We start from the raw sequence: 56,136 nt of genomic DNA, 5'->3' as shown, positions 1-56,136 counted from the left end.
TCGGTCTCGGCATCGGCGGCGCGGCGCCGCGTGCCCTTGATCGGGTGCGTGTGCACGTCTCCGTCGCGCACGGTGAGGAAGCGCTCGGGTGACACGCTGGCGAGGGCGGTCCCGCCCTGCCGCAGGAATCCCGCGTGATGCGACCCCGACGCCCGGCGCAGACGGCGGAACACGTCGAGCGCATCGACCGCTCCCGGCACGGTGAACCGGGTGGTGAGGCACAGCTGGTACGCGTCGCCCTCGCGGATCCGCTCGCGGCACGCGTGGATGAGTTCGGCGTACCGGTCGGGCGAGACACGCGCGGATGCCACGCCCCGGGCCGGCGCGTCCGGAACGGGGTCGGCGGGGGGAACGGAGACGAGGCGCTCCGCCGCCGCCGCGTCGCCGAAGACGAAGAGGCGGCGGGAAGCGTGGTCGAACGCGAGGAACGCGTCCACGCGCAGCCACGCCCCGTCGCCCTCGTACGTGCGCCAGCCGACCCATCCCCCGCGGAAGGCGCCGGCCCCGTCATCGTCGGGTGCGCTCGCCCGCGCCGCATCGACGCCGGAGGGGCCGACCTCCCCCGCCGGGCTCCCCGCCCCCATCCAGCTCCATCCCGTCTCGGTATCGACTCCGGCGTCGAGCCAGAACGCGTGAGCGGCCGTGGCGAAGAGGTGGAGGAACACCGCTTCGGGGTCCATCCATGCGTGCCGGGTGAATGGAGAGGCGGAGTGGGGCACGCTCCCAGGCTAGGCGTGCCCGGCGGCTCTAGGCTGAGGGAGGTGAACGAGATCCTCACGTGGCTGCTCGACGTCGTCCAGAACGTCGACCCCGTGTTGCGCACGGTCATCGCCGGTCTGGCGGTCATGCTCGAGACGAGCGTGCTGGTCGGCCTCATCGTCCCCGGCGACACGATGGTCATCGTCGCCGGCACGGCTGTCGCCTCTCCGCTGGAGGGCGTCGTGCTGGCCGCCGCGATCGTGGTGGGGGCGCTCATCGGCGAGAGCTTCGGTTTCTGGCTCGGGCGGTACTTCGGCCCGCGCATCCGTGCGTCGCGCCTGGGGCAGAAGCTGGGCGAGCGCAACTGGGACCGCGCCGACCGCTACCTGCGCAGGCGCGGGGGGCCGGCCATCTTCCTCTCGAGATTCCTCCCCGTGCTGCACTCCCTCGTCCCCCTCACGGTGGGGATGAGCGGGTACAGCTACCGCCGGTTCCTCGCGTGGACCACGCCCGCGTGCGTCGTGTGGGCGAGCCTCTACGTCACGGTCGCCGCGGGGGCGGCGGGCACCTACCGCGAGCTCAGCGACCGCATCCATTACGCCGGTTACGTCTTCGTCGGCATCCTCGTCGTCTTCCTCGTGCTGGTCTTCGTGGGCAAGAAGGTCATCGAACGGATGGAACGTCGTCACCTGACCGATGACGGGCACGTCCTGGAACCCGCGGACGGCGACGTGAAAGACTGAGGCGGATGCCTCGCAATCCTCGCGCCAAAGTGCTCTGGTTCGCCCGACTGGAGCGTCGCTTCCACCGCTGGCGCGAACGACGCGCACGCGCCCGCGGCCTCCGTCCCGCCGTCACCGGCTTCCCCGGCTACGGCACCGAGGAATGGGTGCGCGTCCTGGGCCGCGTCCTGATCGCCCCGCCGACCAAGCGCACCTCCACGGGTGAACTCGAGAGCCTCCGCGGGTGGCGCAGCTTCGCGGCCGTTCCGGTGGGCTTCGCGCACGTCACCGTCGTGATCGACGGGGTGACGCACCAGGTCGCCGCCGATCGCGGGGGCGTCATCGACGCGAAGCTCCCCGCCGCGCTCAAGCCCGGCTGGCAGACGGTCACGATGTCGGTCGAGGGCAGCACCCCGGCGGAGGTCCGCGTCTTCATCGTGGGCTCCGACGTGCGCTTCGGCGTGGTCAGCGACATCGACGACACCGTCATGGTGACGGCTCTCCCCCGCCCCCTCCTGGCGGCGTGGAACTCCTTCGTCGTCGACGAGCACGCGCGACAGCCCGTCCCCGGCATGGCGGTCATGCTCGAGCGTCTCACCCGCGAGCACCCGGGTACGCCCGTGGTGTACCTCTCGACGGGCGCGTGGAACGTCGCCCCGACGCTCACCCGGTTCATGCGCCGTCACCTGTTCCCGGCGGGTTCGTTCCTGCTGACGGACTGGGGTCCGACGCACGATCGTTGGTTCCGCAGCGGCCGCGACCACAAGGAGCTCAACCTGCGCCGCCTCGCCGCCGAGTTCCCGCACGTGAAGTGGCTGCTGGTCGGAGACGACGGCCAGCACGACGACGCCATCTACACCGGCTTCGCCATCGAGCACCCGCAGAACGTCGAGGCCGTCGCAATCCGCCGCCTCCTGCCCGCCGAGGCCGTGCTCGCCGGTGGTCGCACCGTCGTCGACGATCACTCCGCGGCCGAGGTGCCGTGGGTCACCGGCTCCGACGGGGCCGCCCTGCTCGACCGCCTGGAGGACGTCGGCGTCATCTCCCGCGACGCCTGATCCCGGATGCCGCGGCGCCCCGCGCCGTGCGGAACCTCGAGGAGCCGCCCACCCTCGGCGGCGTCCCGGGGGTGACCACGGCGATCCGGTGGTGTGCCGAGAACCCGCACGTCGCGAGACCGTCGGATGCGCGCGGCTCTGCGCTCCGCCGAGAGCGCGGGAAGGGTGACGGTCGCGCCGATGTCGGAGGGTCCGCGTACGGTGGAGGTATGTGCGGTCGATTCGTCGTGGCCAATGTCGCCAGTGAACTCGTGGGGGTGCTGCGCGTCGACGTCGAGGCCGACGACCTGCCTCAGCCGTCGTACAACATCGCTCCCACCTCGCCGGTGGCCATCGTGCTCGACTCGCTCAAGAGCGAGCCGCCGGTGCGCCGCCTCGAAGCGGCCCGCTGGGGTCTCGTGCCGGGCTGGGCGAAAGACCTGAAAATCGGCGCGCGGGCCTTCAACGCCCGCAGCGAAGAGGTCGAAGACAAGCCGATGTTCCGCAACGCGCTCATCAAGCGGCGCGCGATCATCCCGGCATCCGGGTACTACGAGTGGAAGACCACCGAGGCGGGCAAGACGCCGCACTACATCCACCCCGCCGACGGGTCGCCGCTGTTCTTCGCGGGACTCTACGAGTGGTGGAAAGACCCCGCCCGCGCCGAGGACGATCCGGCGCGATGGGTGCTGAGCTGCACGATCCTCACGCGCGACTCCATCGGCCGCCTCGGCTCGATCCACGACCGCATGCCGCTGTTCATGGACCCCGATGTCGCCGATGCGTGGCTCGACCCGACCACCGAGAACGTCGGCGACATCCTCGACGCCGCGATCGATGCGGCCCCCGACGTGGCCGAGACGCTCGACGACCACGTCGTGTCGTCGGCGGTCGGCAACGTGCGCAACGACTCCCCCGAGCTCATCGCCCCCGTCGAATGACCGTGACCATCGACACCGACGCGGTTCTCGCCCGCGACGAATGGACGCCGCTGGCCTCCGCCCACGCTGAGCGCGCGGACGCGATGACCGCCGCGCACCGCGCGCGCGCGAGCCGCGGCGAGAAGCACCCCGTCGAGGACTTCCTGTTCACGTACTACTCGTACAAGCCCGCGATCCTGCGGCGGTGGCATCCGGGACCGGACGTGATCCTGCGAGACGCGACCGAACGCACCTCCTGGCGCTGGTACCGCGCCGACGGCGACGACGTGCGCGTGGATGCCGCCGGCTTCCGCGCCGACAGGGGCTCGATGTACCGCGGGATCGTGAACCTCCTGCGCGCGACGCGCGATCGCGCCCCGCAGTTCGGGTGCTTCGGTCTGCACGAGTGGGCGATGGCCTACCGTGCCGACGAGGTGCGCCACGCCGTTCCGCTGCGGTTGGGCCGTGCCGGCACCGACGCGGTGGTCGACGCGCATGACCTCACGTGCACCCACTTCGACGCGTTCCGATTCTTCACCCCCGACGCCGTGCCGCTCAACCGCCGTACGCTGCGGCGCGACGATCAGGTGGAGTGGGAGCAGCCGGGCTGCCTGCACGCCGGCATGGACGTCTACAAGTGGGCGGTCAAGCTCGGCCCTCTCGTCCCCGGCTCCGTGCTCCTCGACGCGTTCGCACTCGCCCGCGACATCCGCACCCTCGACATGGAAGCGTCGCCGTACGACCTCACCGACTGGGGCTACGACTCGGTGGCCATCGAAACGCCGAAGGGCAAAGCCGCGTACGTCGCGCGACAGCGCGCGCTCAGCGCCCGTGGTCAGGAGCTTCGACAGCGACTGCTGGCTGCCGTGACGTCGTCCGACGACACGCCCGGCGGCGTCGATTTTCCTCGTCTGCGATCCGTGTTGTAAGCTCATGGAGTTGCCTCAAACGGGGCGGAAAACAAAAATACGGGCCTGTGGCGCAGCTGGTAGCGCACCTGCATGGCATGCAGGGGGTCAGGGGTTCGAGTCCCCTCAGGTCCACCCGGTAGAGAAAGCCCCCGCTTCGGCGGGGGCTTTCCTGGTTGCGGCGGCGTTCCCGCCAGTCGCCCTATCCCTGCCGCCTAGCTTCCCGGGACGCCTCGGGAATCGGGGCGATCCGGATCCCGGCATCCGATCTCGATGCCTGAACGGATGCCGATCCGGGGCCTTTCGAAGGGCACGTCGGCTCGCCCGCTCCGGCCACACGAAAACGCCCCCTGCCGATCGGCAGAGGGCGATGTTCGCGGCGTGGTCACTCGGACGCGGTCGCGGGGGTGGGCAGCTCGATCGGGATGACCGGGCAGTCCTTCCACAGACGCTCGAGACCGTAGTAGACGCGCTCCTCCTCGTGGAACACGTGCACGACCAGATCACCGAAGTCGAGGAGGACCCAGCGGGACTCCTGGCGGCCCTCGCGGCGCAGGCGCTTGTGGCCGGCCTCGAGCAGCTTCTCTTCGATTTCGTCGGCGATCGCCGCGACGTTGCGCTCGTTGCGGCCGGTGACGAGCAGGAACACGTCGACCAGCGGAAGAGGCTCGGACACGTCGAGGGCGACGATGTCGTCGCCGCTCTTGGAGTCGGCGGCGAGAGCGGCGATCTGCGCCATCTCCCGCCCGTTGTCGGTGGCTGTCATCGGAAGACTCCTGTCGTGAAGGCGAGCACGAGAGTGACGGCCACCGCCAGCGCGAGGGCGCCGGTCGTGATGATGAGGCCGACGAGGAGCTTGCTCCCCTTCTCGGGCGCCGGGGGGCGAATGATCTCGCCGGGTTGCTTGACGGTGCTGATCGCGGCGCTGGCGGCGATCGGCGTGGGGGACGAGGCGGGCGGGAGCTCGCCGTCGAGGAGCACCGCGTCGGCGTCACGGCCGTCGGTGGTGCCGGGTGCGTGGCCGACGGATCCGAGCCCCTCGGGGAGCGCGAAGGTGCCGGTGATCATGATCTCGCCCGTGCCGTTGATGGGGCCGACCAGCGGCACGCCGGTCGGGGTCTGCGACAGGATCAGTGCGTTCGGGGTGGAGACGGCGCCCGTGGCGCCGGTGTTGCGCGAGATGAGCTGATCGAACGACGCCGGCAGGCTGATGTCGGGCGTCTGCCCGTCGAGCAGGTCGGAGCCCAGTGCCGGATTGACCACCGACGGCGCGGGCGCTTCCTCGGTGGTCGCGACCGGGCTCTCGTCCGTCTCGGAGGCGGCGGGACGGAAGATCGCGGGAGGCGCGGTCTCCTCGGCGACCGGGGCCTGCGGGGCGGCCTGGCGGGGCTGCGCGGGCTCGAGGTCGGAACTGATGATCGGAACGGCCGCCGTGCGGATCTTCTCCTGCGCGCGCGCCTGGCGTCGGGTCAGACCCGACACACCGAACTCGGCGCCCGCGTCGGCGAAGGGCGAGTCGAAGACGGCGGGCCGCAGGGCGGGGGTGGCCGGTTCTTCGGCGGGTGCCGGGACGGAGGCCTCCTCCTCGGCGGGGGCCTCCTCGACCGGCGTGTTCTCGACGGAGGGCTCCTGGGCGGGCGTGCCCACGGCGTTGTCGTCCACGACGTCACCCGCGGAATCGGCGGTCGACTCGTCACCCGCGGAGCCGTTGGCCGCCTCGTCGCCCGCGGCGGCGGGCACTGCGTCGATGACCTCGGCGGGTGCGGAGGTCTCGGCATCCGGAGCCTGTTCGCCCTCGGGCTGCGGCGGGATGATCGGGGTCGCGCCGGTTTGACGCAGCTCGCGCAGCTGACGACGGGTCAGGGCGGGCGTCTCTGGGGTCTCGGAAGAGCTCATGCCTTACTCCGGTAGAGGTGATGCTTCGCGATGTACTGCACGACGCCGTCGGGCACGAGGTACCACACCGGGTGTCCTCGGCGCACACGCGCGCGGCAGTCTGTGGACGAGATCGACAACGCCGGGATCTCCAGCTGGCTCACGTTCTCGGAGGGGAGTCCCTCCGTGGTGAGCACATGACCCGGACGCGAGACGGCGACGAAATGCGCCAGGTCCCACAGCTCCTGGTGATTGCGCCAGCTGAGGATCTGCGCGACCGCGTCGGCTCCGGTGATGAAGAAGAGCTCGGCGCCGGGGCGTTGCTCCTGCAGGTCGCGCAAGGTGTCGATCGTATAGGTGGGGCCCGCGCGATCGATGTCGACGCGGCTCACGGTGAACTGCGGATTGGATGCCGTCGCGATCACCGTCATGAGATAGCGATGCTCGCTCTCGGTGACGTCGTCTTTCTGCCAGGGACGACCCGTGGGTACGAAGACGACCTCGTCGAGGTCGAACGATTGCGCGACCTCACTGGCCGCGACGAGGTGACCGTGATGGATGGGATCGAACGTCCCACCCATGACCCCGATACGAGGGGCGCGCGTCACCGACATACGGTGGCCCTCAGTGGCCGTGGGCCTCGGGCGTGGGCGTGCCGTGCTTCTGCGTGTAGGCCGCGGCCTTGTGCGCGTGACGGTTGGACACGTTGCGGTACGACAGCGTGACCAGGCTCAACGAGACGAAGACGACGAAGGCCACCACGCCGTACCAGAAGGTCGAGGCCTGGACGTTGCCCCCGTGGTGGGCGCCCTCTTCAGCGGCCTGGGCGAGAAGTGACACGAAAGTCATCAGTGCTCCGTTCGAAAGATCCGCGCATCGCAACGCGCGTTGCCATTTTAGGCGGTCAGGCGCGCACCTGGCCGTCGCCGCGCCCGAGCCACTTGGTGCTCGTCAGCTCGGCGAGACCCATGGGTCCGCGGGCGTGCAGTTTCTGGGTGGAGATGCCGACCTCGGCGCCGAAGCCGAACTCGCCTCCGTCGGTGAAACGCGTGGATGCGTTCACGAGCACCACGGCGGAGTCGACCTCCGCCAGGAACCGGTCGGCGGCGGCCTGGTCGGCCGTGACGATGGACTCCGTGTGCTGGGTCGAATAGCGACGGATGTGCGCGAGAGCCTCGTCGAGGTCGTCGACCACGCGCACCGCGAGGTCGAGCGTCCCGTACTCGCGCGCCCAGTCGTCGTCGGTGGCGGCCACGACTCGGTCGTCGTGCGCGCGGGTGGCGTCGTCGCCGTGCACGGTCACCCCGGCGTCGGAGAGGGATGCCAGCAGCTCGGGCAGCAGACGGTCGGCGGCGTCGCGATGCACGAGGACCGTCTCGACGGCGTTGCACACGCTCGGCCGCTGCACCTTGGCGTTCAGGACGATGTCGCGCGCCCAGTCGTCACGCGCCGTGGCGTCGAGGAAGACGTGCACCACGCCCGCGCCGGTCTCGATCACGGGGACGGTGGACTCGGTCACCACGGTCTCGATGAGCGAAGCGCTCCCCCGCGGCACGAGGACGTCGACGAGACCGCGAGCATTCATGAGCGCGCGCGCACCGTCTCGCCCGAAGTCGTCGACACTCTGGATCGCCTCGGGGTCGACGCCCTGGGCGCTCAGTGCACCGCGCATGACCCGGACGAGCGTGGCGTTGCTGCTCTGCGCCGCTGAACCGCCCCGCAGGACGACGGCGTTGCCCGAGCGCAGCGCGAGCGACGCGATGTCGACGGTCACGTTCGGGCGCGCCTCGTAGATCGAGCCGACGACGCCGAACGGCACGGCGACCTTCTGCAGCGCGAGACCGTTGGGGAGCGTGCGCGTGTCGAGCACGCGACCCACCGGGTCGGGGAGCTCGGCGACCGCGCGGACGGCGGCGGCCAGCGCCGCGACGCGCCCCGCGTCGAGGCGCAGACGGTCGAGCAGCGACTCGCCGATGGCATCCGTCCGACCGCGCTCGAGATCGTCGGCGTTGGCCGCGACGATCTCGGCGGAGGCCTCGTCGATGGCGTCCGCGACGGCGACGAGCAGCGCGCTCTTGCGCGCCGAGTCGAGCAGCGCGACCTCGCGCGCGGCGTCTTTGGCCAGACGCAGGCGCTCGTCGACGGAGGCGGCGATCACGGTCATGGGCTCAGTGTACCGGCGCGCTCACGGCGCCCACGGGGCCCGTGGCCAGGGTGACGGGATCGGGGTTCGGAGCGAACCAGGTGCCCACCGCGTCTCCCGCGAGGGCGGATGCCACGAGGTCGGCGCTCGTGACGAGCACACCGACGCCGGCGGTCGACGCGAGCTTCGCCGCGGACGCCTTCGTGGCCGCTCCCCCGGTGCCGACACCGTTGACGACCCCGGCACCGAACTCGAAGTCGGAGAGATCGTCGCCCCAGGCCACATCGGTGATCGGGCGGGCGCCCGGCTCGCTCGGCGGGCGGGTGAAGAGGGTTTCGATGTCGCTCAGCAGCACCAGGGCGTCGGCACCGATGAGCTGGGCCACGAGGGCTGCGAGCCGATCGTTGTCGCCGAAGCGGATCTCGTGGGTGGCGACGGTGTCGTTCTCGTTGACGATGGGCAGGATGCCGAGACCGAGCAGCCGCTCCATGGCACGCCGAGCGTTGGAGCGGTGCGTGGCGTTCTCGAGGTCGCCGGCGGTCAGCAGCACCTGCCCGGCCAGCAGTCCGAACCGGTCGAGCGAGGTCTGGTAGCGCCACATGAGCACGTTCTGGCCCACGGCGGCGGCCGCCTGCTGCGTCGCGAGGTCGTTCGGCCGCCCCTCCAGGTCGAGCAGGGGCAGGGCTGTGGCGATCGCGCCCGACGACACGAGGACCACCTCGGTGCCGCTTCCGTGGGCGCGGGACAGCGCGTCGACGATCGTGTCGATGCGGTGAGCGCCGTCGCCGCTGATCGACGACGACCCGACCTTGACCACGACGCGGGATGCGCCGGGGATATCGGCGCGGGTCGTCGCGGTCACCGCTCCTCGTCCTCGGACGTCAGGGCGGACGAGTCGCCGTCGGGCGAGATCCCCGCGGCACGCGCCGCACGGCGCTCGGCCTCGAGCTCGGCGCGGGCGTCGGCCTTGGCATCCATTCGCTCGTGATACTGCTCGCGACGCTCCGAGGAGGTGCGGCGGTTGTTCTGCACCAGGCGGGGGTCGGTTCCGCGCGGCGCGGTCATGAGCTCCGCGGCGGAGGTGAGCGTGGGCTCCCAGTCGAAGACGATGCCGTCGCCGGGCCCGATGACGACCGTCGCACCGGCGACCGCGCCGGCGCGGAAGAGACCGTCTTCGACGCCCAGACGGGCGAGGCGGTCGGCGAGATAACCCACCGCCTCCTCGTTCTGGAAGTCGGTCTGCTGCACCCACTTGACCGGCTTGTCGCCGAGGATGCGGTAAAGGGGGCCGTACGTGCCGCCCTCCACCTTGATCTCGAAGTCCTTCTCCGCGCCCTTGGGACGGATGACGACCCGCTCGGCGGGAGCGTCGTCGATGGTGGCGAGGCGGTGCTGCTCCACGATGTCGCCGAGGGCGAACGTGAGCTCGCGCAGACCCGCGCGGCTGACGGTGGAGATCTCGAAGACCCGGAAGCCGCGCGCCTCGATGTCGGGACGGACGAAGTCCGCGAGCTCGTGCGCCTCGGGCACGTCGATCTTGTTGAGCACGACGATCTGCGGGCGCTCGAGCAGCGGCGCCTGACCCTCGGGCACCGGGTAGGCAGCGAGCTCCGCGAGGATGATGTCGAGGTCGCTCAGCGGATCGCGGCCCGGGTCGAGCGTCGCGCAGTCGAGCACGTGGACCAGCGCCGTGCACCTCTCGACGTGACGCAGGAACTCGAGCCCCAGACCCTTGCCCTCGCTCGCGCCCTCGATGAGGCCGGGTACGTCGGCGATCGTGTACCGCGCATCGCCCGCCTGCACCACGCCCAGGTTGGGGTGGAGGGTGGTGAAGGGATAGTCGGCGATCTTGGGCCGCGCGGCGGAGACCGCGGCGATGAGGCTCGACTTGCCGGCGGACGGGAAGCCGACCAGCGCCACGTCGGCCACGGTCTTCAGCTCGAGGACGACATCGCCCTCCCAGCCGGGGGTGCCGAGCAGGGCGAAGCCGGGGGCCTTTCGCTTCGGCGAGGCCAGGGCCGCATTGCCGAGACCGCCCAGGCCGCCGGGCGCGGCGACGAAGCGCATGCCGGGGGTGAGCATGTCGACCAGCACATTGCCGTCGGGGTCTTTCACCACGGTGCCGAGCGGGACGGGCAGTTCCTGGTCCTCGCCCAAGGCGCCCGAGCGGTGATCGCCCATACCGAAACCGCCGTTGCCCGCGGAGCGGTGCGGCGAGTGGTGGTACGACAGCAGGGTCGTCACCTGCGGGTCGGCGACGAGCACGACGTCGCCGCCGCTGCCGCCGTTCCCGCCGTCGGGACCGGCCAGCGGCTTGAACTTCTCACGGCGCACCGAGACGCAGCCGTTGCCGCCCTTGCCCGCACGCAGGTGCAGGGTCACGCGGTCGACGAAGGTGACCATGGCGGGTCCTTCCGGGTGGGCGGCGGCGGGGCCGACGCGGCGGAGACGGGGATGCCGTCGGTGCAGGCGGGGTTCGGGTCAGCCGTGCACGGGAAAAAAGACGAGGGGGCGGGCAGTGCCCACCCCCTCGGAAGCGCCGGAGCGCTGAGGATTACTCCGCAGCAGCGACGATGTTGACGACCTTGCGGCCGCCCTTGTTGCCGAACTCGACCGCACCGGCGGCCAGAGCGAACAGCGTGTCGTCGCCACCACGACCGACGTTGGCGCCGGGGTGGAAGTGCGTGCCGCGCTGGCGGACGAGGATCTCGCCGGCGTTGACGGCCTGGCCGCCGAAGCGCTTCACGCCGAGGCGCTGTGCGTTGGAGTCACGACCGTTGCGGGTGGAGCTTGCGCCCTTTTTGTGTGCCATCTCTGCGTCTCCTGGCTCTTACTTGATGCCGGTGATCTTGACGCGCGTGAGGTCCTGACGGTGGCCCTGGCGCTTCTTGTAGCCGGTCTTGTTCTTGAACTTCTGGATCACGATCTTCGGACCGCGCTCCTCGCCGAGCACCTCGGCCGTGACCGAGACCTTCGCGAGCTTGTCGGCGTCGGTCGTGACCGCGTCGCCGTCGACGAACAGGACGGCGGGCAGCTGGATGCTCTCGCCGACCTTCGCCTTCTGGCGGTCGAGCACGACGACCGTGCCGACCTGGACCTTCTCCTGGCGGCCGCCGGCGCGCACAACTGCGTAAACCACTTCACACCTGTTTTCGTTCGGGAGCGCACGGCTCCGGTTGTCTGATGACGTCGGGAGGGTCTGACGACCCAAGTCTCGGTGCGATCCGGCCGACGAAAGTCAGCGGGGTCACGCTCCGATGAGAGCGGACGCGACGCACCAAGGGTCAAGTTTAGCTCACCCGGGAGGATCCGGCAAAAGCATCCGCCCCGCGTGTCGACCGTAGGATCGCGGGATGGCGATCCTCATCGACGACCCGCAGTGGCCCGCGCACGGACGGCTGTGGGCGCACCTGGTGAGCGACAGCGACCTCGACGAGCTGCACGCCTTCGCCGCCGCCGCCGGCATCCCTCCGCGCGCCTTCGATCTCGACCACTACGACGTGCCCGATGAGCGGCACGCCGACCTCGTCGCCGCGGGTGCCCAGCACGTGGGCGGCAAGGAGCTCGTGCGCCGCCTGCGCGCCTCGGGGCTGCGCATCACCGCGCGCGAGCGGCGTCGCCCCCACGAGTGAGGTGCCGGACGCGCCCTCCGCAGACGAGCGGGGGTGACACGTCCGACACCTCGATGACGGATGCCGGGAGCTCAGGCGTCGGCGGGCGGCTGCGCGTTCACCGGGGTGCCGGTGAGGGCGGCCGTGGTCACGCGCCGACGTGAGCGACCCTGTCCCGGAGCCTTGGGCTCGGGAAGCGCCTCGAGCACGGACTCGAGGAGGGCGTCCTTCTCGGTGCGGGGGGCCTTGGGCTCGCGCTTCTTGCGCGGACGCTTCTCGCGCGCCGGTGCCGCGGGGGCCTCGGACTCCGACTTGGCCTCGAGAACGGCCTCCACCGAGGCGACGACCGCGGCTTCCACGACCGCCGGGTCGTCGATGGTGGGCTTCACGGTGGATGCCGCGATCTGCGCGAGGGCGGACTTCACCCCTTCGGTGATGACGTGCGTTCCGCCGGCCTGCGCGGCGGCTGCCCCGGTGTTGCCGCCGTTGCCGCCGTTCTGCGACGAGCCGTTTCCGTTGCCGCCGTTCTGGCCGTTGCCGTTCTGCCCGTTTCCGCCGCGACCGCGTCGGTTCGACGAACCGCCGTTGCCGTTACCGCCGCCGTTGCCGCCCGCCGATCCCGTGGCGCGGTGGCGCACCACGGGATCGTGGTGCACGATGACGCCACGGCCGGCGCACACTTCGCACGCCTCGCTGAAGGTCTCGAGCAGGCCGAGGCCGAGCTTCTTGCGCGTCATCTGCACCAGGCCGAGCGAGGTGACCTCGGCGACCTGGTGCTTCGTACGGTCACGGCTCAGGCACTCGATGAGGCGTCGGAGCACGAGGTCGCGGTTGGACTCCAGGACCATGTCGATGAAGTCGACGACGATGATGCCGCCGATGTCGCGCAGGCGGAGCTGACGGACGATCTCCTCGGCGGCCTCGAGGTTGTTCTTGGTGACGGTCTCTTCGAGGTTGCCGCCCGAACCGACGAACTTTCCGGTGTTGACGTCGACGACCGTCATCGCCTCCGTGCGGTCGATGACGAGCGAACCGCCCGAGGGCAGCCACACCTTGCGGTCGAGGGCCTTCTCGATCTGCTCCGTGACGCGGAACGCGTCGAACGGGTCCTGCTCGCCCTCGTACTTCTCGACCCGCTCGAGCAGGTCGGGGGCGACGCCCTGGAGGTACGACGAGATCGTCTGCAGCGCCTCGTCGCCCTGGATGAGCATGCGCGTGAAGTCCTCGTTGAAGACGTCGCGCACGATCTTGACGAGCAGATCGGGCTCGGAGTGCAGCAGGGCCGGGGCCTGGATCGTCTTGACCTGGCTCGACACGTGCTCCCACTGCGAGGTGAGGCGCTGCACGTCGAGGGTGAGCTGCTCCTCGGTGGCGCCTTCGGCGGCGGTGCGCACGATCACGCCCGAGGACTCGGGGAGCACCTCCTTCAGGATCTTCTTCAGACGGGCGCGCTCGGTGTCGGGGAGCTTCCGCGAGATGCCGTTCATCGTGCCGTTCGGCACGTAGACCAGGTAGCGGCCGGGCAGCGAGATCTGGCTCGTCAGGCGTGCACCTTTGTGGCCCACGGGATCCTTCGTGACCTGCACGAGCACGCGGTCGCCCGACTTGAGCGCCAGCTCGATGCGGCGGGGCTGGTTGTTGGTCTCGACGCCATCCCAGTCGACCTCGCCGGAGTACAGCACCGCGTTGCGGCCACGGCCGATGTCGACGAACGCCGCCTCCATGCTCGGGAGCACGTTCTGCACGCGACCGAGGTAGACGTTGCCGATGAGCGAGGCGTCCTGGTTGCGGGCGACGTAGTGCTCGACGAGCACGTTGTCCTCGAGCACGGCGATCTGGATGCGACCCGCCTTCGAGCGCACGACCATGACGCGGTCGACGGCCTCGCGGCGGGCGAGGAACTCCGCCTCGGTCACCACGGGCCGGCGGCGGCCGGCCTCGCGTCCGTCGCGGCGACGCTGCTTCTTGGCCTCGAGACGCGTGGAGCCCTTGATGCGCTGCGGCTCGGTGATGACCTCGACCGCGCGCTGGCGGACGGGGGCGGGGGGAGCCTCAGGGGCGTCATCGGCGGCGCCGGTGCCCGCTCCCCCACGGCGGCGGTTGCGTCGACGGGCGTTGGACGAACCGCGCTCGGCGGGACCCTCGTCGTCGCGGTCGTCGCGATCCCACGACTCCTCGCGGGCGGGCAGCGGCGGGAGCGCGGGAGCGTAGAAGTGCAGAGCGGTCGAGACGGCCGACACGAAGTTCTCGGGCAGAAGGCCGAGCGACACCGCCGTCGGGCGCGCGGGCTTCTCGGTCTCGGCGGGCTTCTCCGGCTCCACCGCGACGGCCTCTTCGGCCTTCGCGAGCTTCTCGGGGGCGGGCTCCGCGCCGGCGGGCTTCTCGGCGGAGGGCTCCTCGGCGGCGGGCTCCTCGAGGGCGGCAGTCGCCTCGGCGGTCGAAGAGGTGCCGCTCCGCTCGACGAGCACGTCGGCGGGGGCGTCGGAGTCGCCGCCGATGGGGGCGTCGTCTGCCGAGACGGCGGACGGGTCGACCGGAGCCTCCGCGTCGGCCTCGGCCTCGGGCTGCTCGCCCGTGGCGGCGTCGCCCGTGGCGGTGTCGCCCGTGGCGGTGTCGCCCTCGAGCACGGCCGGCGCCCGGGTGTCCTCGGCGGCGGCATGCGCGGCATCCTGGACCGCAGCCTCTTCCTCGTCGACACCGGAGGTCGCGGCAGGCGTGGTGTCGGCGGGGTCGGACGTGGCGACCGCCTCGGTCTCGCGGGTCTCGGTCTCGGGGTTCTCGATCGGCGCCTGCTCGGCGGGGGTCTGATCGTCGGTCACTTCGGCCATTCGGGGTTCTCCCTGGCGGGCGACACCGCGCGTCGCCCGACGAAATCTCATGCAGCGCCGCACCCGGCGGGGCTGCGAACTCACTCGGTCTGCAGCAGGCCTGCGGCTCGTGCTGCGAAGGGCGGTCATCGCCCGAAGTCTTCTGGGTGATGTTCCTGCGGCGCGGCCGCGGTCACATCAGCTTTCATTATCGCACGGACCGGCGAAACAGCCAGCGGACGGTCCCGTCGAGCGGCCCGATCGACGGCGACGGGCGACACGCGGCGGCATCCGCCCTCCCGTGGCGCGTCTCCCGGCGTTCGCTCGACGCCGAGAGGCCCACAGCGGGCCGATATGCCGACGGTGGCAGAATCGCCGCATGAGCGAAAGCGTCACCCCCCGACGTCCGATCGGCGTCGCGATCTGGTTGATCCTCGCGGGCGCGGTCGGATGGTGGGCGGCGTTCTCGCTCACCATGGAACGCTTCCATCAGCTCATGAACCCGGGGGCCGCCGCCTCGTGCGACTTCAGCGTCCTCGTGCAGTGCTCGACCAATCTGCAATCGTCGCAGGGCAGCGTCTTCGGTTTCCCCAACCCGATCATCGGCCTCGCCGCGTGGATCGCGCCGATCGTGGTCGGAATGGCGCTGCTGGCGGGTGCCCGGTTCGCCCGGTGGTTCTGGGTGCTGTTCTGGCTCGGGTTCGTCTTCGCCATCGGCTTCGTCGTCTGGCTCATCGCGCAGAGCCTCTTCGTCCTCGCGACCCTGTGCCCGTGGTGCATGGTCACGTGGTCGGTGGTCATCCCGTCGTTCTTCGTGGTGACGTTGCACGTGCTGCGCGAGGGCGTGATCCCGGGCGCGCCGAAGGTGCGGGAGATCGCCGACCGACTGATGGTGTGGGTGCCCCTCATGAGCTTCGCGTGCTACGTCGTCGTCGCCGTGCTGGCGCAGGTGCGCCTGGACGTGCTGTCGCAGCTCTGACGCGAGCGCGGTAGCGTTCGGGACATGGATGCCGTGAACCCCCTGGTGCCCGCGACGAGCGACCTCGTGTGGTCGGGTGGCGCCGTCGTCGCGCTGGGGCTCGCGATCTGGGGGCTGGTCAGTCTCTCGCGCACGGCCGGCTCGGCGTCGTCACTGGCGGTGGCACTGTGGGCGGCGCTCATTCTGCTGGTGCCCGTGCTGGGTCCGGTGGCCTGGCTCACGGCGGGTCGCCGGAGCGCGGTGAGTCGTCCGCGCGTCTGAAACGCGGGGCCCGAGCGCACCCGGCGGCACAGAGTCCCGGGGGGCGGTGGCGTCGACAGGCTCAGCCACCCGGGTCGCGAGCGGAGGTCCCTGACCCCGTCGAAGGGGCCGGGAACCGCCGAGGCGGTGGCCTCGACAGGCTCAGCCACCTCACGCCGCGACGGGCCGGCGGTGCGTCACGACAGGTCCGCGGGAGCGACGAAGGCCGCCACCCTCTCGGGCGACGGCCTTCTCGGCATTCAGGCTCAGGCGAACCAGATCGCGAGCTCGCGCTCCGCGGATTCGACGCTGTCGCTGCCGTGCACGAGGTTCTGCTGCACCTTGAGGCCCCAGTCGCGGCCGAAGTCGCCGCGGATGGTGCCGGGGGCGGCGGTGGTGGGGTCGGTCGTGCCGGCGAGGGAGCGGAATCCCTCGATGACGCGGTTGCCCGCGAGGCGGATCGCGACCGAGGGGCCCGACATCATGAACTCGAGCAGCGGCTCGTAGAAGGGCTTGCCCTCGTGCTCGGCGTAGTGCCGGGCGAGGGTCTCACGGTCGGGCTCGACCAGGCGGATGTCGACGAGGGCGTAGCCCTTCGCCTCGATGCGGGCGAGGATCGCGCCGGTCAGGCCGCGAGCCACGCCATCGGGCTTGACCAGGACGAGGGTCTCTTCGGTGGCCATGGGTCATTCTCCGTTCGAGAGGTCGGGGTCGGCGGCCCGCCGCGCGTTCGCACGATCGAGGGCCGCTCCCTTGATCGTCGCATACGCCCACATGCCGCCGAAAATGAGAGCGACCACGGCGAGGGCCGGAACCAGGAACCCCCCGAGCAGGAGGAGCACCTGCAGCCCCCACCCGGCGAACAGCGCCCAGCGGTGCCGCAACGAGCCCGAGACCGCGACCATGGCGACGGCGAGGACGACACCGCCGACGATCCCCCACCACGGCTCGATGCCGAACGGAAGCACCTTGAGGCCGTAGACCACGAGACCGCCGAGGAAGACGATGATCGACTCGAAGCCGAGGACCACCGCGCCGAGCGACTCCTGCGCGCCGCGCTGACGACGGGGCCGCGGGGCACGCGGTTCGCGCGGGCTCATCCCTGCCACCCGGCCTTCCAGTCCTCGAGTTCCGACAGGCGCAGAGCCTCTCCCGCGAGAACGACGGACCCGGCGATCACGACAGCCCGTCGGTCCGACTCGACGGCCCAGGAGCGCGCCGCGTCGGCGGCGTCCTCGAGCGTCGGGTGCACCGTCACCGGCAGGCCGGCGGCCTCGGCGACATCGGCGATCGCATCGGGATCGGTCGCGCGGTCGCTGTCGGGCGCGGTGGCGAAGACCCGGGCGACGGCCGGGGCGAGCGTCGTCATGATGCCCGCGGCATCCTTCCCCTCCAGGATGCCGACCACGGCGCCCCACTCGTCGATGTCGAACGACTCTTTCAACGCCGCGACCAGGGCGCGGGCGCCGTGCGGGTTGTGGGCGGCGTCGACGAACACGGTCGGCGCGGTACCGAGGAGCTGCAGGCGGCCCGGCGAGGTCGCGTTGCCGAGGCCGTCGGCCACGACGTCGGCGTTGAGCGGTTGCTCTCCCCCGCCGATGAGCGACTCGACCGCGGCGACGGCGAGGGCGGCGTTGGCGCCCTGGTGGGCCCCGTAGAGCGGGAGGTACACCTCGCGGTAGCTCCCGGCCACGCCGCGGATCGACACCTGCTGCCCGCCGACGGCCAGGGTCTGGTCTTCGAGGGCGAAGCCGTCGCCCGCCACGGAGACGGTGGCGCCCTCCTTCTCGGCGCGCGCGCGGATGGCCCGCAGCGCCTCGGGCGGTTGGGCGGCCGTGACGACCGCCGCACCGGGCTTGATGATCCCGGCCTTGACGGTCGCGATCTCGGCGATCGTCGACCCGAGGCGGTCCGCGTGGTCGATGTCGATCGGGGTGAACACCGCCACGTCTCCGTCGGCGGTGTTGGTGGAATCCCACTCGCCGCCCATGCCGACCTCGAGCACGAGCACATCGATCGGGGCGTCCGCCGCCACGACGAAGGCGAGCACGGTGAGGAGCTCGAAGAAGGTCAGCGGAGCGTCGTCGGATGCCGAGAGCTCGGCATCCACCATGTCGACGAACGGCTGGATCTCGTCCCACGCGTCGGCGATCGCGGCATCCGCCACGGGTTCGCCGTCGATGAGGATGCGCTCGGTGAAGCGCTCGAGGTGGGGGCTGGTGAACAGGCCGGTGCGCAGGCCCATCGCGCGCAGCAGGCTCTCGATCATGCGGCTGGTCGAGGTCTTGCCGTTCGTGCCGGTCACGTGGATGACGCGGTAGGTGCGCTGGGGGTCGGCGAGCAGCTCGAGCACGCGGCGCGTGCGCTCGACACGCGGCTGCACCCACTGCTCGCCCTGGCGCTCGAGGAGCGCGCTGTAGACGGCGTCGGCCCGGGTGCGGTCGCTCATGCGGACGCTCCGATCCGCGCGACGGCGACCGTGACGGCACCGATGTTCGCGTAGGTCTTCGCGGCGATCTGCGTCTCGTACTCGGCGGGCAGGGCGGAGCCGTGCTCGATGAGCCGGCCCTCGGGTCCCGCCAGCACGACGGCCTCGGCGAGCGTCTCGGATGCCACGCCCGCGGCGTCGAACGCCTGTGCCACCGCCTGCGCGTCGGCGTCCTCGACGAACGTCAGCGACAGGAAGATGCGGTCGCTCACGTCGAAGCCGGCGGCCTTGCGGGTGTCCTGGATGCCGCGGATCATGTCGCGCGCCAGGCCCTCGGCCTCGAGCTCGGGGGTGGTGACGGTGTCGAGCAGCACGAAACCACCGCCGGCGAGGACGGCGAGCGCCTCGCCCTCCGGCCGGCCCGCCGTCTCGACGACCAGGTCGTACTCGGCGGGCTCGAGCGGGATGCCGCCGGCGACGACCTGTCCGTCGACCTCCCTCCAGTCGCCCTCGCGGGCGGCCTTGATCGCCTGCTGCACCTGCTTGCCCAGGCGCGGCCCCGCGGCGCGCGCGTTGACCGACAGGCGGTGCGTGATCCCGTACTCGGCGGCGGTGCCGTCCTGCAGCGCGACCTGCTCGACGCTCTTCACGTTGAGCTCCTCGCGCAGGATGTCGTCGAATTGCGCGAGGCCCGCGGCATCCGGGGTCACCACCGTCAGACGCGGAAGCGGCAGGCGCACGCGCTTGCCCTCCTTCTTGCGCAGGGCGTTGGCGACGCTGGAGACCTCGCGGACGGTGTCCATCGCAGTGCGGATGTCTTCCGCCGCGGGGAACGCCGAGGCGTCGGGCCAGTCGGTCAGGTGCACGCTGCGCCCGCCGGTGAGCCCCTGCCACACGCGCTCCGACACGAGCGGGATGAGCGGGGCGGCGACGCGGGTGAGCGTCTCGAGCACGGTGTAGAGCGTGTCGAAGGCCTCGCGGCTCGTCGGGTCGTCGGTCACGCCGACCCAGAAGCGGTCGCGCGAGCGGCGGATGTACCAGTTCGTCAGCACCTCGGCGAAGTCGCGCAGGCGCTCGGCAGCGGTCGTGGAGTCGAGGCCCTCGAGATCGGCCGCGACGTTCGTCACGAGGTCGCCGGTGAGCGCGAGGATGTACCGGTCGAGCACGTCGGTCGAGTCGGTGCGCCACTCGGCGGTGTACCCCTCAGTGCCTGACGCATTCGCGTAGGTCGCGAAGAAGTACCACGCGTTCCACAGCGGCAGCAGGAACTCGCGCACGCCCGAGCGGATGCCCTCCTCGGTGACGACGAGGTTCCCCCCGCGCAGCACGCTCGACGACATGAGGAACCACCGCATGGCATCCGAGCCGTCGCGGTCGAAGACCTCGCGGACGTCGGGGTAGTTGCGCAGCGACTTCGACATCTTCTGCCCGTCGTTGCCGAGCACGATGCCGTGGCACGACACGCCCGTGTAGGCCGGGCGGTCGAAGAGCGCGGTCGACAGGACGTGCATGACGTAGAACCAGCCGCGGGTCTGTCCGATGTACTCGACGATGAAGTCGGCGGGGGCATGCTCGTCGAACCACTCGTGGTTCTCGAACGGGTAGTGCACCTGCGCGAACGGCATCGAACCCGAGTCGAACCAGACGTCGAGGACGTCTTCGATGCGGCGCATCGTCGACTCACCCGTCGGGTCGTCGGGGTTCGGGCGCGTCAGATCGTCGATGTAGGGACGGTGAAGATCCACCTCGCCGTCGGCGTTGCGCGGGAGGCGGCCGAAGTCGGCCTCCATGTCGGCGAGCGAGCCGTACACGTCGACGCGCGGGTGGTTCGGGTCGTCGCTCTTCCACACCGGGATCGGCGAACCCCAGTAGCGGTTGCGGCTGATCGACCAGTCGCGCGCACCCTCGAGCCACTTGCCGAACTGCCCCTCCTTGACGTTCTCGGGCACCCAGGTGATCTGCTGGTTGTTCGCCAGCAGATCGTCCTTGATGTCGGTCACGCGCACGAACCAGCTCGACACGGCCTTGTAGATCAGGGGGTTCCGGCAGCGCCAGCAGTGCGGGTACGAGTGCTCGTACGACGCCTCGCGCAGCAGGCGGCCGGCCTGCGTGAGCAAGCGGATGAGGGGCCGGTTGGCCTCCATCCAGAGCTCCCCCGCGACGTCGGTGACCGCCGCGAGGAACCGGCCGCCGTCGTCGAGCGAGATGATGGTCGGCAGGCCCGCGGCATCCGCGAGACGCTTGTCGTCCTCACCGTAGGCCGGAGCCTGGTGCACGATACCGGTGCCGTCGGAGACGGTGACGTAGTCGTCGACGAGGATCTTCCACGCGTTCTGCGTGCCCCACGTCTCGGCGTCGGCGTAGTAGTCGAAGAGGCGGTCGTACGACACGCCGTCCAGCTCCGCGCCCAGGATCGTGGTCTGCACGGCCGCGCGGGCGGCATCCGGGCTCTCGTAGCCCAGGTCTTTGGCGTAGTTCGGCAGCAGGTCCTCGGCCAGCAGGTAGCGGTGCGCGACCGCTTCGAAAGCTTCGTCGGCCGTGCCGTCGGGAGCCCGGTGCACGTCGGCGGCGCCGTGGGGTCCGCCCTCGACGACCGCGTACCGGATGCCGGGACCCACCGCGAGCGCGAGGTTCGTCGGCAGCGTCCACGGCGTCGTCGTCCATGCCAGGGCGCGCACACCCGTGAGGCCCAGGGCCTCGGCCTTGGCACCGACGAGCGGGAACGTCACGGTGACCGACGGGTCCTGGCGCATCTTGTACACGTCGTCGTCCATGCGCAGCTCGTGCGTCGACAGCGGCGTCTCGTCGCGCCAGCAGTACGGCAGCACGCGGTAGCCCTCGTACGCGAGGCCCTTGTCGTGCAGGGTCTTGAAGGCCCAGAGGACGCTCTCCATGTAGGTCGTGTCGAGCGTCTTGTAGCCGCGCTCGAAGTCGACCCAGCGGGCCTGGCGGGTGACGTAGTCCTGCCATTCGCGCGTGTACTCGAGCACCGAGTCGCGGGCCTTGGCGTTGAAGGTCGCCACGCCCATCGCCTCGATCTCGTCCTTCTCGGTGATGCCGAGCTGCTTCATCGCCTCGAGCTCGGCGGGCAGGCCGTGGGTATCCCACCCGAAGACGCGGTCGACCTTCTTGCCGCGCATGGTCTGGAAGCGCGGGAAGACGTCCTTCGCGTAGCCGGTGAGCAGGTGACCGTAGTGCGGCAGGCCGTTCGCGAACGGCGGGCCGTCGTAGAACACCCACTCCTCGGCGCCCTCGCGGTTCGCGATCGACGCACGGAAGGTGTCGTCGCTCCGCCAGAACGCGAGCGTGTCCTGCTCGATGGTCGGGAAGCGGGGGCTGGGGACGACGGATGCCGTCTCCGCGGCGCTGAGGTCAGCGGCGGGGCCGAAGGATGAGGGGCGAGGGTAGGTCATGTCTCTCCGCGGGTCGAGGTCTGCTCGCCGGGACGATCCTGTAGGGACCGCGGTACCACCCTGCATTGCGCCCCGCGACGGAGCGCCACTCTCACTGCGGCTATGACGGGCCTGCCCCGCGCGGTTCTAGTCCGGGCCTGGACCCGTTTCTTCCACGAGCTCCCCGGTGATGGCCGGATCGACGCCGTTCCCCCCATTCTACGCGAGCCGGGCGTCTTACGCGGCGGTTGTCAGGACGCACCGGACGCCGTCCAGGTCGAGTGTCCACGACACGCCGCACGGCACGGAGCGATGCGGCGTGTCGTGGACGCTCGACGCTCGACGGGGGCGGGCCCGGGCGCGGCGTGCGGGAGGGCGTGCGGCCGCGGGGCGGGCGCGCGGGAAGGGAAGCGGCTGCGGGGGCCGGCGACCCGGAGCGGGCTCAGGATGCCGCGGGGCCCAGGCCGGCGGCGGCGAGCAGCTCGCGCGTGAAGGGGTGCCCGGGGTCGGCGAAGACGCACGAGACGGCGCCCGAGTCGACCACTCGACCGTCCTTCATCACGATGACGTCGTCGGCGATCGCGGCGACCACGTCGAGGTCGTGCGTGATGAACACCATCGCGAGGTCGCGCTCGGCCTGCAGCGCGAGGAGGCGGTCGAGGATGCGCGCCCGCACCGAGGCGTCGAGGGCCGACACGGGCTCGTCGAGCACGAGAAGATCGGGCGACACCGCCAGGGCGCGAGCGATCGCCACGCGCTGCCGCTGCCCGCCGGAAAGCTGCGCGGGACGACGGCGCACGAACCCCGGGGAGAGCCCGACCTCGTCCAGCAGCGCGGCGACGGCGGCGCGGCGCCCCCTGCGCGGCACCCCTCCGGCGGCGACGGCCTCGATCAGGGTTCGTCCGACCGTCCATCGCGGGTCGAGCGCGCCCCACGGATTCTGCTGCACCAGCTGCACGCGCGTGCGCGCGGCGCCGACGGCGACCCGCGATGACCAGGGACGGGCGTCGAAGCGCAGCGACCCGGCATCCGGATCCGTCACCCCCACGATCATGCGGGCGAGGGTCGTCTTGCCCGAGCCCGACTCCCCCACCACCGCGAGGGTGCGCCCGCGGCGCACCGCGAGCGAGACGCCGTCGACCGCCACGCGATCGTCGAAACGCTTGACGAGGCCCTCGGCGCTCACCAGGGGCTCGTCGGTGCGCGGGGCCCGGCCGAGCGGCTCGTGCGAGACCGCCGCCACGAGCGCTCGCGTGTGCGGATCGCGAGGGGATGCCAGCACTTCGGCCGTCGCACCGGTCTCGATGACGCGTCCCTCGTGCATGACGACGATGCGATCGGCGACCCGGGCGACCGCACCGAGATCGTGGCTGATGAACACGACCGCCACGCCGTCGTCGGCGATGCGGCGGAGCAGGCCCAGCACGCGGGCCTGCACGGTGGCATCCAGTGCCGTCGTGGGTTCATCGGCGACCAGCACCGGGGGGTGCGCCGCCAGCGCGGAGGCGATGAGCGCGCGCTGACGAAGGCCCCCCGACAGCTCGTGCGGGTAGTGCCGCGCACGCTCGTCGGGCTCCGGCATCGCCACGCGCTCGAGGCTGTCGCGCACCCGGGTGGCGAGAGCGGCACCGCGCACCGCGGGCTCGTGGATGCGGACCGGCTCGGCGACCTCGGCACCGATGCGGCGCAGAGGATCGAGCGAGACGAGGGCGTCCTGCGACACCAGTGCGATGCGACGACCGCGGAGCCCTCTCCACTGCCTCTCGCCGAAGCCGCGCGCGTCGACGCCGTCGATCTCGAGCTCGTCGGCCGTGCTTCGCAGGTTCGTCGGTGTGAGCCCCATCAGCGCCCGGGCGCTCACCGATTTGCCGGTGCCCGACTCGCCGACGATCGCGACGCATTCCCCCGGAGCGACGTCGAGGTCGAGACCGCTGACGATCGCGCCCGACGGACCGTCGATGCGCAAGCCCCGCACCCGCACGCCGCTCATGCGCCCCGCTCCTCGACCCGTGCGCGGAGGATGCGGCCGATGACGCTGACGCTCACCACGGTCGCGGTGATCGCCACCCCCGGGAACAGCGCCACCCACGGGGCCTGCAGCAGGAGGTTGCGCCCCGCGGAGAGCATGAGGCCCCACTCCGGCGTCGGCTCGGTGGGACCGAGTCCCAGGAAGCTGAGCCCCGCGGCGGCGAGGATGCTCGTCCCGATCCCGATGGTCGCGAGCACGCTGACGGCACCGAGCACCCCCGGCAGCACGTGGCGCACGTGCACCACCGGGGCGGGAACGCCGATGAGGCGCGCCGCTTCGACGTGCTCCGCCGCCGCGAGCGAGCGCGTCTGCGCGCGCGCGAGTCGCACGTACACCGGAACCGCCGCGATCGTCACCGCGATCGCGACGTTGACCGCGCCGGGACCGAGTACCGCCACCACGAGCAGCGCCACGAGGAACTCGGGGAAGGCCAGCAGCACGTCGACCACACGCATCGTGGCCGCGTCGACGAAGCGCGGCGCCACGGCCGACAGCGAGCCCGCCACGACGCCGACCGCGAGCGCCAGGGTGGTGGCGAGCAGGCCGATGCCGACCGAGCGCCCCGCCCCGTGCACGACGCGCGAGTAGACGTCGCGGCCGCTCTGATCGGTGCCGAACCAGTGCGCCGCGCTGGGCGGCTGCAACGCGGAGCGCACGTCGGTGAGCAGCGGGTCATGGGTCGCCAGCAGCGTCGGCGCGACGGCGGCGAGGGCGATGGCCGCGAGCACGACGCCCGCTGCGCCCAGCGCCGCCGTTCGTCCGGCGCGGCTCGTCGCGCGACCGCTCACGACGGCACCGCCGTCCGCGTGCGCAGAGCAGGTCCCGCGGAACGCAGCCGCGGGTCGATGAGGGGCACGACGAGGTCGACGATCGTGTTGACCACGACGAAGACGAGCGCGCTGAGCAGGATCACCCCGGTGATCACGGGCAGGTCGCGGTCGGTGATGGCGGTGAGCGTCACGCGGCCGATGCCCGGTCGGGCGAATACGGTCTCGACCAGCACCGCCCCGCCCAGCAGGGATCCGACGAGGTAGGCGGCGAGGGTGAGTCCCCCGACGCCCGCGTGCCGCAGCGTGTGGTGCACGCTCTCGCGCACCGCCCCGGCGCCACGGGCCCGCACGGTCAGCAGGAACGGTTCGCGCTCGGCCGCCTCGACGCCGTCGCGCAGCACCTGCGACAACAGGGCCGCGACGGGCAGGGCCAGCGTCACCGCGGGGAGCACGATCGCGGCGCCGTCCCGCGCCCCCGACACCGGGAACCACCCCAGCTGGAACGAGAACACGCTGAGCAGCACGAGCCCCGTCCAGAACACCGGCGACGACAGCACCACGAGCTCGATTCCGGATGCCACGGCCCGGCCCGTCCGCCCGCGCACGAGCAGAGCGGATGCCAGGGCCAGCACCAGCGCGATCACCAGGGCGAGCGCCGAGAGCTGCAGCGTCGGTCCGAGCTGCCGGCCGATCACCTCGGTCACGGGCAGGCGCAGCTGGTACGACTCGCCCAGGTCGCCGCGGGCGAGGCGACCGAGGAACACCGCATATTGCTCGAGCACCGGGCGGTCGAGGCCGAGATCGCTGCGCATCGCCGCCTTGACCGCATCGCTCACCTGCGCCTGCGGCCCGAGCATCACCTCGACGGGATCGCCCGGGATGACGCGGAAGGCCACGAACGCCAGGGTCGCCGCCCCCCACAGGACCAGGACGACGGATGCCACGAGCCCGCCGACGCGCGTGACGATCGCGCGCGGGCGAGAGCGTGGCATCCGGTATCCGTCGTCGCAGGGGCGCTCAGCCGACCGTGGCGGTGGCGAAGAGCGGACGACCGTAGAGGTCGAAGCTCAGCCCGGTGACGTCGGGGCGCACGGCGCTGATCAGCGTGGGGCTGTACAGGGGCACGGTCGCGGCGTGCTCGGCGTTCCACTGTTGCACCTGGGCGTACACGTCGTTGCGCGCGGCCGTGTCGGTGGTCGAGGCGCCCTGCTCGAGGAGGGCGTCGATCGCCGGGTCGCTCACCTGCGAGGCGTTCTGGAACCCGTCGGTCGCGAGGTGGCTGCGCAGCAGGTCGGGGTCGACGCCGGAGAAGCCCCAGTCGGTGACGTCGTAGGTCTTCGGGCCGTACTGCTCGTTGTACGCGCCCGGCTCGAGCACCTCGCGCTGCAGGTCGAAGCCCACCGCCTTCAGGTCGCTCTGCACGGCGTTGGCCAGCGCGGCGCGGTCGTCGGGCACGGGGGTCCAGGCGATCCAGCGGGCCGTGAGGCGCTGGCCGTCCTTGGTGCGGATGCCGTCGGCATCCCGTCCGGTCCAGCCGGCCTCGTCGAGCAGGGCGTTCGCGGCGGCCGGATCGAAGGGCCACGAGTTCTCGAGGCTCGCGTCGTAGCCGGGGGTGGTGGCGCCGAGGATGCTCCACGCGCGAGGGTACTGGCCGAAGAAGATCTCGCTCACGGCGGTGTCGACGTCGATCGCACGGGTGAACGCCTGGCGCACCTTCTGATCGGCGAAGACACCGTACTTCTCGTTGAGGAAGAGCGAGTAGGGCAGGCCCGGGTAGGCGATCGACTGGACGGTGTCGTCGGCCGGCACCTGCGACACGAGGTTCGGCGGCAGGTTGGTCACGACGTCCGCCTGGCCGCTGGAGAGCGCCCCCACCCGCACCGAGGCCTCGGGGAGGATGTCGACGCGAAGCGTCTTGAAGGTCGGCGCGCCGGCGCCGTCGGGACCCCAGGTGTAGTCGTCGTTGCGGGTGTAGACGATGTCCTGGTCGGGCGTGTACTCGGTCAGCTCGAAGGGGCCCGTGCCGACGGTGACGTCGGGACCGCCCGCGGCGAGCTGGTCGGCCTGGGTCTCGAGCACCTTCGGGGAGTAGAAGCCGAGGAGCGCCGTGCTCGCGGCCTGCAGGAACGGCGCGTACGGCTGCGTGAACCGCACGCGCACGGTGTGCTCGTCGACGACGTCGGTGCCCGCGTACAGCTCGCCGCCGAGCATGCTCGCGGCCTGGGCGGAGGCGGTGTCGGGGTCGACGATGCGGTCGAAGTTCGCCTTGACCGCGGCCGCGTCGAAGGGCGTGCCGTCGTGGAAGGTCACGTCGTCGCGCAGGCGGAAGAGGTAGCTCGCGCCGCCGTCCTCGATCTCCCACGACTCGGCGAGCCAGGGCGAGAACGATCCGTCGGCCTCTTGGAACACGAGCGAGTCGAGCACGGCCCGCTGCACCATCGCGGTGACGTCGAGCTGGCTGGTCTGCGGGTCCATCTTGCCGGCCGAGAGGTTCGCGCCCTCGATGGCCCAGACGATCTCGCCGTCACCGGATGCCGCCGGGTCGGACCCGGCGCAGGCGGAGAGGGACAGAGCGGCGACCGCGCCGACGGCCACGGCCGAGAGGACGCGGCGGGAAAGCTGAGAGGGCATGACGAAACCTCGAGGTATCGGGTGGGGAACCTCCAGCCTACCGGTGTTCCTGGACCGGGTGCGGAAAGTGGCGGCTGCGGCGCCGCGCGATCTGCCCGTGCGGGGCGATCGGCCGTTGTGCGGTCGTCTGCCCTGGGTCAGTGATCGGCCTCCGATCAGTCGCCTCCCCGCCACCGCACTTACCCGGAGCAGATCACTGAGCCTGCAGAGGCACCGAGCTTCGACCCCGGCCCACGTCAGCGATCCGGCCGGGGTCAGTGATCGGCGCCCGATCAGTCGCCTCCTTGCCACGGCACCCGCCTCAGGGCAGATAACTGACCCTGCGACGGCACCGGGCCTCGACCCTCGCCAGGACGGCGCCCACCACTCTCCCGGTCGGCCGTGCGTCAGGCCTTGTGCAGACCTTGCGCGACGGCGTGCATGATCCGCTCCTGCACGTCCTCCCACTGGTGCATGACCTGGGCGTACCCGACTCGGATGACGTGATAGCCCATCAGCATGAGCTGCGCGTCGTGATCGATGTCGGAAGTCCGTTGTGCGCCGACGTGATGCGCGCCATCCTTCTGAACCACGAGACGCTCGCCGATCAGCACATCGACGCGGTGACCCGCGATCCAGATCTGCAGGCGGACGGGGAGATGCAACCACCGCAGCCGAACGATGAAGATGGTCTCGAGCCCGGAGTCGGCCCACGGCGACGACTCGTGAGCGAGGCGCCGCGCCGCTCCCGTCCACGGCAGCCGCCGCAAAACCTCCACGTCGATGAGTCGCTGGTTGAGCGCCGAGTCCCACACCGTTCGCGCCCGTTCGTAGGGCTGACACGCTGCGACCGTCATGAGCACGTTCTCCACCCCGTCTTCGAGGGCGTCAGGATGCCTCGGGACGACCGGTCGCTGCCAATGGACGACGGCTGCGGGCCCACGCACCCGACCCGACCCGCGGTACGCGACATGCGGGAGCTCGGGCGACTCTGCGATCCAGAGCTTCAGACGCCGAGCCGCGGTGACGCAAGACAGCACGACGCCCGTACGGGCCGCTGCGACGAGAAGCGGATCCGCACCCGGAACGGCCACCCAGTTGCGTTGCACGCGGAAGAGCAGTCCCTTCTCCACCGCGCGGGCCAGGTGATGCTTGCTGTGTCCCTCGTCGAGGAGCCGTGTCGAGCGGGCGACGCCGCCGAGCAGCGCCACACGATCGGCGATTCGAAGAGTCGGCGGAGGGTGCATACCGTCCATCGTGTCCGCTCGCGGAGAGCCACCGGGGCCGATGGGACGATCCGTGGAACCACGAAGCCCTGGGGAGGAAGGGTCGCCGAGCGACTGTCGAACCCGATCTCCCGTCCACTCCGCAGGCATTGACACTGTCCGCCCTCTCCTATCACCGCTCCCCGTTCGCAATCCGCCTCCGCTCAGTCACCGAACCTCGAACACGACTGACGCTGGGCAGATCGCGAACGCTAGGGCGGCGGCGGGAGCGCCCTGGCCCTGTCTCGTTCACGGCCAGCTCCCGCCACACCCTCCGCAGACCCACGTGCCGCCCGCGACCCCGGTATCCTGGACCCCACACCCATCAGGCACGCTCACACAGTGCCGCCCATATCGCTCGAGGAGTACCCCATGGCTGCCACCATTCCCGACAAGCCCGCGCTGGAAGGCCTCGAGCAGAAGTGGGACGACGCATGGAACGAGCGCGGCACGTACGTCTTCGACCGCCTGCGCGCCGCAGAGGCCGGCCGTCAGGGCGTGTACTCGGTCGACACCCCGCCGCCGACGGCATCCGGAAGCCTTCACATCGGCCACGTGTTCTCGTTCACGCACACCGACGTGAAGGTGCGCTTCGAGCGCATGCGCGGCAAGACGGTGTTCTACCCGATGGGCTGGGACGACAACGGCCTGCCGACAGAGCGCCGCGTGCAGAACTACTACGGCGTGCGCTGCGACCCCTCGCTCCCCTACGACGCCGACTTCACCCCGCCGTTCGCGGGCGGCGACAACAAGAGCAGCAAGGCCGCCGACCAGGTGCCCATCAGCCGCCGCAACTTCATCGAGCTGTGCGAGCAGCTCACCATCGAAGACGAGAAGCAGTTCGAGGAGCTGTTCCGCGAGCTGGGCCTCAGCGTCGACTGGACCCAGACCTACCGCACGATCTCGGACGACTCGATCCGCACGAGTCAGCTGGCGTTCCTGCGCAACATCGAGCGCGGCGAGGCCTACCAGGCGCTCGCCCCCACGCTGTGGGACGTGGACTTCCGCTCCGCGATCGCCCAGGCCGAGCTCGAGGACCGCGACCAGCCCGCCGCCTACCACCGCGTCGGCTTCGCCAAGACCGACGGCTCGGGCGACGTGTTCATCGAGACCACCCGTCCCGAGCTGCTGCCGGCGTGCGTGGCGCTCGTGGCGAACCCGGATGACGAGCGCTACCAGCCGCTGTTCGGCACCACGGTGCGCACCCCGCTGTTCGACGTCGAGGTGCCCGTGCTCGCGCACCCCCTCGCGCAGAAGGACAAGGGATCGGGCATCGCCATGATCTGCACCTTCGGCGACGTGACCGACATCATCTGGTGGCGCGAGCTCGACCTGCCGAACCGCACGATCATCGGCAAGGACGGTCGCATCGTCGCCGAGGCCCCCGATGTGATCGTGACGGATGCCGCGAAGACGGCGTACGCGGAACTCGCGGGCAAGACGGTGTTCAGCGCCAAGAAGCGCATCGTCGAGCTCCTGCAGGAGTCCGACGCCATGGAGGGCGCCCCCAAGCCCTTCACCCACCCCGTGAAGTTCTTCGAGAAGGGCGACCGCCCGCTGGAGATCGTGTCGACGCGCCAGTGGTACATCCGCAACGGCGCTCGGGATGCCGAGCTGCGCGAGCGTCTGGTGGCCCTCGGCCGCGAGATGTCGTGGCATCCGGACTTCATGCGCGTGCGCTTCGAGAACTGGACCAACGGCCTCACCGGCGACTGGCTCGTGTCGCGCCAGCGGTTCTTCGGCGTGCCGATCCCCGTCTGGTACGGCCTCGACGAGAACGGCGAGCGGGACTACTCGCGCGTGCTCACGCCCGACCTCGCCTCGCTCCCCGTCGACCCGACGACCGACGTGCCCCCGGGCTACACGGAGGATCAGCGGGGCGTCGCCGGCGGCTTCGACGCCGAGCGCGACATCCTCGACACGTGGGCGACGTCCTCGCTCACCCCGCAGCTCGCCGGTGGCTGGCAGCGCGACGAGGAGCTGTGGAACCTCGTCTCGCCGTTCGACCTGCGCCCGCAGGGTCAGGACATCATCCGCACCTGGCTCTTCTCCACGATGCTGCGCAGCGCGCTCGAGGACGACCGGAGCCCCTGGTCGGATGCCGCGATCTCGGGCTTCATCGTCGACCCCGACCGCAAGAAGATGTCGAAGTCGAAGGGCAATGTCGTGACGCCCGCCGACATCCTCAAGCAGCACGGCTCCGACGCCGTGCGCTACTGGTCGGCGTCGAGCCGCCTCGGCACCGACGCGGCGTTCGACCCGCAGAACCCCACGCAGGTGAAGATCGGTCGGCGCCTCGCGATCAAGCTGTTGAACGCGGCCAAGTTCGTGCTGTCGTTCCCCGTCCCCGAGGGGGCCCAGGTCACGCACGCGCTCGACGCGTCGATGCTGGCGACCCTGGATGCCGTCGTGCGCGACGCCACCGCCGCGTTCGAGGCGTACGACCACGCACGCGCTCTGGAGATCACGGAGTCGTTCTTCTGGACGTTCTGCGACGACTACCTCGAGCTCGTCAAGGAGCGCGCCTACGACCAGACCGACGTGGGTCAGGCCTCGGCGGCCCTCGCGCTGCGAACGGCCCTGTCGACGCTCGTGCGCCTGTTCGCCCCCGTGCTCTCGTTCGCGTCCGAAGAGGTGTGGTCGTGGTTCGAAGAGGGATCGGTGCACACCGCCTCCTGGCCCGAGCCGCTCGGCATCGAGGGTGACCCCGCGGTGCTGACCGCGGTGAGCGCCGCGCTCATCGGCATCCGTCGCGCCAAGACCGAGGCCAAGGCCTCGCAGAAGACGCCGGTCACCTCGCTGATCGTGTCGGGTCCGAACGTCGCGGCCCTGCGTCTCGCCGAGGGCGACCTGCGCGCGGTCGGGCGCATCGAGACGATCTCGTTCGCCGAGGCCGACACCACCACCGTCACCGACATCGTGTTCGCACCCCAGGAGGCCTGATGCAGCTCGGAACCCGCTGGACCGCCCGTGAGCAGCCGCCGAAGGCCGTTCCCGAGGCGTTGCACGCCCAGATCGCCGCGGTCGAGGCCGCGCTCAACCCCGATGGTCTGAGCGCCCCCGCGCCGCGGTGGACGCTGACCTTCCTCGAAGGACGCCCCGTGGCCGAGCTCGACACGGGGGTCATCGTCTCGCAGGAGGCCTCGGGCGAGGTCGTCGTGCGGTACGACGACGACGCCGAGTTCGCCTGAGCCGTCGTCGCCGGCGAGAGCCCGCCGCCGCCTCCGGGCGGACGGCGGGCTCTCTCGTTCGACGTCGAGAGGTCCCGGTCCCTTCGGCAGGCTCAGGACCCTCCGCCCCGGGTGGCTGAGCGCGTCGATGCCGTCGCCGCGGAGGAGCCGCGGCCGTGACCGCGGACGGCACGCCGCCTAGGCTGGACCGATGACGGATGCCCCCAATCCCCTCCTCGCGCCGCCCTCGCTCCCCTACGATCTGCCGCCCTACGGCAGCATCCGCGTCGAGCACTACCTGCCCGCGTTCCAGGCCGGCTTCGCCGCACAGCGCGACGAGATCGACACGATCACCGCGCAGTCCGATGCGCCGACCTTCGAGAACACGCTCGTCGCGCTCGAGCGCAGCGGCGAACTGCTCGGTCGTGTGAGCCGCACGTTCTACACCGTCACCGGTGCTGACGGCACCGCGGAGATCCAGGCCGTCGAAGAGGAGCTCGCTCCGCTCATGTCGGCGCACCGCGACGCCATCCAGCTCGACTCCGCGCTGTTCGCCCGCGTCGCCGCCGTGCACGCGCAGCTCGACGACCTCGATCTCGACGCCGAGAGCCGCTACCTCGTCGAGCGGTACCACCGCGAGATGTCGCTCGCGGGCGCCGGCCTCGACGACGCCGAGAAGCAGCGCTTGACCGAGCTCAATCAGAGACTGTCGGTGCTCACCAACACCTTCGAGAAGAACCTCCTCGCCGACACGAACGACCTCGCCGTGGCGTTCGACACCGCCGCCGAACTCGACGGACTCAGCGACGGCGAGCTGTCCGCCGCCGCTCAGGCAGCGACCAGCCGCGGACTCGACGGCCGCTACGTCGTCACCCTCACCCTGTACACGGGGCACCCGCTTCTCGCCTCGCTGACGGATCGTGAGAGCCGCCGCCGCCTGCTCGAGGCGTCGCGCTCCCGCGCCGCGCGCGCCAACGACAACGACAACCGCGGGGTCCTCCGCGAGATCGTGCGTCTGCGCGCCGAGCGCGCCGCCGTTCTCGGCTACCCCTCGCACGCGGCGGCCGTCCTCGCGGATCAGACGGCGGGATCTCCGGATGCCGCGCGCGACCTGCTGCGACGGCTCGCCGCCCCCGCAGCGGCCAACGCACGCTCCGAGCAGGACGCCCTGCAGGAGATCGCGGATGCCGACGGCATCCGCATCGAAGCCCACGACTGGGCGTTCTACACCGAGAAGGTGCGCGCCGAACGGTACGACCTCGATCGCGCGGCCCTTCGGCCGTGGTTCGAGGCCGAGCGCGTGCTGCGCGACGGCGTGTTCTTCGCCGCCGAGCAGCTCTACGGCATCCGCATGACCGAACGCCACGACCTGCAGGGGTACCACCCCGACGTGCGCGTGTTCGAGGTGCACAACGCCGACGGCGGCGAGCTCGGGCTGTTCCTGCTCGACCTGTACACGCGCGACACCAAGCGCGGGGGCGCATGGATGAACTCGATCGTGACGCAGTCCCGGCTCCGCGGCACGGCCCCGGTGGTGGTCAACAACCTCAACGTGAACAAGCCCGCTCCCGGAACCCCGACGCTGCTGACGCTCGACGAGGTCACCACCCTCTTCCACGAGTTCGGCCACGCCCTGCACGGGCTCTTCGCGACGGTGACCTATCCGCACTTCGGCGGCACGGCCGTCTACCGCGACTTCGTCGAGTTCCCCAGCCAGGTGAACGAGATGTGGATCCTCTGGCCCGAGATCCTCACGAATTACGCCCGCCACATCGACACCGACGAGCCGCTCCCCGCCGATGTCGTCGAACGACTGCACGCCTCCGAGGCGTTCAACCAGGGCTTCGCGACCAGCGAGTACCTCGCAGCGTCCTGGATCGACCAGGCGTGGCACGGCCTCTCGGTCGACCAGGCCTCGGCGGGCATCGACGTGGCGGAGTTCGAGGCGCGAGCCCTCGCCGACATCGGCCTCGACAACCCCGCCGTGCCCACCCGCTACGCCTCGACGTACTTCGCGCACGTGTTCTCGGGCGGGTACAGCGCCGGGTACTACTCCTACATCTGGAGCGAGGTGCTCGACGCCGACACCGTGGAGTGGTTCCGCGAGAACGGCGGACTCACGCGCGCGAACGGCGACCGCTTCCGCCGGAGGCTGCTGGGGGTCGGTGGGTCCGGCGATCCCCTCGCCGCCTACCGCGATTTCCGGGGTCGGGATGCCGAGATCCAGCCGCTCCTCGAGCGGCGCGGTCTCGCCGGCTGAGGTCGGTGCGCGCGGCCGCTCCCGGCGTCCGGGGACGCCGGGTCAGAGCGCGTACTTGAACCCGATGTGCGAGTCGACGAAGCCGAGACGCGTGTAGAACCGGTGGGCATCCACGCGCGCCGCGTCGGAGGTCAGTTGCACGAGGCTCGCGCCGGTCGCCGGTGCGGCCACGTGCATCACCCACTGCATCACGGCCGTGCCGATGCCCGCCGAGCGTTCCGTCGAGGCCACGCGCACGGCTTCCACCAGCAGGCGGGTGGCGCCGCGTCGGGCCATGCCGGGGATGACGGTGAGCTGCAGGGTGCCGACGAGACGGCCCTCCGCATCGTCGACGACGAGGAGGTCGTTCAACGGAGCCTCGAGCACGCTTCGCAGCGCCGCCGCATAGGCCGTGCCGTCGGAATCGCCACCGCGATCGCCGCGTGCCGCACTGATCGGATCATCCGCGAGAAGGACCATCAGCCCGGACAGGTCGGCCGGAACGGCCCGACGCAGCTGCACCTCCCCGGCTCGACTCGACAGGGCGACGGGGACAGCAAGAGCGGACAGCATCCCTCCATCCTGCCCGCCTCGGAACCTCTTTGGCCTCGGGGTGCAGGACGGTGCTCGGCGTCCGTCGGGTGGGCGCGCCGGCCGCGCGCTCCTCGGCCCGGCCGCCGGACGGCGTCCGCGCACCGGTGCACCGCGGACGCGGGAGCGGAGGACCTCAGCGCCAGCCGAGCACGTCGCGGACGAACTGCTGCGAGGCGGGCGCTCCGTCGTTCGCGATGCCGCGTAGGGCCTCTCGCGTCACCAGGAGTCCCGCGGGCGCGTACTGCGCCTCGACGCGGTCGAGGGCAGCGGTGAGGAGGTGCGCCGCGTCGTTCGTCGTGGTCCAGCCGACCAGGGTCGGGTGCGAGAACGCCACGAGCTCCGCCCCTTCGTCGTGAGCGCGGGCGCTCGCGACGACGACCGTCGGGGTGGCGCGTCGGCGGAGCCCGGGTAGGAAGGCGAGCGGGGTGTGCTGCAGCGCGGCATCCATGATCCCCGACGACCATGTCGGGGAGGGATCCCCGATGCGCACGTCCTGCGCGATCCACTCCGACCCGCGCGCCGACAGGGCCCGCGACATGCGGTCGTCGCCGACGTCGAACCTCTCGGCACGCAGGGCGTCGACGAGAGTCGACAGCGCAGCCCCCGGATCGTCACGCACAACCAGCCGCGCCCCGCGCGTCACTCCCCCGACGGCGAGAGGGCTCACCCGCAGCCGCTCACCGCGCCCGTGGAACACGAGCGGAGTGGTCAGGCGCTGCGGCGCTTCTGCGCCAGCACGATCGTCGGCTGGGCTCCGTCTTCGACGGCCGCGCGGGTGATGACGACCTTCGCGATGTCGTCGGCCGAGGGCACGTCGAACATGATGGGGCCGAGCACGTCCTCGAGGATCGCGCGCAGACCGCGCGCACCCGTCTTGCGGGCCACCGCGAGGTCGGCGATCGCGCGCAGCGCGTCGTCGTCGAACTCGAGCTGCACGCCGTCGAGCTCGAACATGCGCTGGTACTGCTTGACGAGGGCGTTGCGGGGCGCGGTGAGGATCTCCATCAGCGCGTCCTGATCCAGCGGCGAGACGGATGCCACGACGGGCAGACGACCGATGAACTCGGGGATCAGACCGAACTTGTGCAGGTCTTCGGGCAGCGCCTCGCTGAAGAGATCGGGCGCGTCCTCTTTACGCTGCAGCGGAGCGCCGAAGCCGACGCCGTGCTTGCCGACGCGAGCGGAGATGATCTCCTCGAGCCCCGCGAAGGCACCGGCCACGATGAACAGCACGTTCGTCGTGTCGATCTGGATGAACTCCTGATGCGGGTGCTTGCGGCCCCCCTGCGGCGGAACCGAGGCGACGGTTCCCTCGAGGATCTTCAGGAGCGCCTGCTGCACGCCCTCACCCGACACGTCGCGCGTGATCGAGGGGTTCTCGGCCTTGCGGGCGATCTTGTCGACCTCGTCGATGTAGATGATGCCCTGCTCGGCGCGCTTGACGTCGAAGTCGGCGGCCTGGAGGAGCTTGAGGAGGATGTTCTCGACGTCTTCACCGACGTAGCCGGCCTCGGTGAGGGCCGTGGCATCCGCCACCGCGAACGGCACGTTGAGGCGCTTCGCGAGCGTCTGGGCGAGGTAGGTCTTGCCGCAGCCCGTGGGGCCCAGCAGCAGGATGTTGCTCTTGGCGATGTCGATCTCTTCGGCGCGCGCCTCGGCGGGCTGCAGTGTGCCGTGCGCGCGGACGCGCTTGTAGTGGTTGTAGACGGCGACGGCCAGGGCGCGCTTGGCGGGCTCCTGACCGACGACGTACTCCTCGAGGAAGGAGAAGATCTCGCGCGGCTTGGGCAGGTCGAATTCGGCGACCTCGCCGGCCGAGGACTCGGCCATGCGCTCTTCGATGATCTCGTTGCAGAGCTCCACGCACTCGTCGCAGATGTACACGCCGGGACCGGCGATCAGCTGCTGCACCTGCTTCTGGCTCTTGCCGCAGAAGGAGCACTTGAACAGGTCGGCGCTCTCACCGATGCGTGCCATGCCCGTTCCTCCCGTCACCCGGCCCCCGCCGGTGTGTACCCGAGCCTAACCCGAGCCCGCGACATCCGAGGGCATTTGCGCGCCCGGCGGTGTCGTAATCGCCGACGGCGGACCCTCCCTCCCCCGCGCGATTCGCCGGGATCTGTCGCTCCCGCATCGCCGGGGGCGACGAATTCCGGCGACTCACGCGGGGCTCACCGCGCACGACGAAGCCCCGCAGACCGAAACGGGTCTGCGGGGCTTCGTCGTGTCGCGAGCGTGTCAGGCGGTGAGGGCCGCGGGCTGACGCTTGCGGGTCGTGAGCACCTGGTCGACGATGCCGTACTCCATCGCCTCGGCGGCGGAGAGGATCTTGTCGCGGTCGATGTCCTTGTTGACCTTCGAGACGTCCTGACCGGTGTGGCGGGCCATCGTCTCTTCGAGCCAGGTGCGCATGCGGAGGATCTCCTGCGCCTGGATCTCGATGTCGGACGCCTGCCCGTGACCGGCCTCGCCCATGGCGGGCTGGTGGATCAGGATGCGGGCGTTCGGCAGGGCCAGACGCTTGCCGGGCGCGCCGGCGGCCAGGAGCACGGATGCCGCGGACGCGGCCTGACCGAGAACCACGGTCTGGATCTGCGGCGAGACGTACTGCATCGTGTCGTAGATCGCCGTCATGGCCGTGAACGAGCCGCCGGGCGAGTTGATGTACATGATGATGTCGCGGTCGGGGTCCTGCGACTCGAGCACGAGCAGCTGGGCCATGACGTCGTCGGCCGAGGCGTCGTCGACCTGGACGCCCAGGAAGATGACGCGGTCCTCGAACAGCTTGTTGTAGGGGTCCTGGCGCTTGTAGCCGTAGGCCGTGCGCTCCTCGAACTGAGGAAGGACGTAGCGGCTCGAGGGCATGTGGGCCGCTGCGCCGCCGAAGGTGGGGATGTTCATGTCGGTGTCCTTTTCCTCTCGACTCAGGCCGCGGTTCCGCCGCCGCCGGTGACGTCGGTGGCGTGCTCGCGCATGTGGTCGACGAAGCCGTACTCGAGGGCCTCCTGAGCGGTGAACCAGCGGTCGCGGTCACCGTCGGCGTTGATCTGCTCGACGCTCTTGCCGGTCTGGTTCGCGGTGATCTCGGCGAGGCGGCGCTTCATGTCGAGGATGAGCTGCGCCTGCGTCTGGATGTCGCTCGACGTGCCGCCGAAGCCGCCGTGGGGCTGGTGCAGCAGCACGCGCGCGTTGGGCGTGATGTAGCGCTTGCCCTTGGTGCCGCTGGTCAGCAGCAGCTGGCCCATCGACGCCGCCATGCCGATGCCGACGGTGACGATGTCGTTCGGCACGAACTGCATCGTGTCGTAGATCGCCATGCCGGCCGTGATCGAGCCGCCGGGCGAGTTGATGTAGAGGTAGATGTCCTTCTGCGGGTCCTCTGCCGCGAGCAGCAGGATCTTGGCGCAGATCTCGTTCGCGTTCTCGTCGCGCACCTCCGAACCGAGCCAGATGATGCGGTCCTTCAGCAGCCTGTCGAAGACGCTCGTTGCCATAAGGGGTTCGGGCATGTGTGCTCCTCTTCCGGTGATCTGCAACGAATCTACCGGCGGGTCCGTGGGCGGGATGCCGTGTTCGCCGCGGGCGGATCAGCGCGGATCGTCGGCGATTTCTCGCGCGTATCCGGTCACGGAACGGGTATAGCGCGGCAGGTGCGGCGCGAGGGCCTGGAGAGCGACGGATGCCGCCCGCTCCGGCTCCCCGCTCGACACCAGCGCGAGGGCGTAGAAGGCGGCAGCCGCGTCGTGCAGCTCCCCGCGCGGCTCGCGCTCGTACTCCGCCCGGAGCATCCCGAGCGCCTCCTCCGTCTTGCCGAGGTTGCGGATGGTGCTGGCGAGCTGAATCGTCGCGCGGGTGCGGCGCTCGTCGTCGAGGCCGATCTCGAGCGCGCGACGGTACAACACCTCGGCCTCGTCCTCGACGCCCGCCGAGTCGCGTGCTCCCGCCCGTTCGAAGAGCGCCACGGCATCGTCGTCGGGTCGCTCGGCGGCGAGCTCGTCGATCCGCGAGATCACCTCGGTGGGGCTGAGCGCATCATTTGCCCAGACGGCATCCACTCTGCTCTGCCAGTCGTCCATGTGTCGCATCCATCTCTCGTCAGGCATGTCGAGTGTCCAGGACACGCCTCTGACCGTCGGGACGCGCGGCGTGTTCGGGACACTCAACAGGGGTCGGTGATCCGGATGTCGAGCGTCTGGACACGACGCGCGAGCGGTGCGCTGGAGGGCGTGTCGGGGACGCTCACCGGAATCCGGGAACGAAGAAGGGGGCGGATGCCGTGACATCCACCCCCTCCGTCATGACTTACTCGCCGTCGGCGGCGTCGGCCTTCTTCTTGGCCGGGGCGCGCTTCTTGGCGGGAGCCTTCGCGGGGGCCTCCTCAGCGGCGGCCTCCTCGGCGGGAGCCGCGTCAGCGTCGGCCTTCTTCTTCGCGGGGGCGCGCTTCTTGGCCGGAGCCTTCGCGTGGGCCTCCTCAGCGGCGGCCTCCTCGGCCGGCGCCTCGTCCGCGACGTCGTCACCCTCGACGGGCTCTTCGCCCTCGACGGCGACGAAACCGGTCAGGTCGACGGGCTTGCCGTCGGTGTCGACGACGGTGACCTTGCCGAGCGCGATCGCGAGGGCCTTGTTGCGAGCCACCTCGCCGACGAGCGCGGGGAGCTGGTTGCCCTGCTGCAGCGCGTTGACGAAGTCCTGCGGCGCCATGTTGTACTGCGCAGCCGACTGGATGAGGTACTGCGTCAGCTCGTCCTGCGACACCTGGACGTTGGCGTCCTCGGCGATCTTGTCGAGCACCATCTGCGTGCGGAACTGCTTCTCGCTCGCCTCGGTGACCTCGGCGCGGTGCTCGTCGTCTTCGAGGCGGTTCTCGCCCTCGAGGTGGTTGTGCACCTCGTCCTCGATGAGCTGCGGGGGCACGGGGATCTCGACGGCCTCGAGGAGGGCGTCGATGAACTTGTCGCGCGCGGCCGAACCCTGCGTGAACACGGCCTGCTGCGACACGCGCTCGCTGAGCGACTCGCGGAGCTCGGCGATGGTGTCGAACTCGGACGCCATCTGGGCGAAGTCGTCGTCGGCGTCGGGGAGCTCGCGCTCCTTGACGGCCTTGATGGTGACGGCGACCTCGGCCTCTTCGCCGGCGTGCTCGCCACCGACGAGCTTCGAGCGGAAGGTGGTCTGCTCGTCGGCGGTGAGCGACTCGATCGCCTCGTCGATGCCCTCGAGCAGCTCGCCGGAGCCGATCTCGTACGACACGCCCTCGGCGCGGTCGATCTCGTTGCCGTCGATCGTGGCGACGAGGTCGAGCTCGACGAAGTCGCCGCTGGTGGCCGGACGGTCGACGGTGACGAGCGTGCCGAAGCGGGCGCGCAGGCGGTCGAGCTCGGCGTCGATGCCGGCCTCGTCGGCGGATGCCGCGTCGACGGTCACCGTGATGGTGTCGTACGCGGGCAGCTCGAACTCGGGGCGCACGTCGACCTCGACATCGACGACGAGGTCGCCGGAGAAGTCCTTCAGCTCGGGGAGCTCGACGATCTCGGCGCTCGGGCGGCCGATGACGCGGAGGTCCTGCGCCTCGACGGCCTGACGGTAGAACCCGTCGAGACCCTCGTTGACGGCGTGCTCGATGACGGCGCCGCGGCCCATGCGCTGGTCGATGATCGGCGCGGGGACCTTGCCCTTGCGGAAGCCGGGGATCTGCACGTCGCGGGCGATGTGCTCGTAGGCGTGGGCGATGCTCGGCTTGAGCTCGTCGGGCGAGACCGTGATGTGGAGCTTGACCCGGGTGGGGCTGAGCTGCTCGACGGTGCTGTTGACCATGCGGTGTGTTCTCCTCGTGTGGCCCGCGCGCACGCGGGGGCCGTGTGGGCCTGTGGTCTGTGGGGCCGTTGCGTCGGGGCGACAGGATTTGAACCTGCGGCCTCCCGCTCCCAAAGCGGGCGCTCTACCAAGCTGAGCTACGCCCCGGGGCGACGCGCGCGAACGCGTTCGACGAAACGACCTCGGAAAGTCTAGTCGATCGACCTGGGACCGCCGGTTTTCTCGCGGTGCGGGGCGAAATCGGCATCCGAGTCGACCGGGTGCGTTCGCGACCGCCTGCGCCGTGTCGTACAGTAGACGAGTCCGACTCCGCGGCTCGTCATGAGCGGCGGAATTCGGGGCTGTAGCTTAGTGGTAAAGCCTCTGTCTTCCAAACAGATGATGCGAGTTCGATTCTCGTCAGCCCCTCCACTCCCCCGTCGTTGCGACGATCACGGCTCCTTCCGATCAGCGCCCGGTATCGGCATCCATCCGTTCCACCGCGCGCCCGGCCACGACCGCGGCGACGAGAAGCCACACGACCGCCCACGCGCAGCCGGCCATCGCGGTCCATACAGCCGCGTCCTCGCCCGCGACGACCGCCGCGGCTCCCGCCGCGATGAGACCGGCCCCGGACACGGCCATCGGTACGACGGCCGCGGTGTGACCGACCCGCCACGCCTCGTCGCTGCGCATCGTGGAGGTCGTGCGGATGCCCATCCAGAGGTTGCGGGTCAGCGTGCCGCGGGAGGACCGGTAGGCCAACCATGCGATGAGCGCCCCGGCGATCAGCAGAGGGACGGCGGTGCTGAGGGCGATGATCACGGGACCTCTCCCTCGGCATCGGGGGCACGGCGGGCCAGGACGCGGCGGAACGACGCGGGCAGTTCGACGTTGCGACCGGCCCCCGTGAAGAACGGCGCCACCTGCTCGGGGTGGTATCCCGCGATCCCGCAGCCCACCTCGGTGAGGAGGAAGCGCAGTTCCGGGTGCTCGGCGGCGAACGCGACGAATCGGCGCGCCTGCTCCTCGAAGACGGTCGGCCCCGACATCGTGTCGATCGCGTAGGACCGACCCTGCAGCCCCTCGCCCTCTCCCCACACGGCCCCGAAACGATCGAGGGCGAACCGGGCCGCTCCCCCGCCGTGCGCGCCGGCCGCGTTCGACCCGAAGACGAAGACCTCACCGGGCTCGAGAGTGGTGATGGTCATCGCCCCACCCTATGCACGCCTCGCTCGCGACGCCCACCCATCGCGGGTGGCGGACGGCGAGCGAAACAGCGGGCCGCGCTCACTGCGCACCGCGTCCCGAGCACCGACGGTCCCGCGTGATGGATCAGACGTGTTGCGCGTGGGCGTGGCGCGCCGTGTGCCTGAGGTAGGTCTCCGCATTGCGGACGATCCCCTCGCGCTCCGCCGCCGTGAGCTCGCGGCGCACCTTCGCCGGAACACCCGCCACCAGCGACCCCGGCGGCACGATCGTCCCCTCGAGCACCACCGCGCCCCCGGCCACGAGCGATTCCGCGCCGATGTGCGCACCCGAGAGCACCACGCTGCCCATGCCGATGAGCGATCCGTCGTCGATCCTGCATCCGTGCACGACCGCGTTGTGGCCGACCGATACGTCGGCGCCGATGACGACCCCGTGGCCGGAATCGACGTGCACGGAGACGTTGTCCTGCAGGTTGCTGCGGGGCCCGACCACGATCGGGGCGCTGTCGGCGCGAAGGACGGCGTTGTACCAGACGCTCGCCCCCTCGGAGAGGGTCACCGCACCCACGACACGGGCCCCGGATGCCACGAACGCACTGCCGTGCAGGGAGGGCGTCGCGCCGTCGAGGGTCAGGACGGAGGCATCGGGGGCGATCGTCATGGGCCGAGGCTAGCCGTCGCGGGGCACTACTGACGACTACCGAGGGACGAGCGGAACGGTACCCGGCGACCCGGAACCGGTAGTGGCAGCCGGCCGGAGCCCTCGTAGGTTCGGAGCCACCTCAGTCGCAGCCGCTCTTGGAGTCGTCATGTCATCGTCGACAGCACCCGCCCCCGCCCCCACCCCCACCGCCCGACCCGTCCGACGGCATCGGCGCACCACCGCCATCCTCGCGATCGCCGTCGGTGCCGCCCTGCTGTCGGCAGGCGGTGGGACGTATGCCTACTGGTCGACCCAGACCGCGCTCACCGCTGGCCCCGTCAGCGCGGGTGATCTCAACCTCTCGCTCGGCACGGGCACGTGGAGCCTGAAGGGCGTGCTGGGCTCGGCGCAATCGGTGAGCAACCTGACCACCGTCAAGATCGTCCCCGGAGACGTCCTCACCCTGACCCAGCCCTTGGACGTGACGCTGGTGGGCACCACCATCGCCGCGGACCTCAAGGCCGAGGTGGGGTCGACGTTCACGTCGGGAGCCCTGGGCAGCAACCTCGACGTGGTCCTCACGGTGAGCAGCTACGGCACGGCGACCGGCACGAACACCTACCGCCTCACCTCGGCCAACAGCGGCGCCGCCACGGCGACCCTCACCATCACCTTCAAGCCCGGGACGACGGGCCGTGCCGGAGCCACCCAGAGCGTCAACCTCAACGACATCGCCTTCACGCTCACGCAGGCGTCCAGCTGACCCGGTGCCTCGATGTCGACGCGTGATGCGTCCCCCCGCGGACGACTGCGCGCAGCGGCGGTGCTCGCGGCGGCCCTGGTGCTCGGTACCGGCACCGCTGCCGCCCAGGCTTCCTGGCGCGCTCAGGCATCGCTGACGGCGGGACCCGTGGCATCCGGGTCGTTCGACCTCGCCACCCAGTGGATCGGGGACTGGTCGACGTGGACGCCGCTGTACCCCGACCGCTCCAGCGACACCCCCCTGCTGCGAGTCACCGAGACCGGCGCCGGTGGAACGACGCTGCGCTGGCGTCTGACGCCCACCGTCACCGCCCCGGCGTACGTCACGACGCGGGTCTACCTCGGCTCGTGCGGAAGCGCGACGGTCATCGCCTCGGGTACGTCCTACGCACCGGCCGGCGGCTTCAGCCCGGGACAGTCGGTCGACATGTGCGTGCGCGCCACCCTCGCGGCGGATGCCCCCGCCTCCCTCCAGGGCACGGCGCTCACGCCGACCGTCGTCGTCACCGCCGACCAGGTCGTGCAGTGACGACGCGGCGTCGACACGCGCGGGCCACGGTCGCGGTGACCGCGCTGATCCTGGCCCTGGCGGGCGCCAGCCCGGCATCCGCTGCGTGGCAGGTGAGCGCGCCCGTCCCGCTGCCCGCCCTGAATGCGGGCGCACTCGGTGCGCCGACGCTGCTGTCGTGCGCGCCGACGACCGTCAACGGGCTCGCCGCCGCGCGCCTCACCTGGGCGCGGGTGACGGGAGCGAAGGAGTACTCCGTGATCGCCACCAACGTGCGGACGGGTCAGCCCCCCGAGCTCGCGCGCGTGCAGGATTCCACCGTGACCGGAGAGACGTTCTCTGTCACCGTGCAGGGCGGACTGCTCGGCGGCGTGGTGACCCTGCTGACCGGCAATCCCACCGTCGCCGCCGTGTCGATCAACGGCCTCTGGCGGTCGTCGCCCAGCGCTGCGCAGACCGTCGTCCCCGGGAACGGCCTCGGTTTCGTCCTCGGGGGTGCGACGTGTCCGTGAACGTCGGCCTCCGGCGCGATCGCCGTTCCGCCCCGCCCTCCCCCGGACGCATGGCGCGGGCGCGCGGCATCCTGTCGACGATCCTCCTGATCGCCGTCTCGGCGTTCGCCCTCCTGACCGTCGTCGTGCCCACCGTCCTCGGCGCGCAGACCTACACGGTGCTCACCGGCAGCATGAATCCCGGGATGCCGCCGGGGAGCCTCATCGCGGTGCGCCCGACGCCGTTCGACGCCGTACGCGTGGGCGATGTCGTGACCTACCAGATCCGGTCGGGCGAGCCGGCCGTGGTGACGCATCGCGTCGTGGGGACGACCTCGAGCACGAGCGGGGACCGACTTCTCATCACCCGTGGTGACGCGAACGACCTCGACGACCCTCCCGTGCAACGCGAACAGCTCCGCGGCACGGTCGTGCTCGCGCTCCCGCTGCTCGGCTACCCTTCGGCCGTCTTCGGCGGCCAGGAGCGCGGGGCGGCGATCGCCGTCGTCGGCGTCGCGGTGATCGCGTGGGGCGCGGTGATGTTCGCTCTCGACCTGCGTCGTCCTCGACGCCGCTCGCGCACCCCGATGGTGGTCGTCGCGGCGATCCTGGCCGCGTCGTGCTCGGTGGCGGTCCCGGCGCCCGCGAGGGCCGACACCGTCGGATCCTCTCCAGCGCGGCTCCTCGTGAGCGACGACGGCGAGCACTTCGTCGCCGACGGCTCCATCCGCCTCTTCGCACCGGATGGACCGCTCGTCCCCGGGGCGAGCAGCGTCGCCACTCTCTGGATCCGCAACGGCAGTGCCGACCCCGCTCGCGCGGGACTGCGGCTCGAGACCACCGACGACGGCGACCCTGCGAGCCGGGCGCTGGCGGACGCCCTGCGGTTGGTCGTGGCGTCGGTCCCGGTGCCGCCCGGCGGCGCGTGGGTGAGCGAGATCATTCCGGCGGGGCGCACGGTGCGCCTCGACATGGCACTGCGTCTCGACGCGGAGGCGCAGAACGACTCCCGCCGGGGACGGGCCACGGTGACCCCGGTGGTGCAGTTGACCGAGGCGATCGCGGATGCGGTGCTCCCCGGGCGGCCGACGTCCGCAGAGCTCCCCCGGACGGGTGCGCCCGCGGCTCCGGTCGGACTCGTCATCGTGGCTACCGCCGCCCTGATAGCCGGCGCCGCGGCAGGGCGTCGGAGAGGAGCGGAGGGAAGGTAAGGATTGCCTCCTCACCGGGGATTTAGCCGAGCCTCATCTTGCTTGCGGAATGCTCGGGCGTGAGTAGCGTTGCACCCATCAGACTTCGTTCACTGCGACAAGGAGCAGACATGAGCACCGTTCAGACCCCCGCCGCCACCACCGTCGACCCCACGATGGCCGCCGGCACGGCCCAGTTCCTCTCCCCCGTCGTGATCGGCCTCGAGGCCCTCGTCGTCAACGGCAAGCAGGCGCACTGGCACGTGCGCGGCTCGAACTTCATCGGCGTGCACGAGCTGCTCGACACCGTGGTCGCCCACGCGCAGGACTGGGCCGACCTCGCGGCCGAGCGCATCGTGGCCCTGGGCCTGCCGATCGACTCGCGCCTGTCCACCGTCGCCGCCAAGGCGAAGGCGACCGAGGTGCCTGCCGGCTTCGCGCAGTCCGACGTCGTGATCCGTGCGGTGATCGCCGACATCGACGCAGTTCTCGTTGACATCGAGGCCGCCATCGAGGGCCTCGACGAGATCGACATGTCGAGCCAGGACGTCGCGATCGAGATCAAGCGCGGCCTCGACAAGGACCGCTGGTTCCTCTTCGCGCACCTCGCCGCGTAAGACGTCGACGAAGGGGGCGGTGCGTGAGCACCGCCCCCTTCGTCATGCCCGGGCGCCCTCGGTCATCCGGGCGGTCCCGGAGATGCCGGACCGTCGCGCGACGCGGGAGAAGCCGTCAGACGCCGTGGGTCACCCGGCCGGCCACCAGTGTCGTGCGCACGGGCATCGACCGCAGCGCGCGCTCATCGGCGGTCAGCGGATCGACGCCGACGATCACGAGGTCGGCGACCGCCCCCGGCGCGATCTCGGCCGGTGTCGTGGATCCCCCGGCGGTGGATGCCGCGATCGCGGTGCCGATCTCCACCCTCTGATGCGCCTGCCAGGGCTCGCGCCCATCGCGGGTGCGGAACACCGCGGAGGCCATCGCCGCCCACGGATCCAGCGGCGCCACCGGAGCATCGGATCCGAAGCGGAGGTTGGCGCCGCTGTCGGCCAGGGCCCGCAGGGGGTAGGGCTGCGCCGACTGCCCGGCCCAGATGGCATCCGTCATGTCGCGGTCGTCGAGCGCGTGCTCGGGCTGCACGCTGGCCGCCACGCCGAGGCGGGCGAAACGCGGGATGTCGGCGTGGGCCACGAGCTGCGCGTGCTCGATCGTCCCGACCGCACCCGTCACCGCGTAGGCGTCGAGCGCGTGACTGTTGGCGACGTCGCCGATCGCGTGGATCGCGCACGCGAGACCGGCGGCGGTCGCTCGCGTCATCATCTCGACGAGGTCGTCGGGGGCGACGGTGAGCAGACCGCGGTTGGCGGGATCGCCGGGATAGGGGTGAGCGCACGCGGCGGTTCGCGTGCCGAGCGAGCCGTCGGTGATGGCCTTCAGCGGTCCGACGCGGACGAGGTCGTTCCGCCCGCCGCGCACGCGGTCACCCGTCCGCAGGCCCTCGGCGATCGCCCGGTCGAGGTGCTGAGGGTAGGTGCCGTACGACACCCGCAGGGCGTCGAAGCCCCGCGCCGCGCGACGCTGCCACGGTTCGTCGTTCCACGTCATGTCGAGGTCGACGAGCCCGACGAGGCCCCGGGCCGCCGCGGCTCGCGCCATGCGTTCGACGGCGCCGTCGGCGACGTCGGCCTCCACGGCGTTCAGGCGACGGGAGATCTCGAACGCGTCCTCCTCGACCAGCATCCCGGATGCCACGGGAGCGAACCGCTCGCGACGGAAGGCCGCGGAGTTCATCCAGACGCTGTGCACGTCGGCATTGATGAGATATGTCGGGACGTCGCCGGTCGCGGCATCCAGCAGGTCGAGGCGCGGCGCGTCGGCCCACAACCCGTCGCGGAAGCCGGAACCGATCCGTCGCCCGTCACTGAGGGGCGCGAGCGCCATGACGGCCGCCGCCTCATGCGCGGAGGAGATCTCGCCCAACGGGACGCGATCCGCCGCGAGGGCCCACTGGAGCACGTGCACGTGGTGGTCCCACAGGCCCGGGAGGAGCCACCCGCCCTCGCCCTCGACGACGACACCGGCGGGGCGCAGGTTGCCGGTCGGCGCGATGTCGGCGATGACCCCGTCGACGAGGACGAGGTCGACCGGTTCGTCGGTGGGCAGCAGCTCGCGCCCGGGGCCGGCCACGCGCACGGCGCGGACGAAGCCGACGCTCTCCCCGATCACGGGCGCACCCGTGCGTCGGCGGCGCGCTGCATCTCCGCCGCGAGCCCCGGGTTGTCAGACCCGAGTCCCGCGATGATCGTGTCGATCACCTCGGGGCTGCGATTCTGGCTGAGCTTGCGCTTCGCCGTCACGCGCGTCGGCGTCAGGCGGAAGCCGACCGTGCCGCGCTCGAGGCGCTCGACGAAGGCGGCGTCGTTCGGGAGCGTGTACAGCCCGCGCGCATCGGCGCCGTCACCCTCGAAGCGGTCGACGAGCCGGTCGAGCACGCGGATGTTCTCCTCCGCCGACAGCAGTTCCGGGATGCCCGACAGGTGCGCCGAGACGAAGTTCCAGGTCGGCACGGCGGGGACGTCGCCGTACCAGCGCGGGGTGATGTAGCCGTGCGGGCCCTGGACGACCACGAGCAGCTCGCGATCACCGAGACCGAGGATGACGTCGTCGGGTTTGCCCACGTGCCCCACGATCGTGAGATCGTCGCGGGTGTCGTCGAGCATGACGGCGTAGTGCGAGGCGACGAGGCCGTCATCGGTCTGGCTCACGAGGGTCACCCACGGATGGAGGTCGATGAGACGGCGGATCTCACCGACGTCGGTCATCGCGAAGCTCGGATTCTGGCGCACCGGATCAGCCTAGAACGGAGCCGGCCTCCGACGCGCTCGACCTCCTCCGCGACGCAGGTCCCTGAGCCCGTCGAAGGGACCGGAACCCCCGAAACGCCTGGGGGCTCGACCGGGCTCAACCTCCTCGGGACGCCCTCACGCCTGGCAGTTGGGGCACCAGTAGAGCTTCCGCCCCGCGGCCTCCTCCATCAGCACCGTCGTGCCGCAGATCCGGCACGGGAGCCCCGCGCGGTGGTACACCCAGTGCCGGTCGTCGCGGTGCGCCATCGCGCGGCGGTACGCCTCGGGCTCGAGATCGTCCATCGTCATCATCTGGCCGGTCTCGACGCCGATCGGCAGGAGCCGCGACCAGTCGCGCCACAGATCGCGCACCACCTCCTCGGGCACCTCGCGACCGGGGGTGTGCGGGTTCTGTCGGGCGCGGAACAGCAGCTCAGCGCGGTAGACGTTGCCGATGCCGCTGACGACGGACTGGTCCATGAGCAGCAGCCCGATGGGGGTGGGCTTCTTCCTCACCGTCGCGGTGAAGCGCTCCTCGCCCTCGGCGAGGTCGTCGACCAGCGGGTCGGGCCCGAGCTTGTCGATCGTCGCCTGCACCTCGTCGGGCGTCTGCAGGGCGCACGCGGTCGGGCCGCGCAGGTCGGCGCACGTGGTCTCGGTGAGAAGACGCAGACGCACCGCTCCCACGGGTGGCGGCGGCCACTCCGTCTCCTCGTCGAGGCCGGTGGTCTGCTCCGACATCCGCACGCGGGAACGTCGCGGGGCGCCGATCGAGCTCAGGGAGTTCTCGCCCGCGGCATCCATGATCGCTTCGTCGACGACGGTCCCCCGCTGGTTCGTCTGGCCCATGCGCCCGTTGGACGACGCGATGGTGGCGTCGACCGAGACCTCGCCCGAGAAGTCCCACGCGCCGTACATGCCCAGGTGCACCCGCAGCCAGACGTCGCCGTCGAAGCGGAGGAACATCTGCTTCGCGACCGCCCGCGCCTCGAGCGCCTCGCGTCCGTCGAGCACAGCGGCACCCTCGGCGAATCGGCCCTGCGGGCTGGATGCCGAGACCGTGCGTCCGACGATGTTGCGCTCGAACTGCCGAGCGATCCGATGGACGGAATGCCCTTCGGGCATCAGCCTGCCTCGGGGTCGAACGAATCGCTCGCGTCGGTCATGGTGTTCTCCGATCGGCCGGCGCGCGGGTCGGGAAGAAGCACACCGTCCTGCTCGAACGCGGCGAGCTGGCCGATGCGGCGCGCGTGGCGCTCCTCTCCCGAGAACGGCGTCGCGATGAAGCGGTCGATGAACGACGCGGCCTCGTCGAAGGTGTGCTGGCGCGCGCCGATGGAGATGACGTTGGCGTCGTTGTGCTCGCGGGCGAGCTCGGCGGTGGAGATGTTCCACACGAGCGCGGCGCGCACGCCCAGCACCTTGTTCGCCGCGATCTGCTCACCGTTGCCCGAGCCGCCGAAGACCACACCGAGGGCCTCGACGCCCGCCGCCTGGTCGCGCACGACGGCTTGCGCGGCGCGGATGCAGAACGCCGGGTAGTCGTCGAGCGGGTCGTACTCGACCGGCCCGTGGTCGATGACCTCGTGTCCCTGGGCGGCGAGGTGGTGCTGGATCTGGGTGGAGAACTCGAGACCGGCGTGATCGGTGCCGATGTGGATGCGCATGGGGCCAATCCTATTGAGGGCCGCGGGCGAAGCGGGTGGGGATGACGATGCCGCCCGCCCCCTCGCGAGGGACGGGCGGCATCGGGGGCGTCAGGGGCGCAGACCCGCCGCGACGGGCTTGAAGCCGGCGCGGATGTTCTCGCAGCATCCGGGGCGGCAGACGTCGTACCAGGGCCCGAGGTCGGTCAGGTGCGGACGGTCGGCCTTCGGTGTGCCCTTGAGTCGCTCCTCGACCAGATCCACCAGGCCGGACACGTAGGCGGGGTCGATGCCGGGGGTCGGCGTGCGCACGGCGCGGATGCCGGCCTCTTCGGCGGCCTCCATCGCCTCGGTGTCGAGGTCCCACAGCACTTCCATGTGGTCGCTGACGAAGCCGAGCGGCACGATCACCACGGCCTCCGCCCCGCGCGAGGGGAGCTCGGCGATGACGTCGTTGACGTCGGGTTCGAGCCAGGGCTGCGTGGGCGGGCCCGAGCGGGACTGGTAGACGAGCTCCCACTCGACGTCGGCGACGGCGGCGGCGACCTCGGCCATGACGAAGGCGGCGACGGCCTTGTGCTGGGCCTCGTAGGCCCCGCCCTCGCCGAAGTCCACGTCGCGCGGGCCGGAGCGCTGAGCATCGGCGGTGGGGATGGAGTGGGTGGAGAAGAGCACGCGGATCTTCTCCGGGGCGATGCCCTCGGCCACGAATGCCGACACGGCTTCGGAGACGCCCGTGACGAAGGTCGAGACGAAGCCGGGGTGGTCGAAGAACTGGCGCACCTTGTCGATGGTCACGGTCTCGCCGAGGCCGGTGGCCTCTAGGACCCGCGCGTAGTCCTCGCGGTACTGGCGGCAGCTCGAGAACGAGCTGTACGCGCTGGTCGCGATGGCCAGGAGGGTGGTGTCGCCGGCCTCGGCCGCCTCGGTCACGGCCTCTTCGAGGTACGGCGACCAGTTGCGGTTGCCCCAATACACCGGAAGCCCCAGCCCGCGCTTGGCGATCTCCGCCTCGAGGGCGGCCTTGAGCTCGCGGTTGTGCTGGTTGATCGGGCTCACTCCGCCGAAGTGGCGGTAGTGATGGGCGACCTCTTCAAGGCGCTCGTCGGGGATGCCGCGCCCGCGCGTGACGTTGCGCAGGAACGGGATCACGTCGTCCTGGCCCTCCGGTCCGCCGAAGCCGGCGAGGAGGATGCCGTCGTACGCCACGGGCGTCTCGACCCACTTGGGTCCGGATGACGCGGCGGGCGACGCGTAGAGGACGGTCTCAGGGCTGGTGTCCGTGTCGGTCGTGCTCACGCAGTCATCTTCCCATCCACCCGATGGGCCTGGACGCGAGTTATCTCGCGACTAGGCTATTACGGTTGTCGTCGTCGCCGACGGCGTCCGTCGTCACCCACGCCGGCGCGTCATCCGCGACGATCCCACCCTCATCCCCGGGAGAACGCCAGTGCCAGGAGAGAACCTGACCCGCATCGAAGCGCAGGAGCGCCGCGCGATCGTCGACACGCACGAGTACCACGTGCAGCTCGACCTGACCCGCGGAGACGAGGTGTTCTCCTCCCGCACCGCGGTGACCTTCGCCGCGACCGAGGGAGAGTCGACCTTCATCGACCTCATCGCCCGCACCGTGCATTCGGTGACGCTCAACGGTCGCTCGCTCGACCCGGCGACCGTCTTCGCCGACTCGCGCATCGCGCTCGACGGTCTCGAAGCCTCGAACGAGCTCGTCGTCGAGGCCGACTGCGAATACACGAACACGGGCGAGGGCCTGCACCGCTTCGTCGACCCCGTCGACGGCGAGGTCTACCTCTACTCGCAGTTCGAGGTGCCCGACTCGCGCCGCATGTACACGGTGTTCGAGCAGCCCGACCTGAAGGCGGAGTTCACCTTCTCGGTCACGGCGCCCGCACGCTGGAAGGTCGTCTCCAACTCCCCCACGCCCGAGCCGGTCGCCGTCTCCGACGACGCCGCCCGCTGGGACTTCCCCGCGACCCCGCGCATCTCCTCGTACATCACCGCGCTCGTCGCCGGCCCCTACGAGGCCACCTACAGCGAGCTGACGAGCGCCGACGGCCGCGTCATCCCGCTCGGGGTCTTCGCCCGCAAGAGCCTGTGGCAGTACCTGGATGCCGACTACGTCTTCGACAAGACCCGCCAGGGCTTCGCGTACTTCGAGGAGAAGTTCGGCTTCCCCTACCCCTTCGCCAAGTACGACCAGCTCTTCGTGCCCGAGTTCAACGCGGGCGCGATGGAGAACGCCGGTGCGGTCACCTTCACCGAGACCTACGTCTTCCGCTCCAAGGTTACGGATGCCGTGAAGGAGCGCCGCGTCGTCACGATCCTGCACGAGCTCGCGCACATGTGGTTCGGCGACCTCGTCACCATGAAGTGGTGGAACGACCTGTGGCTGAACGAGTCGTTCGCCGAGTGGGCGTCGACGATCGCCACCGCCGAGGCCACCGAGTGGGAGGCCGCCTGGACGACCTTCAACGCGATGGAGAAGACCTGGGCGTACCGCCAGGACCAGCTGCCCTCGACGCACCCCGTCGTCGCCGAGATCAACGATCTCGAAGACGTGCAGGTCAACTTCGACGGCATCACCTACGCCAAGGGCGGGTCGGTGCTCAAGCAACTGGCCGCCTGGGTCGGTATCGAGCAGTTCTTCGCCGGGGTCGCCGCCTACTTCCAGAAGCACCAGTGGTCCAACACCGAGGTCGGCGACCTGCTCACCGAGCTCGAGACCACGAGCGGCCGCGACCTGGGCGACTGGGCCAAGAAGTGGCTCGAGACGGCCGGCGTCAACACGCTGACCCCGCTCATCGAGGAGGGCGCCGACGGCACCATCTCGCGCTTCGCGATCGTGCAGACCGCGCCGAGCGACTACCCCACCATCCGCCCGCACCGCCTCGGCATCGGCTTCTACTCGCTGAACGACGCGGGAGCGCTCGAGCGCGTGCACCAGATCGAGCTCGACGTCGACGGCGACCGCACGGAGGTGGCCGAGCTGCGCGGCATCCGTCGTCCCGACCTCGTGCTGCTCAACGACGACGACCTCGCGTACGCGAAGATCCGTCTCGACGAGCGCTCGCTGGCCACCGCGATCGCCCACCTCAAGGACATCTCCGACCCGCTCGCCCGCTCGCTCGTGTGGGGTGCGGCCTGGGATCAGACCCGGGATGCCGAGGCCTCGGCGACCGATTACCTCGATCTGGTGCTGCAGAACATCGGCTCCGAGACCGAGTCCACCACGGTGCGCACGACCCTCGCCCAGCTGCAGCTCGCCGCGAACTCCTACGTCGCTCCGGCGACCCGCGACGCCGCGCGCGAGCGCGTGGCCGACGGGCTGTGGACGCTCGCGCAGCAGGCGGAGGCCGGGAGTGACAGCCAGCTGCAGTTCGTCACGGCGTTCGCGTCGGCGGCATCCACCCCGGCCCACGCCGAGACGGTCAAGGCCCTGCGCGACGGCGCGACGACCCTCGAGGGTCTCGAGATCGACACCGACCTGTCGTGGCAGCTGCTCGTCTCGCTCGCCGCGGCCGGCGCCGTCACCGCCGCCGACATCGACGAGGCCCGCGCCGCCGACAACACCGCCAAGGGCGGCGAGTTCGCCGCGATGGCGGAGGCGTCGCTGCCCTCGCACGAGGCGAAGCAGGAGGCCTGGGACTCGCTCATCGCGCGCTCCGACGCCCCCAACACGATCGTGCGGTCCACCGCGGCCGGGTTCACGAACCCGACCACGGTCGACGTGCTCGCCGACTTCGTCGAGCCCTACTTCGCGATGCTGCTGCCGATCTGGGAATCGCGCAGCTACCAGATCGCGCAGTACCTCATCGTGGGTCTGTACCCCGCGGCCCTCGCGAACACGGCGCTGCGCGACGCGACGCGGAAGTGGCTCTCGCAGCACGCCGACGCCGCTCCCGCGCTGCGTCGCCTGGTCGGCGAGAACCTCGCCGGTGTCGAGCGCGCGCTGGCCGTGCAGGAGCGCGACGCGCAGTAAGTCGTGCCCCCCGATGGATGCCCTCTCCCACCCCGGGAGGGGGCATCCGTCGTCTCCGGTCATCCTCGCGGCGACGCGGGATCATCCCCGCGGACGATGACCGGTCCGGGGGCCGATCCGTAGCGTCGACCGCATGATCGTTGCAGACAACCTCACCAAGCGCTACGGCGCGAAGACCGCCGTCGACGGCGTCTCGTTCACCGTCGCCCCGGGCCGGGTGACCGGCTTCCTCGGCCCCAACGGCGCGGGCAAGTCCACGACCATGCGCATGATCGTGGGACTGGACCGTCCCACCGCCGGACGGGTCACGGTCGCGGGCCAGGAGTACCGCCACCTGCGCTCGCCGCTCACCGAGGTCGGGGTGCTGCTCGACGCGAAGGCCGTGCACACCGGCCGCTCGGCCAGGAACCATCTCCGCGCTCTGGCCGCGACGCACGGCATCGGCCGCGATCGCGTCGACGAGGTCATCGAGCTCACGGGCATCGGGGCGGTCGCCGGCAAGCGCGCGGGCGGGTTCTCGCTCGGGATGGGACAGCGCCTCGGCATCGCGGCGGCCCTCCTCGGCGACCCGCACACGCTGATCCTCGACGAGCCCGTCAACGGCCTCGACCCCGAGGGCGTGCGCTGGGTGCGCCAGTTCGTGCGGCACCTGGCCGCGGAGGGTCGCACGGTGCTGCTGTCGAGCCACCTCATGAGCGAGATGGCCCAGACCGCCGACCACGTCATCGTCCTCGGGCGCGGCCGCGTCCTCGCCGACGCCCCTCTCGCCGACCTCGTGGGGGCGTGGACCACCACCACCCTCGTCGTGCGCTCGCCCCGGCTCGACGACCTCGTCACCGCGCTGCAGACCCCGGATGCCACGGTCACGGCCATCGAGCCGGGCGCGGCCCAGATCACCGGGGTCACGGCCCGGACGGTCGGCGACGTCGCCGCCGCCCGCGGCATCCCCCTGTACGAACTCAGTCCGCGCGTGGGGTCCCTCGAGGACGCCTACCTCGCCCTGACCGATGACTCGGTCGAGTACAAGACCAAGGAGATCGCATGACCACGCTCGCCGCCGGACCCCGCAGGTCCACGCACACTCCGGCTCACCGTCTGACCTTCGCCCACCTGCTGCGCAGCGAGGCCGTCAAGGTTCTCAGCCTCCGATCGACGTGGTGGTCGCTCGGAGTGACCGCGGCGATGTCCGTCGGCATGTCGCTCCTCATCGCCCTGGCCACGAGCGACACCGGCGGGGCGATGGCGCCGACCAACGTCATCCTGGCTCCCACCCAGTTCACCATGCTCGTGGCGGGGATCCTCGGCGCGATCGTCGTCACCGGCGAATACTCCACCGGCATGATCCGCTCGACCCTGACCGCCGAACCGCGTCGCGGCGCCGTGCTGCTGGCCAAGGCGATGGTCGTGGCCGCGACCATGATGGTCACCACGGTCGTGATCTACGCCGTCGCGATGGCCGTCACCGCACCGATGATGCAAGCCCCTGTCGATTGGGCGACCCCGGCGGATTCGGTCGTCCCGCTCGGCTTCGGCGTGCTGTCGATGGCGTGCTTCACCCTGATGGGCGTCGGCTTCGGCTTCCTCCTGCGCAGCGGCGCGGGGGCCATCGCGGTCACGGTGGGCGTGCTGTTCGTGCTGCCCATCGTCCTGAGCCTCTTCTCGATCGCGGGGCCGGAGTGGATGTGGATCGTCGAGTCGGCGAAGTACCTTCCCGTCAACGCGGCGGGTGCGCTGACGCAACCCGGAGCGCAGGACCTGCTCGAGCCCGCGCTCACGCTGGCGGGGTGGGTCGTCGGTCCGCTCGCGCTCGGATGGATCGCGCTGCGCACACGCGACGCCTGATCGTTCCTCCCCATCCTTCGCACCCTCCACGGATGCCTCGACGCTCAGCCGGCGCCGAGGCATCCGTCGTTAGTCTGAATCCCGATGTTCGTTCTCGCCGAAAATCCCTCCCCCAGTCCGTCTCCCACGATCACCTCGCCCTCGGACCTCGCCAACCTGGACACCTGGACATGGATCGGCGGCCGCCTGCTCGACTTCGGCGGCGTGCTCCTGCAGATCCTGGGGATCGTCGTCGGTATCGCCATCGCCGCATGGATCCTGCGCGTGGTCATCCGCCGCGTGGTCGACCGCATCGTCAACGGCGCCAAGGTCAAGGCGCGGGTCGACGACACGCAGGCCCTCGACCGATCTCCCCTGAGCGCCGTCCGCCTGGTGCAGCGAACGCGCACCCTGGGGACGATCCTGCAGAACATCGTCAACGTCGTGCTCGTGATCGTCGCCCTCGTGTGGGTCGCCGGCATCGTCGCGCCCGACGCCCTCGCATCCCTCACCCTGCTCACCGCCGCGATCGGCGCCGGCCTCGGCTTCGGCGCGCAGAACATCGTCAAAGACGTCCTCAACGGCATCTTCATCGTGGCCGAAGACCAGATCGGCATCGGCGACGTCGTCGACCTGGGCCTGGCGACGGGCATCGTGGAGTTCGTGAGCGTCCGCATCACGCACGTGCGCGACGTCAACGGCACGCTCTGGTACGTGCGCAACGGGGAGATCACGCGCATCGGCAACATGTCGCAGGGCTGGTCGCGCGTCATCATCGATCTCGCCG

The 56,136-nt window shown here is 70.9% G+C and carries 54 protein-coding genes and 3 tRNA genes (2 of these 57 running past the window's edge); 21 read left to right on the top strand and 36 right to left on the bottom strand.

Going from position 1 to position 56,136, the window contains the following annotated elements; all coding sequences use genetic code 11:
* A protein-coding gene (locus AB0230_RS11835; RefSeq protein ID WP_366375900.1) for an anthranilate synthase component I family protein crosses the window boundary here: on the bottom strand, window positions 1-719 show its 5' portion. It extends 523 nt beyond the left edge of the window; 719 of the gene's 1,242 nt are visible here — the first part of the coding sequence; the start codon lies at window positions 717-719; the stop codon falls past the left edge of the window.
* A 42-nt stretch (window positions 720-761) separates the two neighbouring features.
* On the opposite strand from AB0230_RS11835, the gene AB0230_RS11830 reads away from it, so the two are divergent.
* The 5 genes from AB0230_RS11830 (at window position 762) to AB0230_RS11810 (ending at window position 4,421) form a co-directional block, all read left to right on the top strand.
* Window positions 762-1,442 (top strand): DedA family protein, encoded by a 681-nt coding sequence (locus AB0230_RS11830; protein WP_366375899.1) that lies wholly within the window; start codon window positions 762-764, stop codon window positions 1,440-1,442.
* A 5-nt stretch (window positions 1,443-1,447) separates the two neighbouring features.
* Window positions 1,448-2,479 (top strand): phosphatase domain-containing protein, encoded by a 1,032-nt coding sequence (locus tag AB0230_RS11825; RefSeq protein WP_363391814.1) that lies wholly within the window; start codon window positions 1,448-1,450, stop codon window positions 2,477-2,479.
* 209 nt (window positions 2,480-2,688) lie between these two features.
* Entirely contained in the window at window positions 2,689-3,399 is a 711-nt protein-coding gene (locus tag AB0230_RS11820) for an SOS response-associated peptidase (RefSeq protein ID WP_366375898.1), read from the top strand.
* Window positions 3,400-3,482: 83 nt separating this feature from the next.
* Window positions 3,483-4,307, top strand: a complete 825-nt coding sequence (locus tag AB0230_RS11815) for a 3-methyladenine DNA glycosylase (protein ID WP_366376235.1) — start codon at window positions 3,483-3,485, stop codon at window positions 4,305-4,307.
* A gap of 41 nt (window positions 4,308-4,348) precedes the next feature.
* Window positions 4,349-4,421 (top strand) — tRNA-Ala (locus AB0230_RS11810).
* 250 nt (window positions 4,422-4,671) lie between these two features.
* Here AB0230_RS11810 and rsfS read toward each other — a convergent pair.
* The 9 genes from rsfS to rplU form a co-directional block, all read right to left on the bottom strand.
* Entirely contained in the window at window positions 4,672-5,052 is a 381-nt protein-coding gene (rsfS, locus tag AB0230_RS11805) for a ribosome silencing factor (RefSeq protein WP_315995612.1), read from the bottom strand.
* A complete protein-coding gene (locus AB0230_RS11800) occupies window positions 5,049-6,182 on the bottom strand; it encodes a hypothetical protein (RefSeq protein ID WP_315995611.1) in 1,134 nt (377 codons plus the stop codon). Before AB0230_RS11800 ends, rsfS begins: the two co-directional genes overlap by 4 nt.
* The gene (nadD, locus tag AB0230_RS11795) at window positions 6,179-6,775 is read right to left on the bottom strand and encodes a nicotinate-nucleotide adenylyltransferase (protein ID WP_136585537.1); all 597 of its coding nucleotides are present in this window, start codon (window positions 6,773-6,775) and stop codon (window positions 6,179-6,181) included. Before nadD ends, AB0230_RS11800 begins: the two co-directional genes overlap by 4 nt.
* A gap of 10 nt (window positions 6,776-6,785) precedes the next feature.
* A complete protein-coding gene (locus AB0230_RS11790; RefSeq protein WP_315995610.1) occupies window positions 6,786-7,010 on the bottom strand; it encodes a hypothetical protein in 225 nt (74 codons plus the stop codon).
* Between the two features lie 55 nt (window positions 7,011-7,065).
* Complete coding sequence (locus AB0230_RS11785) at window positions 7,066-8,325, bottom strand: glutamate-5-semialdehyde dehydrogenase (protein WP_366375897.1); 1,260 nt, start codon at window positions 8,323-8,325, stop codon at window positions 7,066-7,068.
* A 4-nt stretch (window positions 8,326-8,329) separates the two neighbouring features.
* On the bottom strand, window positions 8,330-9,166 hold the full coding sequence (gene proB, locus AB0230_RS11780; protein ID WP_315995608.1) for a glutamate 5-kinase: 837 nt from the start codon (window positions 9,164-9,166) through the stop codon (window positions 8,330-8,332).
* Window positions 9,163-10,707 (bottom strand): GTPase ObgE, encoded by a 1,545-nt coding sequence (gene obgE, locus AB0230_RS11775; protein WP_366375895.1) that lies wholly within the window; start codon window positions 10,705-10,707, stop codon window positions 9,163-9,165. Before obgE ends, proB begins: the two co-directional genes overlap by 4 nt.
* 151 nt (window positions 10,708-10,858) lie before the next feature.
* On the bottom strand, window positions 10,859-11,116 hold the full coding sequence (gene rpmA, locus AB0230_RS11770) for a 50S ribosomal protein L27 (protein WP_058596273.1): 258 nt from the start codon (window positions 11,114-11,116) through the stop codon (window positions 10,859-10,861).
* A gap of 18 nt (window positions 11,117-11,134) precedes the next feature.
* Window positions 11,135-11,443, bottom strand: coding sequence for a 50S ribosomal protein L21 (gene rplU, locus AB0230_RS11765; RefSeq protein ID WP_076675829.1), 309 nt, complete (start codon window positions 11,441-11,443; stop codon window positions 11,135-11,137).
* Between the two features lie 214 nt (window positions 11,444-11,657).
* On the opposite strand from rplU, the gene AB0230_RS11760 reads away from it, so the two are divergent.
* The gene (locus AB0230_RS11760; RefSeq protein ID WP_315995606.1) at window positions 11,658-11,936 is read left to right on the top strand and encodes a DUF4031 domain-containing protein; all 279 of its coding nucleotides are present in this window, start codon (window positions 11,658-11,660) and stop codon (window positions 11,934-11,936) included.
* A gap of 71 nt (window positions 11,937-12,007) precedes the next feature.
* Here the strand turns inward: AB0230_RS11760 and AB0230_RS11755 are convergent, their stop codons facing one another.
* Complete coding sequence (locus AB0230_RS11755; RefSeq protein WP_366375892.1) at window positions 12,008-14,743, bottom strand: Rne/Rng family ribonuclease; 2,736 nt, start codon at window positions 14,741-14,743, stop codon at window positions 12,008-12,010.
* A gap of 358 nt (window positions 14,744-15,101) precedes the next feature.
* Between AB0230_RS11755 and AB0230_RS11750 the strand changes: the two genes are divergently transcribed.
* Window positions 15,102-15,701, top strand: coding sequence for a vitamin K epoxide reductase family protein (locus AB0230_RS11750; RefSeq protein ID WP_363579165.1), 600 nt, complete (start codon window positions 15,102-15,104; stop codon window positions 15,699-15,701).
* Window positions 15,702-15,725: 24 nt separating this feature from the next.
* Window positions 15,726-15,962 (top strand): PLDc N-terminal domain-containing protein, encoded by a 237-nt coding sequence (locus tag AB0230_RS11745; RefSeq protein WP_366375890.1) that lies wholly within the window; start codon window positions 15,726-15,728, stop codon window positions 15,960-15,962.
* Between the two features lie 245 nt (window positions 15,963-16,207).
* On the opposite strand, the gene ndk is transcribed toward AB0230_RS11745, so the two are convergent.
* From ndk to AB0230_RS11700, 9 genes are all read right to left on the bottom strand, one after another.
* The gene (gene ndk / locus AB0230_RS11740; protein WP_103209139.1) at window positions 16,208-16,624 is read right to left on the bottom strand and encodes a nucleoside-diphosphate kinase; all 417 of its coding nucleotides are present in this window, start codon (window positions 16,622-16,624) and stop codon (window positions 16,208-16,210) included.
* A 3-nt stretch (window positions 16,625-16,627) separates the two neighbouring features.
* On the bottom strand, window positions 16,628-17,041 hold the full coding sequence (locus AB0230_RS11735; protein WP_315995602.1) for a DUF4233 domain-containing protein: 414 nt from the start codon (window positions 17,039-17,041) through the stop codon (window positions 16,628-16,630).
* Complete coding sequence (locus AB0230_RS11730; protein ID WP_366375887.1) at window positions 17,038-18,390, bottom strand: folylpolyglutamate synthase/dihydrofolate synthase family protein; 1,353 nt, start codon at window positions 18,388-18,390, stop codon at window positions 17,038-17,040. The genes AB0230_RS11735 and AB0230_RS11730 overlap by 4 nt, the downstream gene beginning before the upstream one ends.
* A complete protein-coding gene (gene ileS, locus AB0230_RS11725) occupies window positions 18,387-21,782 on the bottom strand; it encodes an isoleucine--tRNA ligase (protein WP_366375885.1) in 3,396 nt (1,131 codons plus the stop codon). Before ileS ends, AB0230_RS11730 begins: the two co-directional genes overlap by 4 nt.
* A 421-nt stretch (window positions 21,783-22,203) precedes the next feature.
* On the bottom strand, window positions 22,204-23,751 hold the full coding sequence (locus tag AB0230_RS11720) for an ABC transporter ATP-binding protein (RefSeq protein WP_366375883.1): 1,548 nt from the start codon (window positions 23,749-23,751) through the stop codon (window positions 22,204-22,206).
* Window positions 23,748-24,578 carry an ABC transporter permease gene (locus AB0230_RS11715; RefSeq protein ID WP_315995598.1) on the bottom strand — a complete coding sequence of 277 codons (831 nt, stop codon included), beginning with the start codon at window positions 24,576-24,578 and terminating at the stop codon, window positions 23,748-23,750. Before AB0230_RS11715 ends, AB0230_RS11720 begins: the two co-directional genes overlap by 4 nt.
* Window positions 24,575-25,552, bottom strand: coding sequence for an ABC transporter permease (locus tag AB0230_RS11710; protein ID WP_366375881.1), 978 nt, complete (start codon window positions 25,550-25,552; stop codon window positions 24,575-24,577). The genes AB0230_RS11715 and AB0230_RS11710 overlap by 4 nt, the downstream gene beginning before the upstream one ends.
* 25 nt (window positions 25,553-25,577) lie before the next feature.
* Window positions 25,578-27,191 carry an ABC transporter substrate-binding protein gene (locus AB0230_RS11705; protein ID WP_366375879.1) on the bottom strand — a complete coding sequence of 538 codons (1,614 nt, stop codon included), beginning with the start codon at window positions 27,189-27,191 and terminating at the stop codon, window positions 25,578-25,580.
* A 386-nt stretch (window positions 27,192-27,577) separates the two neighbouring features.
* Entirely contained in the window at window positions 27,578-28,426 is an 849-nt protein-coding gene (locus AB0230_RS11700) for a DUF559 domain-containing protein (RefSeq protein ID WP_366375877.1), read from the bottom strand.
* 381 nt (window positions 28,427-28,807) lie between these two features.
* Between AB0230_RS11700 and valS the strand changes: the two genes are divergently transcribed.
* From valS to AB0230_RS11685, 3 genes are all read left to right on the top strand, one after another.
* On the top strand, window positions 28,808-31,378 hold the full coding sequence (gene valS, locus AB0230_RS11695) for a valine--tRNA ligase (protein WP_366375875.1): 2,571 nt from the start codon (window positions 28,808-28,810) through the stop codon (window positions 31,376-31,378).
* Window positions 31,378-31,626 (top strand): hypothetical protein, encoded by a 249-nt coding sequence (locus AB0230_RS11690; RefSeq protein ID WP_298872502.1) that lies wholly within the window; start codon window positions 31,378-31,380, stop codon window positions 31,624-31,626. Before valS ends, AB0230_RS11690 begins: the two co-directional genes overlap by 1 nt.
* 190 nt (window positions 31,627-31,816) lie before the next feature.
* On the top strand, window positions 31,817-33,865 hold the full coding sequence (locus AB0230_RS11685; protein WP_366375873.1) for a M3 family metallopeptidase: 2,049 nt from the start codon (window positions 31,817-31,819) through the stop codon (window positions 33,863-33,865).
* Between the two features lie 42 nt (window positions 33,866-33,907).
* On the opposite strand, the gene AB0230_RS11680 is transcribed toward AB0230_RS11685, so the two are convergent.
* From AB0230_RS11680 to AB0230_RS11645, 8 genes are all read right to left on the bottom strand, one after another.
* Window positions 33,908-34,417 carry a GNAT family N-acetyltransferase gene (locus tag AB0230_RS11680; RefSeq protein ID WP_366375871.1) on the bottom strand — a complete coding sequence of 170 codons (510 nt, stop codon included), beginning with the start codon at window positions 34,415-34,417 and terminating at the stop codon, window positions 33,908-33,910.
* A 154-nt stretch (window positions 34,418-34,571) separates the two neighbouring features.
* Complete coding sequence (locus AB0230_RS11675) at window positions 34,572-35,105, bottom strand: hypothetical protein (protein WP_366375869.1); 534 nt, start codon at window positions 35,103-35,105, stop codon at window positions 34,572-34,574.
* A 41-nt stretch (window positions 35,106-35,146) separates the two neighbouring features.
* Window positions 35,147-36,415, bottom strand: a complete 1,269-nt coding sequence (gene clpX / locus AB0230_RS11670; protein ID WP_315995589.1) for an ATP-dependent Clp protease ATP-binding subunit ClpX — start codon at window positions 36,413-36,415, stop codon at window positions 35,147-35,149.
* A gap of 261 nt (window positions 36,416-36,676) precedes the next feature.
* Window positions 36,677-37,339: an ATP-dependent Clp protease proteolytic subunit gene (locus tag AB0230_RS11665; protein WP_315995588.1), complete on the bottom strand. Its 663-nt coding sequence runs from the start codon at window positions 37,337-37,339 to the stop codon at window positions 36,677-36,679.
* A gap of 23 nt (window positions 37,340-37,362) precedes the next feature.
* Window positions 37,363-37,947 carry an ATP-dependent Clp protease proteolytic subunit gene (locus AB0230_RS11660; RefSeq protein WP_058231493.1) on the bottom strand — a complete coding sequence of 195 codons (585 nt, stop codon included), beginning with the start codon at window positions 37,945-37,947 and terminating at the stop codon, window positions 37,363-37,365.
* A gap of 78 nt (window positions 37,948-38,025) precedes the next feature.
* Window positions 38,026-38,541: a tetratricopeptide repeat protein gene (locus AB0230_RS11655; protein ID WP_363579194.1), complete on the bottom strand. Its 516-nt coding sequence runs from the start codon at window positions 38,539-38,541 to the stop codon at window positions 38,026-38,028.
* A gap of 199 nt (window positions 38,542-38,740) precedes the next feature.
* On the bottom strand, window positions 38,741-40,252 hold the full coding sequence (gene tig / locus AB0230_RS11650; RefSeq protein ID WP_366375866.1) for a trigger factor: 1,512 nt from the start codon (window positions 40,250-40,252) through the stop codon (window positions 38,741-38,743).
* 73 nt (window positions 40,253-40,325) lie between these two features.
* Window positions 40,326-40,399 (bottom strand) — tRNA-Pro (locus AB0230_RS11645).
* A 190-nt stretch (window positions 40,400-40,589) separates the two neighbouring features.
* On the opposite strand from AB0230_RS11645, the gene AB0230_RS11640 reads away from it, so the two are divergent.
* A tRNA-Gly gene (locus AB0230_RS11640) sits at window positions 40,590-40,663 on the top strand.
* A 36-nt stretch (window positions 40,664-40,699) separates the two neighbouring features.
* Here AB0230_RS11640 and AB0230_RS11635 read toward each other — a convergent pair.
* The 3 genes from AB0230_RS11635 to AB0230_RS11625 form a co-directional block, all read right to left on the bottom strand.
* A complete protein-coding gene (locus AB0230_RS11635) occupies window positions 40,700-41,056 on the bottom strand; it encodes an SdpI family protein (protein WP_363391852.1) in 357 nt (118 codons plus the stop codon).
* On the bottom strand, window positions 41,053-41,442 hold the full coding sequence (locus AB0230_RS11630) for a hypothetical protein (RefSeq protein WP_366375864.1): 390 nt from the start codon (window positions 41,440-41,442) through the stop codon (window positions 41,053-41,055). Before AB0230_RS11630 ends, AB0230_RS11635 begins: the two co-directional genes overlap by 4 nt.
* 124 nt (window positions 41,443-41,566) lie before the next feature.
* The gene (locus tag AB0230_RS11625; RefSeq protein ID WP_366375862.1) at window positions 41,567-42,103 is read right to left on the bottom strand and encodes a gamma carbonic anhydrase family protein; all 537 of its coding nucleotides are present in this window, start codon (window positions 42,101-42,103) and stop codon (window positions 41,567-41,569) included.
* Window positions 42,104-42,251: 148 nt separating this feature from the next.
* On the opposite strand from AB0230_RS11625, the gene AB0230_RS11620 reads away from it, so the two are divergent.
* The 5 genes from AB0230_RS11620 to AB0230_RS11600 all read left to right on the top strand — a co-directional run bounded on the left by AB0230_RS11620 (window position 42,252) and on the right by AB0230_RS11600 (window position 45,653).
* Entirely contained in the window at window positions 42,252-42,848 is a 597-nt protein-coding gene (locus AB0230_RS11620; protein ID WP_315995582.1) for an alternate-type signal peptide domain-containing protein, read from the top strand.
* 12 nt (window positions 42,849-42,860) lie between these two features.
* Window positions 42,861-43,376, top strand: a complete 516-nt coding sequence (locus tag AB0230_RS11615; RefSeq protein WP_366375860.1) for a hypothetical protein — start codon at window positions 42,861-42,863, stop codon at window positions 43,374-43,376.
* Window positions 43,373-43,867: a hypothetical protein gene (locus AB0230_RS11610; protein ID WP_315995580.1), complete on the top strand. Its 495-nt coding sequence runs from the start codon at window positions 43,373-43,375 to the stop codon at window positions 43,865-43,867. Before AB0230_RS11615 ends, AB0230_RS11610 begins: the two co-directional genes overlap by 4 nt.
* On the top strand, window positions 43,858-45,057 hold the full coding sequence (locus tag AB0230_RS11605; RefSeq protein WP_366375858.1) for a signal peptidase I: 1,200 nt from the start codon (window positions 43,858-43,860) through the stop codon (window positions 45,055-45,057). Before AB0230_RS11610 ends, AB0230_RS11605 begins: the two co-directional genes overlap by 10 nt.
* A 110-nt stretch (window positions 45,058-45,167) precedes the next feature.
* Complete coding sequence (locus tag AB0230_RS11600; protein WP_076675873.1) at window positions 45,168-45,653, top strand: DNA starvation/stationary phase protection protein; 486 nt, start codon at window positions 45,168-45,170, stop codon at window positions 45,651-45,653.
* Window positions 45,654-45,768: 115 nt separating this feature from the next.
* On the opposite strand, the gene AB0230_RS11595 is transcribed toward AB0230_RS11600, so the two are convergent.
* From AB0230_RS11595 to AB0230_RS11575, 5 genes are all read right to left on the bottom strand, one after another.
* The gene (locus AB0230_RS11595) at window positions 45,769-47,262 is read right to left on the bottom strand and encodes an amidohydrolase family protein (protein WP_363391866.1); all 1,494 of its coding nucleotides are present in this window, start codon (window positions 47,260-47,262) and stop codon (window positions 45,769-45,771) included.
* Window positions 47,259-47,882 carry an FMN-binding negative transcriptional regulator gene (locus AB0230_RS11590; protein WP_315995577.1) on the bottom strand — a complete coding sequence of 208 codons (624 nt, stop codon included), beginning with the start codon at window positions 47,880-47,882 and terminating at the stop codon, window positions 47,259-47,261. Before AB0230_RS11590 ends, AB0230_RS11595 begins: the two co-directional genes overlap by 4 nt.
* 135 nt (window positions 47,883-48,017) lie before the next feature.
* Window positions 48,018-49,007 carry a DNA-formamidopyrimidine glycosylase family protein gene (locus AB0230_RS11585; protein ID WP_366375855.1) on the bottom strand — a complete coding sequence of 330 codons (990 nt, stop codon included), beginning with the start codon at window positions 49,005-49,007 and terminating at the stop codon, window positions 48,018-48,020.
* Window positions 49,007-49,549 (bottom strand): ribose-5-phosphate isomerase, encoded by a 543-nt coding sequence (locus tag AB0230_RS11580; RefSeq protein WP_315995575.1) that lies wholly within the window; start codon window positions 49,547-49,549, stop codon window positions 49,007-49,009. The genes AB0230_RS11585 and AB0230_RS11580 overlap by 1 nt, the downstream gene beginning before the upstream one ends.
* Window positions 49,550-49,639: 90 nt before the next feature.
* Entirely contained in the window at window positions 49,640-50,827 is a 1,188-nt protein-coding gene (locus tag AB0230_RS11575; protein ID WP_363391873.1) for a ferrochelatase, read from the bottom strand.
* 151 nt (window positions 50,828-50,978) lie between these two features.
* Between AB0230_RS11575 and pepN the strand changes: the two genes are divergently transcribed.
* From pepN to AB0230_RS11555, 4 genes are all read left to right on the top strand, one after another.
* Window positions 50,979-53,528: an aminopeptidase N gene (gene pepN, locus AB0230_RS11570; protein ID WP_366375853.1), complete on the top strand. Its 2,550-nt coding sequence runs from the start codon at window positions 50,979-50,981 to the stop codon at window positions 53,526-53,528.
* A gap of 133 nt (window positions 53,529-53,661) precedes the next feature.
* The gene (locus AB0230_RS11565) at window positions 53,662-54,573 is read left to right on the top strand and encodes an ABC transporter ATP-binding protein (protein WP_366375851.1); all 912 of its coding nucleotides are present in this window, start codon (window positions 53,662-53,664) and stop codon (window positions 54,571-54,573) included.
* Entirely contained in the window at window positions 54,570-55,370 is an 801-nt protein-coding gene (locus AB0230_RS11560) for an ABC transporter permease subunit (protein WP_315995571.1), read from the top strand. Before AB0230_RS11565 ends, AB0230_RS11560 begins: the two co-directional genes overlap by 4 nt.
* 84 nt (window positions 55,371-55,454) lie before the next feature.
* A protein-coding gene (locus tag AB0230_RS11555) for a mechanosensitive ion channel domain-containing protein (protein WP_366375849.1) crosses the window boundary here: on the top strand, window positions 55,455-56,136 show its 5' portion. 572 nt of this gene lie beyond the right edge of the window; 682 of the gene's 1,254 nt are visible here — the first part of the coding sequence; the start codon lies at window positions 55,455-55,457; the stop codon falls past the right edge of the window.

It is taken from the genome of Microbacterium sp. NPDC089190 (assembly GCF_040701795.1).
Lineage (GTDB): Bacteria > Actinomycetota > Actinomycetes > Actinomycetales > Microbacteriaceae > Microbacterium > Microbacterium galbum.
This window is presented reverse-complemented; position numbering and strand designations above follow the sequence as displayed.

Bases quoted from the DNA above. Each gene is read 5' to 3' on its own strand.
- AB0230_RS11825 (WP_363391814.1), top strand. From the start codon at position 1,448: ATGCCTCGCAATCCTCGCGCCAAAGTGCTCTGGTTCGCCCGACTGGAG.
- AB0230_RS11820 (WP_366375898.1), top strand. From the start codon at position 2,689: ATGTGCGGTCGATTCGTCGTGGCCAATGTCGCCAGTGAACTCGTGGGG.
- AB0230_RS11815 (WP_366376235.1), top strand. From the start codon at position 3,483: ATGACCGCCGCGCACCGCGCGCGCGCGAGCCGCGGCGAGAAGCACCCC.
- rsfS (WP_315995612.1), bottom strand. From the start codon at position 5,052: ATGACAGCCACCGACAACGGGCGGGAGATGGCGCAGATCGCCGCTCTC.
- AB0230_RS11800 (WP_315995611.1), bottom strand. From the start codon at position 6,182: ATGAGCTCTTCCGAGACCCCAGAGACGCCCGCCCTGACCCGTCGTCAG.
- nadD (WP_136585537.1), bottom strand. From the start codon at position 6,775: ATGTCGGTGACGCGCGCCCCTCGTATCGGGGTCATGGGTGGGACGTTC.
- AB0230_RS11790 (WP_315995610.1), bottom strand. From the start codon at position 7,010: ATGACTTTCGTGTCACTTCTCGCCCAGGCCGCTGAAGAGGGCGCCCAC.
- AB0230_RS11785 (WP_366375897.1), bottom strand. From the start codon at position 8,325: ATGACCGTGATCGCCGCCTCCGTCGACGAGCGCCTGCGTCTGGCCAAA.
- obgE (WP_366375895.1), bottom strand. From the start codon at position 10,707: ATGGTCACCTTCGTCGACCGCGTGACCCTGCACCTGCGTGCGGGCAAG.
- rpmA (WP_058596273.1), bottom strand. From the start codon at position 11,116: ATGGCACACAAAAAGGGCGCAAGCTCCACCCGCAACGGTCGTGACTCC.
- AB0230_RS11760 (WP_315995606.1), top strand. From the start codon at position 11,658: ATGGCGATCCTCATCGACGACCCGCAGTGGCCCGCGCACGGACGGCTG.
- AB0230_RS11755 (WP_366375892.1), bottom strand. From the start codon at position 14,743: ATGGCCGAAGTGACCGACGATCAGACCCCCGCCGAGCAGGCGCCGATC.
- AB0230_RS11750 (WP_363579165.1), top strand. From the start codon at position 15,102: ATGAGCGAAAGCGTCACCCCCCGACGTCCGATCGGCGTCGCGATCTGG.
- AB0230_RS11745 (WP_366375890.1), top strand. From the start codon at position 15,726: ATGGATGCCGTGAACCCCCTGGTGCCCGCGACGAGCGACCTCGTGTGG.
- ndk (WP_103209139.1), bottom strand. From the start codon at position 16,624: ATGGCCACCGAAGAGACCCTCGTCCTGGTCAAGCCCGATGGCGTGGCT.
- AB0230_RS11735 (WP_315995602.1), bottom strand. From the start codon at position 17,041: ATGAGCCCGCGCGAACCGCGTGCCCCGCGGCCCCGTCGTCAGCGCGGC.
- AB0230_RS11730 (WP_366375887.1), bottom strand. From the start codon at position 18,390: ATGAGCGACCGCACCCGGGCCGACGCCGTCTACAGCGCGCTCCTCGAG.
- ileS (WP_366375885.1), bottom strand. From the start codon at position 21,782: ATGACCTACCCTCGCCCCTCATCCTTCGGCCCCGCCGCTGACCTCAGC.
- AB0230_RS11720 (WP_366375883.1), bottom strand. From the start codon at position 23,751: ATGAGCGGCGTGCGGGTGCGGGGCTTGCGCATCGACGGTCCGTCGGGC.
- AB0230_RS11710 (WP_366375881.1), bottom strand. From the start codon at position 25,552: ATGCCACGCTCTCGCCCGCGCGCGATCGTCACGCGCGTCGGCGGGCTC.
- AB0230_RS11705 (WP_366375879.1), bottom strand. From the start codon at position 27,191: ATGCCCTCTCAGCTTTCCCGCCGCGTCCTCTCGGCCGTGGCCGTCGGC.
- AB0230_RS11700 (WP_366375877.1), bottom strand. From the start codon at position 28,426: ATGGACGGTATGCACCCTCCGCCGACTCTTCGAATCGCCGATCGTGTG.
- valS (WP_366375875.1), top strand. From the start codon at position 28,808: ATGGCTGCCACCATTCCCGACAAGCCCGCGCTGGAAGGCCTCGAGCAG.
- AB0230_RS11690 (WP_298872502.1), top strand. From the start codon at position 31,378: ATGCAGCTCGGAACCCGCTGGACCGCCCGTGAGCAGCCGCCGAAGGCC.
- AB0230_RS11685 (WP_366375873.1), top strand. From the start codon at position 31,817: ATGACGGATGCCCCCAATCCCCTCCTCGCGCCGCCCTCGCTCCCCTAC.
- AB0230_RS11680 (WP_366375871.1), bottom strand. From the start codon at position 34,417: ATGCTGTCCGCTCTTGCTGTCCCCGTCGCCCTGTCGAGTCGAGCCGGG.
- clpX (WP_315995589.1), bottom strand. From the start codon at position 36,415: ATGGCACGCATCGGTGAGAGCGCCGACCTGTTCAAGTGCTCCTTCTGC.
- AB0230_RS11665 (WP_315995588.1), bottom strand. From the start codon at position 37,339: ATGAACATCCCCACCTTCGGCGGCGCAGCGGCCCACATGCCCTCGAGC.
- AB0230_RS11660 (WP_058231493.1), bottom strand. From the start codon at position 37,947: ATGCCCGAACCCCTTATGGCAACGAGCGTCTTCGACAGGCTGCTGAAG.
- AB0230_RS11655 (WP_363579194.1), bottom strand. From the start codon at position 38,541: ATGCCTGACGAGAGATGGATGCGACACATGGACGACTGGCAGAGCAGA.
- tig (WP_366375866.1), bottom strand. From the start codon at position 40,252: ATGGTCAACAGCACCGTCGAGCAGCTCAGCCCCACCCGGGTCAAGCTC.
- AB0230_RS11630 (WP_366375864.1), bottom strand. From the start codon at position 41,442: ATGACCATCACCACTCTCGAGCCCGGTGAGGTCTTCGTCTTCGGGTCG.
- AB0230_RS11625 (WP_366375862.1), bottom strand. From the start codon at position 42,103: ATGACGATCGCCCCCGATGCCTCCGTCCTGACCCTCGACGGCGCGACG.
- AB0230_RS11620 (WP_315995582.1), top strand. From the start codon at position 42,252: ATGTCATCGTCGACAGCACCCGCCCCCGCCCCCACCCCCACCGCCCGA.
- AB0230_RS11615 (WP_366375860.1), top strand. From the start codon at position 42,861: ATGTCGACGCGTGATGCGTCCCCCCGCGGACGACTGCGCGCAGCGGCG.
- AB0230_RS11600 (WP_076675873.1), top strand. From the start codon at position 45,168: ATGAGCACCGTTCAGACCCCCGCCGCCACCACCGTCGACCCCACGATG.
- AB0230_RS11585 (WP_366375855.1), bottom strand. From the start codon at position 49,007: ATGCCCGAAGGGCATTCCGTCCATCGGATCGCTCGGCAGTTCGAGCGC.
- AB0230_RS11580 (WP_315995575.1), bottom strand. From the start codon at position 49,549: ATGCGCATCCACATCGGCACCGATCACGCCGGTCTCGAGTTCTCCACC.
- AB0230_RS11565 (WP_366375851.1), top strand. From the start codon at position 53,662: ATGATCGTTGCAGACAACCTCACCAAGCGCTACGGCGCGAAGACCGCC.
- AB0230_RS11560 (WP_315995571.1), top strand. From the start codon at position 54,570: ATGACCACGCTCGCCGCCGGACCCCGCAGGTCCACGCACACTCCGGCT.